The following is a 55,781-nucleotide window of genomic DNA, read 5'->3' on the forward strand; positions in this document are numbered from 1 at the left end:
CCGCCACCCGCGCCGCCGCCCTGGACGCGCACGCGACCGAACTGCGGCGCATCGAGCGTTCGTTGCACGACGGCACGCAGGACCGCATCGGTCACTTACGGGGGTGGAGCGTGTTGACGCGCCAACCGCTGCGGGCGGACACCCCCCACCCCGTCCCCTTCCCGCCGTACGCGGGTGCGGGCGCGGGCGCGGTACGGCGTACCCGCGTCACCGCGGGCAAGCGTGCCTCCCCCAGTGCCTGAACGGCCTGGGAGGTACCCCCAGGGGCGATGGGGGTTCCCCCGCTAGAGCGAAGCCGAGAGTGGGGGGGTGGGCGCGGCGGCAACCGGTCAGCGCCGGGTCGCGCCCCCCACCTCAGCCAAAAGCACGTGCACCGACGGCGTCACCCCGCCAGATGCCGCTCCACCGTCGCGACCTTGGACGTCAGTCCGTCCGTCACGCCGGGGCGGATGTCGGCCTTCAGGACCAGGGAGACCCGCGGAGCCCTCGCCTCCACCGCCGCGACCGCGCGCTTGACGACGTCCATGACCTCGTCCCACTCACCCTCGACGGACGTGAACATCGCGTCGGTGCGGTTCGGCAGGCCCGACTCGCGGACCACCCGCACCGCGTCGGCCACGTACTCCCCCACGTCCTCGCCGACGCCCAGCGGCGTCACGGAGAAGGCGATGATCATGCGTTCACGACCCCTTCCTGGCGGGCGCGGGACGCGATCACCGCGTCCTCGGCCTCCCGCTTCAACCGCCGCTCGGCGAAGAAGCCGCCGGTGGGCAGGACCGAGAGGACGAAGTAGAGGATGCCGGTGCCGGCGGACCACTTGGCGCGGTTCCACGCGTCCGCCCAGAAGATCACGTACAGGACGAACAGGATGCCGTGGACCATGCCCATCACCGGCACGGCGTTGAAGTCGGTGGTGCGCTTCAGCACCGAGCAGACGAGCAGGAGGAGGAAGGAGATCGCCTCGGGTGCGGACACCAGGCGGAGGCGGCGGAGGGCTGCGGCGGTCTTGAGGTCCACGGGGTCACCTTCGGAGGGCTTCGGGAGGAGAGACGTCGACGATCATCTTGTGAACGTGCGCACAAGCGCTCGGCCATTGTGGCAAATCACCGGCGCGCCCGGCCGGGCGGGTGCGGACTCGGTTACCTTCGCAGATGTGGCGATGTTCCGACTTCAGAGCAGCAAGGTGCTCGCCGTCGACATGACCGGGGACGCCGTCAAGGCGAAGAACGGCTCCATGGTCGCGTACGACGGACAGATGAGCTTCAAGAAGCTGAGCGGCGGGGGTGAAGGGCTGCGCGGGATGGTGACGCGGCGGATCACCGGGGAGCAGATGACCGTGATGGAGGTGAAGGGGCACGGGACCTGCTGGTTCGCGGATCGGGCGTCCGAGATCAATCTGGTGGGGCTGCGGGGGGAGAAGCTGTACGTGGAGTCCAGCAATTTCCTCGCGGCCGAGGCCGGGCTGCGGACGGGCACCGAGTTCACCGGACTGCGGGGTGCCTCGCAGGGCAACGGGCTGTTCACGACGACCGTCGAGGGGCACGGGCAGGCGGCGATCATGTCGGACGGGCCGGCGGTGGTGCTGCGGGTCAGTGCGCAGTGTCCGCTGACCGTCGATCCGGGGGCGTACGTCGCCCACCAGGGGAATCTGCGGCAGTCCTTCCAGTCGGGTGTGACGTTCCGCACGGTCCTGGGGGAAGGCGGCGGGGAGGCCTTCCAGATCCGGTTCGAGGGGGACGGGCTGGTGTACGTCCAGCCCAGTGAGCGGAACACGATCGCGGGGGAGGTGTGACGTGGCGTTCCGGGAGATCAACGCGAAGGTGGTCGAGGCGACCGTGATGCCGGGGCAGCAGCTGTTCAGTCAGCGGGGGGCCATGCTGGCGTACCGGGGGGACGTCTCGTTCACGCCCAATGTGCGGGGCGGGCAGGGCGGGGTCATGTCGATGATCGGGCGGCGGGTCGCGAACGAGGACACGCCGCTGATGACCGTGGAAGGCAGCGGGACCGTGCTGTTCGGGCACGGCGGGCACCATGTGCAGGTGATTCAGCTGGCCGGGGATGTGCTGTACGTGGAGGCCGATCGGTTGCTGGCCTTCGAGGGGACCCTGGAGCAGGGCACGGTCTTCCTCGGCGCGCAGGGCGGGGTCATGGGGATGGTGCGGGGGCAGGTCAGCGGGCAGGGGCTGTTCACCACCTCGCTGAAGGGGCACGGGGCCGTGGCCGTCATGGCGCACGGGGGTGTGATCGAGGTGCCGATCGTGCCGGGGCGTCCGGTGCACGTCGATCCGCAGGCGTACGTCGCCCATCACGGTGATGTGCGCAACAAGCTGTCGACGGCGCTGGGGTGGCGGGACATGGTGGGGCGCGGGTCCGGTGAGGCGTTCCAGCTGGAGCTGAGCGGGAGTGGCGCGGTGTACGTGCAGGCGTCGGAGGAGAAGCTGTGAGCGTCGTTCATCACGACCCGGTGACGCTGCCGGTCGACGACAACGTCAACCCGTACACCTTCTGTGTGGAGCTGACGGGGAGCCAGTGGTTCCTGCAGAAGGGGAAGATGATCGCCTACTACGGGGCGATCGAGTTCAACGGGATCGGGCACGGGCGGCTGGACCGGCTGGTGCGGTCTTCGTTCCATTCGCCTTTGCACGCCGGTGACTGGGTGGTGGCGGAGGGGTCGGGCAAGATGCTCCTCGCCGACCGGGCCTTCGATGTCAATTCGTTCGACCTGGAGGACGGCAACCTGACCATTCGCTCGGGCAACCTGCTTGCTTTTCAGCCAAGTCTCGCGCTGAAGCAGTCGATCGTTCCCGGGTTCCTGACGCTGATCGGTACGGGCAAGTTCGTGGCCGCGTCGAACGGGCCGGTGGTGTTCATGGAACCGCCGATCCGGGTGGACCCGCAGGCACTGGTGGGGTGGGCCGACTGCCCCTCGCCGTGCCACCACTACGACCACGGGTACATGACCGGGCTGATGGGCGGTCTACGTGCGATGACGGGCCTGGGCGGGGCGTCCGGGGAGGAGCACCAGTTCGAGTTCGTGGGGGCGGGGACGGTGCTGCTCCAGTCGAGCGAGGCGTTGATGGCGGAGCAGGCGGTCGGGGGTACGCCGCAGGAGCCCGGGGTGCCGGGTGGCGGGGCGCACGGGCCGCAGGGGGCGGCGCCCGGGACACCGCGTCTTCCCGGACAGCTCGGAGACCTCCAGCGCCGCTTCGGGCTGTGAGCGGTACCCTGCGGAGGGTGACCTCGAACGCGTGCGCACCGCCACTCGATCACTCTTACTAGTTCGCCTTTCAACTTCTTAGGTAGACTTCATCCATGGAGACCGAGACGGCCACCCGCTGGCTGACCGATGCGGAGCAGTCCGCCTGGCGCACCCACCTGGAGGTCAACAAGCTGCTGACCTACCAGCTCGAAAAGGACCTGCAGCCGTTCGGCCTGACAATGAACGACTACGAGATCCTGGTGAACCTCTCCGAGTCGCCGGACGTGCGGATGCGGATGAGCGACCTCGCCACCGCCACCCTCCAGTCCAAGAGCCGCCTCTCGCACCAGATCACGCGCATGGAGAACGCCGATCTGGTACGGCGGGAGAACTGCGAGTCCGACCGCCGGGGGCTGTACGCGGTGCTCACCGAGCACGGCACGGCGACCATGCGGAAGGTCGCGCCGCACCATGTGGCGTCCGTGCGCAGGCACTTCATCGACCTGCTGTCCCCCGAGGCGCTGACCGAGCTGGACAAGGCGCTGCGGCCCATCGCCGATCATCTGCGGGGGCAGCGCGGCCGTCCCTGACCACCGCTACGGGGCGGCGGGCAGGCGGAGTTCGAAGAGGGCGCCGCCCTGGGGGGCCTCGCGGACGGTGAGGGTGCCCGCGTGGCGTACGGCGACGTCCCGGGCGATCGCGAGGCCGAGGCCGGCGCCGCCGTCGTCGCGGCTGCGGGCCGCGTCGAGGCGTACGAAGCGTTCGAAGATCCGGTCCCGGTCGGCGGCCGGGACGCCCTCGCCGTCGTCGGCGACCGCGAGCACGGCCGTGCCGCCCTCGCGCCGTACGGAGACCTCGACCGTGGCGCGGGCGTGCCGCTGGGCGTTGTCCAGCAGGTTGGCCAGCACCCGGCCCAGTTGGCCCCGGGAGCCCTCGACCGTCACCTGCGGGTCCGACGACCGTACGGCCACCCCGGGCCGCCCTTCGGCCTGCTCCCGGGCGAGCGCGGCCAGGTCCACGCGGCCGTCGGCCGGGCGCTCCCCCGCGTCCAGGCGGGCGAGCAGCAGCAGGTCGGCGGCGAGCCGCTGGAGCCGTACGGTGTCCTCGACGGCTCCCTCGACGTCCAGCAACTCGGGGTGGGCGGCGCCCACTTCGAGCTGGGTGCGCAGGGACGCGATGGGACTGCGCAGTTCATGGGAGGCGTCCGCGACGAAGCGGCGCTGGCGTTCGACCGAGGTCTGGAGGGCGGCCAGGGTCTCGTTGGTGGTCAGGGCGAGGCGGGCGACCTCGTCGTGGGTGTCCGGGACCGGGACGCGGCGGGCCAGGTCCTCGGAGGCGGTGATCGCGGCCATCTCGCGCCGGATGCCCTCGACCGGGCGCAGCGCGCGCCGGGTGACCAGCCAGGTGACGGCGGCGACGACGGCCGCCAGGCACGGGAAGCCGATCAGCATGACGGTCAGCGCGGTCCGTACGGCGCCGTGTTCGGCGGAGAGCGGGGAGCCCGCGTACACGGTGAGGGTGCCGCGGTCGTCGGTCTCCACGGTGACGGCGGCGAAGCGGTAGTCCTCCGTGTCGCCGTCGATCGTCGCGGAGCCGTCGGTGATGGTCGTCCCCTCCCCGATCTCGCCGGGTTCCAGTCCTTCGCCGTCCTCGCGGTCCTCGTCGTCCTCGTCGCCGGTGGTGGCGGCGGGCGACGGGCTCGGGCGGACGTCGTCCAGGCCGGTACCGCTGATCCGCTCCAGGTCCTCGCCGGCCGCGACCAGCACGCCGTTCTCGTCGGCCACCTGCACCGGCCGGTCGTCCACGTCCAGGGAGAGGTCGTCGTAGGGGGTGCCGGCGGCGAGCTGGGCGGCGACCTCCCGCGCGGAGCGCTCGGCCGAGGTGCCGGCCTCGCCGAGCAGGTTCGAGCGCAGGGACAGCAGTACGGCGGTCCCGGCGGCGACCAGCGCCACGGCGACCACCAGGGTGGCGGCGAGCGTCGCGCGGGCCCGGACGGAGCCGAGGAGGCGGCTCATCGGCCCGTCTCCAGGCGGTATCCGGCGCCGCGGACGGTCACGATGAGCCCGGCGCGCAGCTTGCGCCGCAGGGCGCTGACGTACACCTCGACGATGTTCGGGTCGCCCTCGTAGGCGAAGTCCCACACGTGCTCCAGGATCTCGCCCTTGGAGACCACCTCGCCGGCCCGCACCACCAGTTGTTCCAGTACGGCGAACTCCCGCGCGGTCAGCGTCACCTCGTCGTCGGAGAGGAAGACCCGGCGGGCGGCCGTGTCGACCCTCAGGTCCCCGTGCACGTGCACCGGGGAGGCTCCGGGCCCCTGCCGGCGGCGCAGCAGCGCCTTGACGCGGGCGACGAGGACGACGTACGAGAAGGGCTTGGTGAGGTAGTCGTCCGCGCCCGTGTCCAGGCCCTCCGCCTCGTCGTACTCGCCGTCCTTGGCGGTCAGCATCAGGATCGGCACCTCGTGGCCGGCGGCGCGCAGGGCGGCGCAGACGCGGTAGCCGTTCATGCCGGGCAGCATGATGTCGAGGATCACCAGGTCGTACGTGCCCTCACCGGCCCGGTGCAGGCCCTCCAGGCCGTCGTGGACGACGTCCACGGCGTAGCCCTCGGCCGTCAGGCCCCGGGCCAGCGACAGGGCCAGTCGCTTCTCGTCCTCCACGATCAACAGGCGCATGGGTGAAGGGTCGCAAACGGCTCCTGAAGATTCCTTCAGGAGGCTTCAGGTTCCTCTCAGCGTCGGCCCGCGACAGTGAAGCCACGTCAGGGAGAAACGAACCGACTCGGGAGGAACTTCTCATGAAGCGCAACATCGTCATCGCCGCCGTCACGGCCGCCGCGCTGATCGGCGGGGGCACGGTCACGGCGGTCGCGGTCGGCGGGGGGAGCGGGGCTGCCGGCGGGACGAGCAGGGCGAGTGCGGCGAGTGACGCGAGTGACGCGAGTGAGTCGAGCGGGGACGGGCAGGCGGCCGGGACGAAGGTGACGGCGGCCCAGGCGATCGCCGCCGCGCTGAAGGACACCTCCGGTACGGCCGTCTCCGCCGAGCTGGACGACGAGGACGACGAGGGCGAGGCGGCCTCGTGGGACGTCGACGTCCTGGGCGGCGACGGCACCTGGCACAGCGTCCGGATCGACCCGGCCGACGGGTCGGTCCTCGGCTCCCACACCGACGACGAGGACGACACCGGTGAGGTGCGGGCCGCGCTGAAGGGCGGTTCCGTCACCGCCGCCGAGGCCGCTCGGGCCGTGGCCGGCAAGGGCACGGTGACCTCCGTCGACCTGGACGACGACGGCCGGGACAAGGGCTGGGAGGTCGAGACGCGCACCTCCGGCAAGGGCGAGCGGGAGTGGCGGGTCGACCTGGGCTCGGGCAAGGTCACGGCGGACCGGGACGACGACTCGGACCATGACGACCACGACGGCCACGACGACCACGACGGCTCCGACGACGCCGGTGACTCCGACGACGACTGAGGACGGCTGAGGACAGCGGAGGACAGCGGAGGACGGCGGCGGCCGGTAGGCGGAACGGCGGCGCGGGACGCCCGTCAGCCCGCCGTCCCCTCCGTCAGCCCCGCCACCAGTTCGTCCGCCGCCCGGTACGGGTCCAGCTCCCCCGCCACGATCCGTTCCGCCAGCGCTCCCAGGCGGCGGTCGCCGTGCAGGTCGCCGATGCGTTCGCGCAGGGCCGTCACCGCGATGGTCTCCACCTCGCGGGCGGCCCGGGCCCGGCGCCGTTCGGTGAGGAGCCCCCGTTCCTCCATCCAGGCCCGGTGCTTCTCCAGCGCCTCGACGACCTCGTCGATGCCCTCGCCGCGCGCCGCGACCGTCTTGACGATGGGCGGGCGCCAGTCGCCGGGGGCGCGGGACTCGCCGAGGCCCAGCATGTGGTTCAGCTCCCGCGCGGTGGCGTCGGCCCCCTCGCGGTCGGCCTTGTTGACGACGTACACGTCGCCGATCTCCAGGATCCCGGCCTTGGCCGCCTGGATGCCGTCGCCCATGCCGGGGGCGAGCAGGACGACGGAGGTGTCGGCCTGGGAGGCGATCTCCACCTCCGACTGGCCGACGCCGACCGTCTCGACCAGGATCACGTCGCAGCCCGCCGCGTCCAGGACGCGGATCGCCTGCGGGGCGGCCCAGGCGAGGCCGCCGAGGTGGCCCCGGGTCGCCATGGAACGGATGTAGACGCCGGGGTCGGAGGTGTGGTCGCCCATCCGTACCCGGTCGCCGAGCAGGGCGCCGCCGGAGAAGGGGGAGGAGGGGTCGACGGCCAGGACGCCGACCCGCTTGCCCTGCTTGCGGTAGGCCGTCACCAGCGCCGAGGTCGACGTCGACTTGCCGACGCCCGGTGACCCGGTGAGGCCGACGACGTACGCCCCGCCGGTCAGCGGGGCCAGGGCCGCCATGACCTCGCGGAGTTGGCCGGACGCCCCCTCCACCAGGGAGATGAGCCGGGCCACGGCACGCGGCCGGCCTTCCCTGGCCTGGGCCACCAGCGCGGAGACGTCCTGCATGTCCACGGTTCCTTTCAGCAGCGGTCAGGCCTTCGGTACCCGGACGATCAGCGCGTCACCCTGGCCGCCGCCGCCGCACAGGGCCGCCGCGCCGGTGCCGCCGCCGCGCCGCTTCAGCTCCAGCGCCAGGTGGAGTACGAGGCGGGCGCCGGACATGCCGATGGGGTGGCCGAGGGCGATGGCGCCGCCGTTCACGTTCACCTTTTCGGTGGAGACGCCGAGGTCCTTCATTGACTGCGCGGCGACCGCCGCGAACGCCTCGTTGATCTCGATCAGGTCGAGGTCGGAGACGTCCAGGCCCTCCTTGCCGAGCGCGTGCCGGATCGCGTTCGACGGCTGCGACTGCAAAGAGTTGTCCGGCCCGGCCACATTGCCGTGGGCGCCGATCTCGGCCAGCCACTCCAGGCCCAGCTCCTCGGCCTTGGCCCGGCTCATCACGACGACGGCCGCCGCGCCGTCGGAGATCTGCGAGGAGGAGCCGGCGGTGATCGTGCCGTCCTTCGCGAACGCGGGGCGCAGCCGGCCGAGCGACTCGGCGGTGGTGTCGGGGCGGATGCCCTCGTCGGTGGCGCACAGCACCGGGTCGCCCTTGCGCTGGGGGATCTCCACCGGCGTGATCTCGGCCTCGAAGATCCCGTTCTTCTGGGCGGCGGCGGCCCGCTGGTGGGAGAGGGCGGCGATCTCGTCCTGCTCGGCGCGGGTGAGGCCGAGGCGGGTGTTGTGCTTCTCGGTGGACTCGCCCATCGCGATGTTCTCGAAGGAGTCGGTCAGACCGTCGTACGCCATCGCGTCGATCATCTCGATCGCGCCGTACTTGACGCCCTCGCGGGACTTGGGCAGCAGGTGCGGGGCGTTGGTCATGGACTCCTGGCCGCCCGCCACGACGATGTCGAACTCGCCGGCCCGGATCAGCTGGTCGGCCAGCGCGATGGCGTCGAGGCCGGAGAGGCAGACCTTGTTGACGGTGAGCGCCGGGACGTTCATCGGGATGCCGGCCTTGACGGCGGCCTGCCGGGCCGGGATCTGTCCGGCGCCCGCCTGGAGCACCTGCCCCATGATCACGTACTGGACCTGGTCGCCGCCGATCCCCGCACGGTCGAGGGCGGCCTTGATCGCGAAGCCGCCGAGGTCGGCCCCGGAGAAGGACTTCAGGGAGCCGAGGAGGCGTCCCATGGGGGTGCGCGCACCCGCGACGATCACGGAGCTGTTCGGAGTGGAAGCCATGAGCTGCGGTCCCCTTACCGGCCTGCGCGGCCGAGGAGTGAACGAGGGTTTACTCGAAGGTACCGAGCGGTATGCCACCCGTCATCGGGCCGTCGGTGTGATCGCGCGCACGTTGCGTAACCGCCTGTGCGGCGCTCCACTGAACCCATGCTGACGCGAATCGACCACATCGGAATCGCCTGTCATGATCTCGACGCGACCGTCGAGTTCTACCGGACCACCTACGGCTTCGAGGTGTCCCACACCGAGGTGAACGAGGAGCAGGGCGTACGCGAGGCCATGCTCAAGATCAACGATACGTCGGACGGCGGATCCTCGTACCTCCAGCTGCTGGAGCCGACCCGCGAGGACTCCGCCGTGGGCAAGTGGCTGGCCAAGAACGGGGAGGGCGTGCATCACATCGCCTTCGGGACGGCGGACGTCGACGGGGACGCGGCGGACATCCGGGAGAAGGGCGTCCGTGTGCTGTACGACGAGCCGCGACGGGGTTCGATGGGGTCGCGGATCACCTTCCTGCATCCGAAGGACTGTCATGGCGTACTCACAGAACTGGTCACTTCGGCGGCTGTTGAGTCACCTGAGCACTGACCCTCGTACATAGGGGCCGGTAGGGTTGGGCGCGGTCGCCGCTCGATCCAGGGTGACCCGGCCCCGTCGGCGACGGTGGGGCCGTTGCCGGGGTCCGGGTTTCGGGGGACGAGCGCCGGGGCAGCAGCACATGCTCCGCCGTTGATCTGACACCATTCCCCGGGGGCCCCGTTCGGCGGACGGCCGGGGTTCGTTCGGAGAGTGTTGCGACCAGGGGACGGATGGGACCGCGCAGTGCGGGGCTACGAGAGCCAGGAGCGAGAGCCGGCGGCTGACGTCGACCACCTCTCTCGGTTCGAGGCCGAGATGAAGCGGCTGAAGACCGAGCGGGAAAAGGCGATCCAGCACGCCGAGGACCTCGGCTACCAGGTCGAGGTGCTGCGCGCCAAGCTGCACGAGGCGCGGCGCACCATCATGTCCCGGCCCGCCTTCGACGGCGGCGATCTCGGGTACCGCGCCGAGCAGTTGCTGCGCGACGCGCAGGTGCAGGCCGACCAGATCCGGGCGGACGCCGAGCGCGAGCTGAGCCAGGCCCGCGCGCAGACCCAGCGCATCCTCCAGGAGCACGCCGAGCAGGCGGCCCGGCTCCAGGCGGAGCTGCACCAGGAGGCGGTCAACCGGCGCCAGCAGCTCGACCAGGAGCTGGCCGAGCGCCGGCAGACCGTCGAGAGCCACGTCAACGAGAACGTGGCGTGGGCCGAGCAGCTGCGCGCCCGTACCGAGCAGCAGGCCCGCCGGCTGCTCGACGAGTCCCGGGCCGAGGCCGAGCAGGCCATGAGCGCCGCCCGCGCGGAGGCCGAGCGGCTGACCGCCGAGGCCCGGCAGCGGCTGCGCGGTGAAGCGGAGTCGGCGCGTGCCGAGGCCGAGCAACTGCTGCGCCGCGCCCGCGCGGACGCCGAGCGGCTGCTGAACACGGCCGCGGGGCAGGCCCAGGAGGCCACCGACCACGCCGAGCGGCTGCGCAGCACCACCGCCACCGAGTCCGAGGAGGCCCGCCGCCGCGCCCAGGAGCTGAGCCGGGCCGCCGAGCAGCGGATGGCCGAGGCCGAGGAGGCCCTGCGCAAGGCGCAGAGCGAGGCCCAGAAGGTGGTCACCGAGGCCGAGGAGGCCGCCGCCAAGGCCCTGGCGAGCGCCGAGGCGGCCAACGAGACGCGGACGCGGACGGCGAAGGAGCAGGTCGCCCGGCTGGTCGGCGAGGCCACCAAGGAGGCCGAGGCCACCAAGGAGGAGGCCGAGCAGCTCGTCGCGGACGCCCGCGCGGAGGCCGAGAAGATCGTCGCCGAGGCCGCCGAGAAGGCCCGTACGATCACCGCCGAGGAGACCGCGAGCCAGCTCTCCAAGGCGGCCCGGACCGCCGAGGAGGTGCTCAACAAGGCGTCCGAGGAGGCCAAGCGGACCACCAAGGCCGCCACCGAGGAGGCCGAGCGGATCCGCACCGAGGCGGAGGCCGAGGCGGACCGGCTGCGCGCCGAGGCGCACGACATCGCCGAGGAGCTCAAGGGCGCGGCGAAGGACGACACCAAGGAGTACCGGGCCAAGACGGTCGAGCTCCAGGAGGAGGCGCGGCGGCTGCGCGGCGAGGCCGAGCAGTTGCGCGCCGACGCGGTCGCCGAGGGCGAGAAGATCCGCGCCGAGGCCCGCAAGGAGGCCGTCCAGCAGATCGAGGAGGCGGCCAAGTCCGCCGAGGAGCTGCTCGCCAAGGCCAAGGCGGACGCCGAGGAGCTGCGGCAGACCGCGACCACGGACAGCGAGAAGGTCCGCACCGAGGCGATCGAGCGGGCCACGACGCTGCGCCGGCAGGCCGAGGAGACCCTGGAGCGTACGCGGGCGGAGGCCGAGCGGCACCGCGCGGAGGCCGTCGAGGCGGCCGAGGAACTGCGGGCGGACGCCGAGCGCGCCGCCGCCGAGCTGCGCGAGGAGACCGAGCGGGGCGTCGAGGCCCGCAGGGCGGAGGCCGCCGAGGAGCTGACCCGGCTCCAGACGGAGGCCGAGGAGCGGCTCGCCGCGGCCGAGCAGGCGCTGACCGAGGCCCGCGAGGAAGCCGGGCGGATCCGCCGGGAGGCCGCCGAGGAGGCCGAGCGGCAGCGCGTCGAGGCCGCCGAGCGGGTCCGTACGCTCCAGCAGCAGGCCGAGGAGGAGGCCGAGCGGCTGCGTGACGAGGCCGCGGCCGACGCCTCCGCCTCCCGCGCGGAGGGCGAGGCCGTCGCCGTACGCCTGCGGTCCGAGGCGGCGAGCGAGGCCGAGCGGCTGAAGTCGGAGGCGCAGGAGAGCGCCGACCGGGTGCGGGCGGAGGCGCAGAGCGCCGCCGAGCGGCTCGCCGCCGAGGCGTCCGAGACGCTGGCCGCCGCCCAGGAGGAGGCCGCCCGGCGCCGCCGCGAGGCGGAGGAGCTGCTCGGCTCGGCCCGCCAGGAGGCCGGGCAGGAGCGGGAGCGGGCCCGGGAGCAGAGCGAGGAGCTGCTGGCCTCGGCGCGCACCCGGGTGGAGGAGGCGCAGGCCGAGGCGGTCCGGCTGGTCGAGGAGGCGGACCGGCGGGCCACCGAGATGGTGTCGGCGGCCGAGCAGCACGCCACCCAGGTACGGGAGTCCGTCGCGGGCCTGCACGAGCAGGCCCAGGAGGAGATCGCCGGGCTGCGCAGCGCCGCCGAGCACGCGGCGGACCGTACCCGGCGCGAGGCCGAGCAGGAGGCGGACCGGGTCCGCGCCGACGCCTACGCCGAGCGGGAGCGGGCCAGCGAGGACGCGAGCCGGCTGCGGCGCGAGGCGCAGGACGAGACGGAGGCCGCCAAGGCGCTCGCCGAGCGGACCGTGTCCGAGGCGATCACCGAGGCCGACCGCGTCCGCGCGGACGTCGCCGAGCACGCCCAGCGGGTGCGCACCGAGGCGTCGGACACCATCGCCGAGGCCGAGCAGAGCGCGGCGCGCACCCGGGCGGACGCCCGCGAGGACGCCAACCGCATCCGGTCCGACGCGGCGACGCAGGCGGACACGCTCATCACCGAGGCCCGGTCCGAGGCCGAGCGGCTGACCACGGAGACGGTCGCGGAGACGGACCGGCTGCGCGCCGAGACGGTCGCCGAGACCGACCGGATGCGGGCCGAGGCGTCGAAGGCCCTCGCCGATGCCGAGGAGGCCGCGACCCGCGCCCGCACCGAGGCCCGGGAGGACGCCAACCGGCTGCGCCAGGACGCGGCGGAGCAGGCGGACCGCCTGATCACCGAGGCCCGGTCCGAGGCCGAGCGCCTGACCACGGAGACCCTGGAGGACACCGACCGGCTGCGCACGGAGACCGTCGCGGAGGCGGAGCGGGTCCGTACGGAGGCATTGGCCGAGGCCGAGCGGGTACGGAGCGAGGCGGCGGCCCAGGCCGACCAGGTGCTCTCGGACGCCGCCGGGGAGGCGGAGCGGCTGCGCGCCGAGGCCGCCGAGACGGTGGGCTCCGCGCAGCAGCACGCCGAGCGGATCCGCGCCGAGGCGCAGCGGGTCGAGGCGGAGGCGGCGGCGGAGGCCGAGCGGGTGACGACGGCCGCCCGCGAGGAGGCCGAACGCGCCCTGGACGAGGCCCGCAAGGAGGCCAACAAGCGGCGCTCGGAGGCGGCCGAGCAGGTCGACAAGCTCATCACGGAGACCACGGCCGAGGCCGACAAGCTGCTCGCCGAGGCCCGGCAGCAGGCGCAGAAGACCACCGCGGACGCGGAGGGGCAGGCCGACACGATGGTCGGCGTGGCCCGCGCCGAGGCCGACCGGATCGTGGCCGAGGCGACGGTCGAGGGCAACACCCGGGTGGAGAAGGCCCGTACCGACGCCGACGAACTGCTGGTCGGCGCCCGCCGGGACGCCACCGCCATCCGGGAGCGCGCGGAGGAGCTGCGCGACCGGCTCACCGGCGAGATCGAGGAGCTGCACGAGCGGGCGCGGCGCGAGGCGGCGGAGACCATGAAGTCGGCGGGCGACCGGTGCGACGCGCTGGTCAAGGCCGCCGAGGAGCAGCTCGCCAAGGCGGAGGCGAAGGCCAAGGAGATCGTCTCGGAGGCCAATTCCGAGGCGGGCAAGGTCCGTATCGCCGCGGTGAAGAAGGCCGAGGGGCTGCTCAAGGAGGCCGAGCAGAAGAAGGCCAAGCTGGTCAAGGAGGCCGAGGAGCTGAAGGCCGAGGCGGTCCGCGAGGCCCGTCGTACGGTCGAGGAGGGCAAGCGCGAACTGGAGATCCTGGTCCGGCGCCGCGAGGACATCAACGCGGAGATCTCCCGGGTGCAGGACGTGCTGGAGGCGCTGGAGTCCTTCGAAGCGCCGGCCGGGGGCAAGGACGCCGGGGTCAAGGCCGGAGCGACGGTCGGAGCCCCTCGTTCGGGTGGCAAGTCGTCAGACGGGTAGCGTTGAGGGCGGATTCGGTGTCTCCTGGGACCTTTGGCCGACACGCTCGGCTAGAGCTTTGACCAAAACTTGAGCGAGGCATCGGCGTGTCCGCCACTCAAAAGAGGTGTCATTCTCCAGATCAAACACGCATCCGCTCGATTACACACCGCGTTGGCCCCTAGGATTCCACCTATCACCTCACCGGTCTCATTCGACAGGAACCCCATGAGCGACACTTCCCCCTACGGCTTCGAGCTTGTGCGGCGTGGGTACGACCGCGCTCAGGTGGACGAACGAATCTCCAAGCTCGTCTCCGACCGTGACAGCGCTCTCGCCCGCATCACCGCTCTGGAAAAGCGCATCGAGGAGCTTCACCTCGAGACCCAGAACGCACAGGCCCAGGTCTCCGACGCCGAGCCGTCGTACGCCGGGCTCGGCGCGCGGGTCGAGAAGATCCTGCGGCTCGCCGAGGAAGAGGCGAAGGAACTGCGCGAGGAGGCCCGGCGCGCGGCGGAACAGCACCGCGAGCTGGCCGAGTCGGCCGCCCAGCAGGTGCGCAACGACGCCGAGTCGTACGCGTCCGACCGCAAGGCCAAGGCGGAGGACGAGGGCGTCCGGATCGTCGAGAAGGCCAAGAGTGACGCCTCGCAGCTGCGTGCCGAGGCCCAGAAGGACGCGCAGTCCAAGCGCGAGGAGGCCGACGCCCTCTTCGAGGAGACCCGCGCCAAGGCCGCGCAGGCCGCCGCCGACTTCGAGACCAACCTGGCCAAGCGCCGCGAGCAGTCCGAGCGCGACCTGGCCTCCCGTCAGGCCAAGGCCGAGAAGCGTCTCGCGGAGATCGAGCACCGCGCGGAGCAGCTCCGCCTGGAGGCGGAGAAGCTGCGCACGGACGCCGAGCGCCGCGCCCGCCAGACCGTGGAGACGGCGCAGCGTCAGGCCGAGGACATCGTGGCCGACGCCAACGCCAAGGCCGACCGCATCCGTTCGGAATCCGAGCGCGAGCTGGCCGCCCTCACCAACCGCCGCGACTCCATCAACGCGCAGCTCACCAACGTGCGCGAGATGCTGGCGACCCTCACGGGCGCCGCGGTGGCCGCCGCCGGGTCGTCCACCGACGACGACTCCATCTCCCGCGGAGTGCCCGCCCAGCAGTCCCGCTGACGTCGACGCCCGGGTCGGACCATTGACGTAGCCCTCTGCCACTGGGGTGGCAGAGGGCTACGTCGCGTTCTAGCGTGGGCGGCATGATCGAGCTCTCGGGGCTGACCAAGCGGTACGGCGAGAAGGTGGCGGTCGACAATCTGTCCTTCACCGTGCGGCCGGGGATCATCACGGGCTTCCTCGGACCCAACGGCGCGGGCAAGTCGACGACCATGCGGATGGTGCTGGGCCTGGACCGGCCCACCGCCGGGGACGTCCGGATCGACGGCAAGCACTACGACCAGCTCAAGAACCCGTTGACGTACATCGGCGCGCTGCTGGACGCCAAGGCGATGCACGGCGGGCGCAGCGCGTACCACCACCTGCTCTGCCTGGCGCAGGCCAACGGGATTCCGGCGCGGCGGGTGCACGAGGTGCTGGACACGGTAGGTCTGACGGCGGTGGCGAAGAAGAAGGCCAAGGGGTTCTCGCTCGGCATGGGGCAGCGGCTCGGCATCGCGGGCGCGCTGCTCGGTGACCCCCGCATCCTGATGTTCGACGAGCCGGTCAACGGGCTCGACCCCGAGGGCATCCACTGGATCCGGAACCTGATGAAGACCCTGGCCGCGCAGGGCCGGACGGTGTTCGTGTCGAGTCACCTGATGAGCGAGATGGCGCTGACCGCGGACCACCTGGTCGTCATCGGACAGGGCCGGCTGCTGGCCGACACCTCGATGGCCCAGTTCATCGCCGAGAACTCGCGCTCCTACGTCCGGGTCCGCAGCCCGCAGCGGGAGCGGTTGCTGGACGTGCTGTCCGAGGCCGGGATCACTCCGGCACGGACCACGGACGAGGCGCTGGAGGTGGACGGCGACAAGTCCGAGGCGATCGGCGAGCTGGCCGCGCGGCACCGGATCGTGCTGCACGAGCTGAGTCCCCAGCGGGCCTCCCTGGAAGAAGCGTTCATGCAACTGACGGCGGAGTCGGTCGAGTACCACGCGCACGACGGGCAGCCGGCCGCGCAGCGGCCGCCGCGGCAGCAGGTCTGGGGCAGCGACTGGAGGAAGGGATGAGCATGGCGGCGACGCAGGTGGTCCGCTCGGAGTGGACCAAGATCCGGTCGGTGGCGTCCACCGTGTGGACGCTGGGGCTGGCCGTGGTCGTCACCATCGCCCTCGGCATGCTGATCTCGGCGCTGTCGAAGAGCCAGTTCGACAACATGAACGAACAGGACCGGCTCACCTTCGACCCGACGTTCATCAGCTTCGCCGGCATGAGCCTGGGCCAGCTCGCGATGATCGTCTTCGGGGTGCTGGTGGTGGCCAACGAGTACAGCAGCGGCATGATCCGCACCTCGCTGGCCGCCGTGCCCCAGCGCGGCACCTTCCTGGCCAGCAAGATCGCGGTCGCCACCCTGCTCGCCCTGCTGGTCTCCATGGCCACCAGCTTCGCCTCCTTCTTCCTCGGCCAGGCGATGCTGGGCGACCTGAGCGCGTCCATCGGCGACGACGGGGTGCTGCGCGCGGTGATCGGCGGCGGCCTCTACATGACGCTGATCGCGGTGTTCTCCATGGGCGTCGCGGCGATGCTGCGCTCACCGATGCTGTCGCTGGGCATCCTGATGCCGTTCTTCTTCCTCATCTCCAACATCCTGGGCAGCGTCGACGTGACGAAGAAGGTCGGGCGGTTCCTGCCGGACCAGGCCGGCAGCAAGATCATGGAAGTGGTCCCGCCGCTCGACGACGACACCCCCTACGGTCCGTGGGGCGGCCTCGGCATCATGGTGCTCTGGGTGATCGCGGCCCTCATCGGCGGATACGTCGTGCTGAAGCGGCGGGACGCCTGACAAGGGACCGCGGGGCGACCTGATCCGCCCGGATGTGAACGGAACCGTCAGCGCCTGGATAAGCTCCTAACTCTTACGGGGGCGTGCGCCCCGCTGTCCTGATCCTTTCGATGGGTGCGGAGCATGATCGAGGCTGTCGGCCTGACCAAGCGCTACGGCGACAAGACCGCTGTGTACAACCTGTCCTTCCAGGTACGTCCCGGCACTGTCACCGGCTTCCTCGGGCCCAACGGCTCGGGCAAGTCGACGACGATGCGGATGATCCTCGGCCTGGACAACCCCACCGCGGGACACGTGACGATCGGTGGGTTCCCCTACCGCAAGCTGCCCAACGCCCCCCGCCAGGTCGGCGCCCTCCTCGACGCCAAGGCCGTGCACGGCGGCCGGGCCGCCCGCAACCATCTGCTGAGCCTCGCCCAGCTCTCCGGCATCCCGGCCCGCCGGGTGGACGAGGTGCTCGGCGTGGTCGGCCTCCAGGACGTCGCCAGGCGGCGCTCCAAGGGCTTCTCCCTCGGCATGGGCCAGCGGCTCGGCATCGCCGCGGCCCTGCTCGGTGACCCCCAGGTGCTGCTCTTCGACGAGCCGGTCAACGGCCTCGACCCCGAGGGCATCCTCTGGGTGCGCAACCTGATGAAGGCGCTCGCCGCCGAGGGCCGCACGGTGTTCGTGTCGAGTCACCTGATGAGCGAGATGGCGCTGACCGCCGACCACCTGATCGTCATCGGGCGCGGACAGCTGATGGCCGACATGAGCGTGAAGGACTTCATCTCGGCCAACTCCGCCGACTTCGCCCGGGTCCGCACCCCCGACACCGAACCCCAGCTGCGCGAGAAGCTCTCCTCGGCGCTCACCGAGGCGGGCGGCCACGTGCTGCCGGAACAGGACGGCGCGCTGCGGGTGACCGGGCTGCCGCTCCCCCGGATCAGCGACCTCGCGCACGAGGCCGGCGTACGGCTGTGGGAGCTGTCGCCGCACCAGGCGTCGCTGGAGGAGGCGTACATGCGGATGACGCAGGGCGCCGTCGACTACCGCTCGACCGTCGACGAGAAGGCCGGGCTCCAGCAGCCCCTGCCGCCCGGCGCGCAGCCGCCGATGCCGGTGCCCGGTCAGGGCCAGCCCGGCTGGTACGCCCCGCCGCCGCCCCAGCAGGGCGGGCAGCCGTTCGCACCCCCCGCGCAGAGTCCCCAGGGCCCGTACGGCGGACCGGGGGCGCCCGCCGCGCCGCCGGCCAACCCGTACGCGCAGGCGGCGCCCGGCCAGGTCCCGGGGCAGTCCGCGGCCCCGGCGCCCGCCCCCGCCCCCGCCTCCTCTCCCACTCCCTCCCCGACCGAGCCCGAGGACGCCCGATGAGCACGCCCCAGCCCCCGATGCCGCAGGCCGCACCCGACCGGTGGGCGGCGCCCGGTCCGGCGTACGCCGGTTACACCTCCCCCATCCCGGTCGTGCGCACCCACCTGATGCACGCCGTCGCCTCCGAGTGGACGAAGATCCGGTCGGTGCGCTCGACGCTGTGGACGCTCGGCGTCTTCGTCCTGCTGGTGGTCGGCATCGGCCTGCTGGTCGGCGCGGTGGTGGCCCGCACCGAGGGCGACATGGCCGGCAGCAGCCCGCTGCAGCTGGGCTTCTTCGGTCTGTTGCTCGGCAGCATGTGCCTGATGGCGCTCGGCGTGCTGACCACGGCGTCGGAGTACGGCACCGGCCTGATCCGGACCACCATGACCGCCTGCCCCAGCCGCGGGCGGGTGCTGGCCGCCAAGGGCCTGGTGTTCTTCCTGCTCTCGTTCGTGGTGACGCTGGTCTGCGTCACGCTCGTCGCCTTCGCGCACGTGGCCCTGCTGGACGGGGCGGACGAGCCCACCGGCCAGGACTGGTTCAAGGCCACCGTCGGCGTCTCCCTCTACATGGCGCTGCTCGGCCTGCTCTCGCTCGCCGTCGGCTCGGTCATCCGCCACTCGGCGGGCGCCATCACCATCATGATCGGCCTGCTGCTGGCGCCGCTGGTGATCGCGATGTTCATGTTCTCGGAGTCGCTGAACGGGGTGCAGGCGTTCCTGCTGGAGTACTCGATTCCGAACCAGCTCAGCGTCTTCTACGCCAACTCGCTGTCGGACTCCGGCCCGTCGGGCTGGGAGCCGCTGTGGATCATCCTCGGCGTCACGGCCGTGGTCTACGGCGTCGCCTTCGCGCTGCTGGAGCGGCGGGACGTCTGAGCCGGCGTCAGGACGTCAGAACCGCGGCGCGTTCCGGGACCGCTGCACCCGTGTGGTGCGGCGGTCCTTCGCGTTCCAGCAGGACTTGTGCCAGTGCCGGCGGTCGTCGACGCCCGCGTGGTCGGGCCAGGCCACCACGTGCGGGACGCCGTCCGGGATCATCTGGTCGCAGCCGGGGCAGCGGTAGGACTTGCCCTGCGCGCTCGCGCCCGCCACGTGCCGCACGTACCAGTCCTCGCCCTGCCAGCTCTCGGCGGACTGCCACCCGCCGTAGCGGCCGGGACGGTCGTCCTCGGCGCTGCGGCCGGACGAACCGGCTCCCTTGGGTCGGTTGCGACGCGGGGACACAGGACACCTCACGGGTCTATACAGGGAAGTACGGGCCGTAACCAGCCTACGCGGGCGCGACAAGGGGTACGCGTACGGCGCCCGGGGCGGCGGGAGATCCGCGCACGGGGCGTCACGGGCGCCGCGAGGGTCACCGGCGTCCTGCCGGGCGGCCCGTTCGACGGCCTGCCGGGCGGCCCGTTCGACGGCCCGCTGGGCGGCCCGTTCGACGGCCTGCCGCAGGCCCGCCGAACGGCCTGCCGGGCGGCCCGTTCGACGGCCCGCTGGGCGGCCCGTTCGACGGCCTGCCGCAGGCCCGCCGAACGGCCTGCCGACGGTCCGCTGACGGCCCACCGACGGCCTATTCGGCAGACAATCCGCAAATCTCCTCGCCCAGCCGTGTCCTCGGCACGTGTCAGGCGGTTATGCCCTGTGGGGGAGCTCCGTGTCGGAGCCAAGGAAGCAGGAAAAGGCAATGCGCGTAGGAAGTTTCGTGCTGGCGGCCCAGTTCCCGGGGCAGGGCCAGGGGGAGGCACTGCACCGGGCGGTCCGCTCGGCCGAGGTCGCGGAGGAGGCGGGGCTGGACACGGCCTGGCTCGCCGAGCATCACTTCGTGCCGTACGGCACCTGCCCGTCGGCGGTGACCCTGGCCGCGCTGCTGCTCGGCCGCACCCGCCGCCTCAGGGTCGGCACGGCGGTCAGCGTACTGCCCACGGCCCACCCCGTGGCCCTCGGTGAGCAGGCCGCGCTGCTCCACCTGACCAGCGGTGGCCGGTTCTCGCTGGGCGTGGGCCGCGGCGGGCCCTGGGTCGACCTGGAGGTCTTCGGCGCGGGCCTGGAGGCGTACGAGAAGGGGTTCCCGGAATCCCTCGACCTGCTGCTGCGCTGGCTGCGGGAACCGGTGGTCGAGGCCATAGGGGAACGCTTCCGGTTCCGTGCGGTGCCGGTCGTCCCGCGGCCGTCGGAGGCGCTCACGGACAGCGCCGGACCCGAGGTCGTCGTCGCCTGCACCTCACCGGCGAGCGTCCGCCTGGCCGCCGAGCGGGCGCTGCCGATGCTGCTCGGGATGCACGTCGGCGACGAGGAGAAGGCCGAGATGATCGCCCTGTGGCGGCGGCACGCGCGGGCGGCCGGCCGGTCCGCCGAGGAGATCCGGTCGGCCGCCCACGTCTCGGCCGGCGTCTGCCAGATCGCCGACCGGCGCGCCGACGCCTCGGAGGCGCTGGCGAAGGCGATGCCGGGCTGGCTGCGGCAGGGGCTCGACGCCCACGTCACGGTGGACGGCCGCCCCCGGCGGATGCGCGACCCGCTGGCCTACACCGAACTGCTCTGCGGCCTGCACCCCGTCGGCACCCCCCGACTGTGCGCCGACCGGCTCACGGCGACCAGCGAGCGCACCGGCGTCGACCGCTTCGCCCTGCTGGTGGAGGGCACCGGCGACCTCGCGGCCACCGAGGAGAACGTACGGCGGCTCGGCGCGGAGGTGCTCCCCCAGCTCCGCTGACCGGCCGCGGAGAGCTTGCCGCTCCGGAACAACCGCACCTCCCGCGTGCGGAGCGGCAAGCAGACGATCACCGGCGTCAGCAGTCGCGCAGTTCGGGCGACTGGTTCAGCAACTGGTTGCGCACCGAGGTGAAGCGGGCCAGCGTGTCGTCGACCGAGGGGTCGGTCGGGAAGACCGCCACCCGGTGGCAGTTCTGGAAGGCCAGCCGGACGCCGAAGTGCCGCTGCAGGGCGCCGCGTATCGCGTCACTCGCGAGCACACGCAGCAACTGGCCGCGTGCCTGCTCGTCCGGCGGGGGCGTCTGGTTGTCGGCGAACTCTCCGCCGTCGACCTTCAGCTGTGCCACCAGGGAGCTGATCATCTCCCACGCGTAGGGCAGGGAGGTCCGGACGCAGTCGACGAAGTCCGCTTCGTCAACCTCGCCTCGCTCGGCCTGTTCGAGTAGGGCCGGTGAGACGTCGAGCGACATGAGTACTCCTCTCGCACCCCCGACCAGCAGGGGTTGCCGGACAGTAAAGGGAGTCCGCGACAACGAACACGCTGTGTACGCGACTCGCGACCTCCCGTTGAATACCGTAAGCACCCCGACCGGGCCGCACCAGGAGAATGGCCGGATGCGCCGATTGCCGTAGGCACACAATCGGCCAGTGCGCAAGATGGGGCTTATGGGAGAAGTGGGACGGACCGTGATCGCGCCGGGCGGTGCCGTCCCAGGGTGCGAATCGCGCCGGGGCGGGCGGGTCGAGTAGCGTTGCCGACCATGCGTCTCGTCATTGCCCGCTGCTCCGTGGACTACGCCGGGCGGCTCACCGCGCACCTGCCCTCGGCTCCCCGCCTGATCCTGGTCAAGGCGGACGGCAGCGTCTCGATCCACGCCGACGACCGGGCCTACAAGCCCCTGAACTGGATGTCGCCGCCGTGCGTCCTGAAGGAGGGGACCGGCGACGAGGCGGGCGTGTGGACCGTCGTCAACAAGACAGGTGAGAAGCTCATCATCACGATGGAGGAGATCCTCCACGACTCCTCGCACGAACTGGGCGTCGATCCCGGCCTGATCAAGGACGGCGTGGAAGCGCACCTCCAGGAACTGCTCGCCGACCGCATCGAGACCCTCGGCGAGGGCTACACCCTGATCCGCCGCGAGTACCCGACCGCCATCGGACCGGTGGACATCCTGTGCCGGGACGCCGACGGGCAGACCGTCGCCGTGGAGATCAAGCGGCGCGGCGAGATCGACGGCGTCGAGCAGCTCACCCGTTACCTCGATCTGCTGAACCGCGATCCCCACCTCGCCCCGGTGCGCGGTGTCTTCGCCGCGCAGGAGATCAAGCCGCAGGCCCGGGTGCTGGCCACCGACCGCGGCATCGGCTGCCAGGTGCTGGACTACAACGCGCTGCGCGGCATCGAGGACGACAAGCTGCGGCTGTTCTGAGCCGAGGCGGTACGAGGCGAGGGCCGGGACCCCTGTGGGTCCCGGCCCTCCGCCATGTCTGCCGTGCCCGCCGTGCCCGCCTCAGATGATCTGCGGCGACACCGAGCCCGGCCGCGTACCGCTCGCGCTGGACTGCGGCGCGCTCGCCGAGCCGCTCGTGGAGGCGCTGGTGGTGGTCGTGGGCCCACTGGCCGAGTCGGACGTCTCCGGGGACGTCTCGGCCGGCGGGTCCGAGGTCTCCGTCGGCGGCTCGGAGGTGTCCGGCGGCTCGGACGTGTCCGGGGGCTCCGACGTGTCCGGCGGCTCGGAGGTGTCCGGGGGCTCCGACGTGTCCGAGGGCTCGGAGGTGTCCGGCGGCCCGGTGGTCGACGGGTCGTCCGAGTCGTCCGGGTCGCTCGGCCCGCGGGAGCCGCTCGGGTCGTCCGACGGGGTCCCGGTGCCCGTGGGCGACGGGTCGTCGGAGGTGCCGGGAGTGCCGTCCGGGCCCGGGTCGGTGGTGCCGGCGCCGGCCGCGCCGGGCTCCCCCGCGCCGTTGCCGCCGTCGTCCTCGGGCCGGTCGGCGCCCAGGCCGCCGTCGTCGACGCCCTGGCTGGCGGACGGGTTGACGCCGACCTGGTCCGAGGGGTCGGTGCCGTCGCCGTCGGAGGTGGCGCCGAGGGTGACGACCGTGCCGAGCACGGCGACGAGCAGGGCGCTGGCGCCGGCCGCGACCAGGTTGCGCCGGGCGAAGCCCTTGATGCCGCCCCCGGCCTTGCGGGACGGGCCCAGCGAGGAGCGGCCCGCGGCCGAGGCGCTGCGGGTGACCACGGTCGGGGACTGCGGGGTCGGCTGGAGCGGCGGGAAGGGCGCCGGGACACCGGCGGGCGGCGACGCCGACTCCTCGTGCCGGGCGTCGGGCACCTCCTCGCCCGCCGTCGGGCCGTACGCGGTCGCGGCGGCGCCGATCCCCACGGTCCCGGCGGCGGGCAGGCCGACGGCGCCGAGGCCCGGGGTGTCGCCGGAGCGGTCGGCGACCAGGGCGAGGGCGCGGCGGCCGGCCACGGTGCCGCGCCGGTCGGCGGCGGCGCCGCGCAGCGCGACGGACGCCTCCAGCTCGGCGCGGGCCCGGTCGAGCTGGTCCTCGCAGAGCGCGAGGACGCCCAGCTCGTGGTGGAAGTAGGCCTGTTCGACGACGTCACCGGCGAGCCGGCTGGCCTCGCTGCCGGAGCGCAGCGCCCGCTCCCAGGCGCTCCAGTGCAGTCCGGCGGCGAACGCGGGCGCCGCCGCGCGGGCCAGCCGTACGGCCGGGTTCTCCTCGGCCTCGCCGGTCTCGGGGTCCTCGGCGGGCGGGGTCGCGGCCGGCGCGAGCACGGCCAGGGCGGCCAGCACGGCGTCGGCCTCGGCGCAGACCCGCTCCGGGGTGACCGAGGGGTGTCCGGACCACCAGGCGTAGTGCCGGGCCGCCTCCAGGAGCCGCCCGTCGGCGGCGTCGCCGTACCCGGCGGCCTCCAGCTGGGTCAGCACCCCGGCGGCGAGCCGGTAGCGGGAGCCGACCGGCGAGACCAGGCCGCAGGCGGCCAGCTCGCCGAGGGCGGCGTCCGCGTGGGTGTCGCCGGCCAGCGCGGGCAGGTGCGCCTGGTGCGGCACCTCGCCGCCGAGGGCGACGGCGAACTCCAGGGCGGCGCGGGCGGAGCCGCTGAGCGTGGAGGCGAGCAGCGGCGCGGGTGCGGCGGCCTCCCCGAGGGACGGCAGCGGTACGTCGTCGGCGGCGTCCGCGTCGTGCGGCACCGCGTCCTCGGGGGCGGCGTCGGCGCGGACGCCGAACTCGTCGGCGGGGCCGGCGCCGGCCCGCAGCCGGTCGCGGCGGCGCAGCAGGGCGCCGGCCTGGACGAAGCGCAGCGGCAGGCCCTCGGACTCGAACCAGAGGTCGCCGGCCCAGTTGGCCTCCTCCTCGGTGAGGGGCCGGCCGGCGGCGCGCTCCAGCAGGGCGACGCCGTCGGAGCGGTCGAGGCCGGTGAGGAAGACCTCCTCGACGGCCGCGTCGGCGGAGGGGGCGGCCACCTCGGGGGTGGCGGAGATCAGGAAGGCGCACTCGGGGGTGGCGTCCAGCAGGTCGTCGAGCGCGGCGCCGCCGAACTCCACGTCGTCCAGGACGACGACCGCGCCGATCTCCCGGACGTGGTCGAGCAGTTCCGCACGGGAGGGGCGGTGCAGGGGGGCGCGGTAGACGGCGTGGAAGAGGTCGTAGAGCAGGTCGTCGGCCGAGCGGTGGAAGCCGCTGAGGCGGACCACGCCGTCGGGGGCGAGGTCGGCGCAGTCCTCGGCGACCCGGTCGAGGAGGCTGGTGCGGCCGGAGCCGCCGGGGCCGCTGAGGCGGACGGAGCGGCCGCGGGCCAGCAGGCGCACCAGGCGGTCCCGCTCGTCCTGGCGGGCCAGCAGCGGCAGCGCGGGCAGCGCCGGGCCGGGCGGGACGGGGGGCCGGGTGGCGCGTTCCACCTCGGCGCGTTCGGTGGCGGTCAGCTTCTGCGGGCGGGCGGGGCGCTCGCCCGGCGGGCAGACCTCGATCTCGCTGCCGTCGACGGGGTTGACGGTGAGCAGGAAGTCGCCGGAGACCAGCTGCACCGTGCGGGCCAGCGCGGGCGCCGCCTGGCCGAAGTCGGGTGTGAGGGGGTCCCTGGGCGGGCGCGGGCGCGGCGCGTCGCCGTCGCCGTCCTGGCCGTACTCCGCAGGTCCCCGGGTGTTCGGGTCCATAGGTTCAAGCCCCCCAAAAGCGTCGTGTGCTTCGGTCACCGGTCGGGACCACCCTCCCGGCCTTGCCGCACACCGCGCTGTCGCTTCTGGTCCGGGCCCGCCAGTGGGTCGTCGAGACAGCGGGCAGCCAGACCCTAAACCGTAGTCCAGTATCTCCGACAGTCCGGGGTGCCGCGCCGTCCGAGACGTCACAGTCTCGTGAGGATTGGGTGTGTCGTGCGGTTCGGCGGGGGCTGTCCGGTCTCGCCCGGCTCTCGGGTCCCGCCAGCCCGTCGGGTCACACCCTGGGCAGGGTCTCCACTCCGATGCCGCCCTCGATCGCCAGGATGCGGTGCAGCCGGGTGGCCACCAGCAGGCGCTGCATCTGCGGCGGTACGTCGCGCAGCACCAGGCGCCGGCCGCAGCGGCCGGCCCGCCGGTGGACGCCCATGATCACGCCGAGTCCGGTGGCGTCCCAGGAGTCCAGTTCGGACAGGTCGAGCACCAGGTCGCCGGCCCCGTCGTCGACGGCCGAGTGCAGGGCCGTACGGGCGTCCGCCGCGCTGCGGACGTCGAGGCGGCCCCCGACGGCCAGCTCGGCGTGGTCGCCCCTGATGTGCATATGCGCTCCCCGTGCGTGCGTCTCGTGCTCCGCGGTGTGGTCTCGTGCCGGTGGTCGGTGTGCTCGGTGTGCGGTGAGGGTGATGCACCCTCTGACTGTGTGCAACGCCCCGCGGTTGCCACTCGTGAGCCAACCGATACCGAATTCACTCCGGCGTGTGACGTCTGCCGGAGCGGGTGCGGGCTCAGTGCTTGTAGAAGCCCTGCCCGCTCTTGCGTCCGATGTCACCGGCGTCCACCATCCGGCGCATCGACTCCGGCGGGGCGAACTTCTCGTCCTGCGACTCGGTGTAGATGTTGCTCGTGGCGTGCAGCAGGATGTCCACGCCGGTCAGGTCGGCGGTGGCCAGGGGGCCCATGGCGTGGCCGAAGCCCAGCCGGCAGGCGAGGTCGATGTCCTCGGCGGTGGCGACGCCGGACTCGTGGAGCCTGGCCGCCTCGACGACGAGGGCGGAGATGAGCCGGGTGGTCACGAACCCGGCGACGTCCCGGTTGACGACGATGCAGGTCTTGCCCGTCGACTCGGCGAACTCCCGTGCGGTGGCCAGGGTTTCGTCGCTGGTCTTGTAGCCGCGCACCAGCTCGCACAGCCGCATCATCGGCACCGGCGAGAAGAAGTGCGTGCCGACGACGCGCTCCGGCCGGTCCGTCACGGCGGCGATCTTGGTGATCGGGATGGCGGAGGTGTTGGAGGCGAGGATCGCCTCGTCCTTCGCCAGCTTGTCCAGCGCGCGGAAGATCTCGTGCTTGACGTCCAGCTTCTCGAAGACGGCCTCGACGACGACATCCGCGTCGGCGACCGCCTCCAGCTCGGTGGTCGCGGTGATCCGGGCGAGGGCGGCGTCGGCGTCGTGCGCCTCCAGCTTCCCCTTGGCGACGAACTTGTCGTACGACGCCTTGATGGAGTCGGTGCCGCGCCGCAGCGCCTCGTCGGCGACGTCGCGCAGGACGACGTCCCAGCCCGCCTGGGCGGAGACCTGGGCGATACCGGACCCCATGAGGCCGGCTCCGATGACGGCGAGCTTCCGTGCCACTGTGCGACTCCCCTGGATACGGGTCTTTGTGTGTCTCCGGCGGACATTAGCGGGCGGGAGGGGCCCTGTGACCGGTAAGTAACGCGCGTCACGTCTCACATGACGGACATCACACCGGGGTGGGTCACCCGGCGCCCCGTACGGCGTAGTTGAGCACCTTCTCGCTCAACAGCTCCTCCATCTCGTCGAGGAGCAGCAGCATCTCGCGGGAGACCGCGGCGGGGGTGCCGCCGGCCAGCATGCGCTGTCCGACGGCGGCCATCAGGGTGCCGTGCAGCCAGTTGATCTGACCGGCCATCAGGGACGGGAGCGGGTCGTCGTCCGGGGCGCCGGTCTCCTCGCGCAACTCCCGCTCCAGGGTGTGCAGGACCTCCTGGCCGATCGCCCACAGCCGCGATCGCAGCGCGGGCGAGTCCTCGATGACCCGCATGAACTCGGCGTACCCGGCCATCAGGCCGATGCGCGGCGAGACCGACTCGACCTCCTCGCGCAGCTCGCGCAGGACGGCGGCGGCGGCCGACTCACCGGCGCGCCGGCCGCGCACCCAGCGCGCGAGCCGGTCGATCACGCCCTGGGAGCGGTCGAGGAAGAGGTCCTCCTTGGCGGGGAAGTAGTTGTACACGGTGTTGACGGAGACATCGGCGGCCCGCGCCACCTCCGCGACCGTGACGGCGTCGAAGCCGCGCGCCAGGAACAGACCCGTGGCGACATCGGAGATGTACTGCCTGGTCTGCCGCTTCTTCCGTTCCCTGAGTCCCTCGGCCACGCCCCCATTCTAGCTTCGCTGGTGCCGTTGAAAATTTGTAGTCATTGCAAAATTGGGCAGCCTCTGTTTTTCTGTGGGGCATGGCAATCATCAGTACGGCCGGACTGGCCCGTACCTTCCGCACCAAACAGGGCCCCGTCGAGGCCGTGCGCGGCATCGACCTGGCCGTCCGCGAAGGGGAGATCCTCGGCTTCCTCGGCCCCAACGGCGCCGGCAAGACCACCACCCTGCGGATGCTGACCACGCTGCTGGCCCCGACCGGCGGCGCGGCCACCGTCGCCGGGCACGACCTGGCCGGCGACCCGGCCGGGGTCCGCGCGGCCTGCGGTTACGTGGCCCAGTCCGGCGGCGTCGACCCGCAGATCTCGGTCCGCGAGGAGCTGGTCACCCAGGGCCGCTTCTACCGCCTGCCCAAGGCGCGGGCGGCCGAGCGGGCCCGGGAACTCGCCCACGACCTGGACCTGACCGGTCTGCTGGACCGCAAGTGCGGTGCGCTCTCCGGCGGCCAGCGCAGGCGCCTGGACATCGCGATGGCGCTCACCCACCGCCCGAAGGTGCTCTTCCTCGACGAGCCCACCACCGGCCTCGACCCCGGCAGCCGGGCCGGCCTGTGGGAGCTGGTGCGGCGCCTGCGCGACGAGCACGGCACCACCGTCTTCCTGACCACCCACTACCTCGACGAGGCCGACGCCCTCGCCGACCGCCTGGTCATCGTCGACCGGGGCGTGGTCGCCGCCGAGGGCACCCCGGGCGCGCTGAAGCGGGAGTACGGGGGCTCGCCGGACGCCTCGCTCCAGGACACCTTCCTCGCCGTCACCGGCCGCGGCCCCGCCGCCCCCTCCGACCCCGCCCCCGTGGCCGTATAGGGCCCGAGCCTCGCAAGGACCGCTCATGCTTGTGCACGACACCGCTCTCGTCTACGGCCGCTACGCCCGGCAGTCGCTGCGTTCCCGTTTCGCGCTGCTCTTCGGTGTGCTGATGCCGCTGCTGTACCTGCTGTTCTTCGGCCCGCTGCTGACCGGCCTGCCGCTGGGCGGGCGGGGCAGTTCCTGGCAGGTGCTGGTCCCCGGGCTGCTGCTGCAACTCGCGCTCTTCGGCGCCTCGTTCGCCGGGTTCATGGTGGTCCTGGAGAAGAACGCGGGTGTGATCGACCGGATGCGGGTCACGCCGGTGAGCCGGCTGGCGCTGCTGCTGGGCCGGGTGCTGCGGGACGCCACCGTCTTCGTCTTCCAGGCGGTGCTGCTGGTGCTGGCCGCGCTGGTGATGGGGCTGCGGGCCCCGCTGCCCGGCGTACTGATCGGCTTCGCGTTCGTCGGGCTGCTCACGGTCGCGCTGGCGTCCCTGTCGTACGCGCTGGCGATGAGGGTGCGGACCCCGCAGGAGTTCGGGCCGGTGGTCAACGCGCTGACCATGCCGTCGATGCTGCTGTCCGGTCTGATGCTGCCGATGGCACTGGGCCCGGTCTGGCTGGACGTGCTGTCCCGCCTGATGCCGCTGCGCTATCTGGTGGACGCCCTGCGGGACGCCTACGTCGGCTCCTACGCCACCGCGCCCATGCTCTGCGGCACTCTGGTCGCCGTCGCCTTCGCCGCGCTGTCCGTGGCGGCGGGCACGCGTGTCTTCCGCGCGGACGCCGCGTAACTACGCTGGGCGCATGGTCAACCTGACGCGCATCTACACCAGGACCGGCGACCGGGGCACCACCGCCCTCGGGGACATGAGCCGCGTGCCCAAGACCGACCTCAGGATCGCCGCGTACGCCGACGCCAACGAGGCCAACGCGGTGCTCGGCACGGCGATCGCGCTCGGGGCGCTGGAGGAGGAGGTCGTCAAGGTCCTCGTACGGGTCCAGAACGACCTGTTCGACGTGGGCGCGGACCTTTCGACACCGGTGGTCGAGGAGCCGGAGTACCCGCCGCTCAGGGTGGAGCAGTTCTACGTCGACCGGCTGGAGGCGGACTGCGACCGCTTCCTCGCCGAGCTGGAGAAGCTGCGCTCCTTCATCCTGCCCGGCGGCACGCCCGGCGCGGCCCTGCTGCACCAGGCGTGCACGGTGGTCCGGCGGGCCGAGCGCTCGACGTGGGCCGCGCTGGAGGCGCACGGCGAGACGATGAACCCGCTCACCGCCACCTACCTCAACCGCCTCTCCGACCTCCTGTTCATCCTGGCGCGGTACGCCAACAAGGAGGTCGGGGACGTGCTGTGGGTGCCGGGCGGGGAGCGGTAGTCAGCGGCCGGCCCGTTCCTTCTCCAGGGCCGTGCCCGCGGGCGCCTTCTTCGGCCAGATCGCGTAGCTCAGCGCGATCAGGCCGTGGATGCCGGCCACCCGCCAGGCCGTGTACTGCCAGCTCTCCAGGGAGGTGGTGCGGGACGGGTCGCCGACGTACCACATGGCGAGCTGGAGCAGGCCGGTGGCGACGGCCGCGGCGACCAGCGTGCCGAGCCACACCTTGCCCTCGTGCGCGGCGCGGGCCATGCCGTAGCGCGGGGGCCGCGGCAGCGGGCGGCCGTCGAAGCGGTGGGCCGCGTGGCCGTCGAGCCACTTCACCGTGCGGTGGCCGTGGCCGACGGTGTAGCCGATGTACAGCGCGGCCAGTCCGTGGGTCCAGTTCGGGTCGGCGCCGTTCTTCAGGTCGAGCGCGGTGACGACCAGCAGCACGACCTCCAGGAGCGGCTCGCACAGCAGCAGGGCGAGGCCGGTGCGCTCCATCCGCAGCAGGTAGCGGGTGGCCAGCCCGGCCGCCAGCAGTACCCAGAAGCCGATCTCGCAGATGATGATCAAAGTGACGATCATGGTGGGTTCCTCTCGGTCACCCTTCCAGGCTTCCGCGCCCGGCGGCCCGGGGCGTCGTCGCCGGTGACGAACCTCCGGTACATCGAAAGATGCAGCCCGGGAACGTCCGCGGGGAGCAGGCGGGGGCCGCGCCCGCCGTGTTGGATGGGTGCCATGGCCGTACGACTCCCCCGCCCGCACCGCTTCGACGTGTACGTCGCGGCCGGCGGCCTGCTCGGCGGGGTGCTGCTGTGGGCCATCGGGCTGGGCGTGCGGCCGGCCGGCGACCCGATCGTGCTGTTCGACGGGCGCTGGCCGCTGCTGCTCCCGCTCGTCGTCACCGCGGGCTGCGAGCTGCTGCGCCGGGCCGCGCCGCGCACCGCCGTCCTGATCGGCACGGGCGCCCTGGTGCTGGACACGATGACCCAGGGCAGCCTGATCACGCTGCTGATGTACACCGACCTCGGCTACGCCGTCGTCCTGTACGGCAGCCCGGCCACCGCCCGCCGCGTCCCGTGGATCGCGGGGCTGCTGACGGTGGCGGCCACGGTCGTGCCGTTCGCGGTGTGGCGGGTGCCCGAGGCGCTGCTGATCGGGGTGGCGGTCGGGGTCGTCACCTTCGCCCCCGCCTCCACCGGCCTGATCGTGCGCAGCCACCGGGAGGCCGCCGACGCCGCCCGGCTGCGCGCCGAACAGACCGCGCTGCTGGCGGAGATGGACCGGGTCCAGGCGGTGTCCGCGGAACGCGCGCGGATGGCCCGGGAGTTGCACGACATGGTCGCCAACCACCTGTCCGCCATCGCCATCCACTCCACCGCCGCGCTCTCCCTGGACGACCCGGCCACCACCCGGCAGGCGCTCGGCGTGATCCGGGAGAACAGCGTCGAGGGCCTCTCGGAGATGCGGCGGCTGATCGGCATCCTGCGGGACACCGGCGGCGACACCGAGCCGTCCGCCGCCCCGACCCTGGACGGCCTCGGCGCCCTGGTGGACGGGGCCCGCGCCAACGGCCTGGACGTCACCCTCGACGCGGAGCACGGCACGGACCTGCCCGCGCCGGTCGAGCTGGCGGCGTACCGGATCGTGCAGGAGTCGCTGACCAACGCGCTCAAGCACGCGGCGAAGGGCGGCCCGGTGCGCGTGACGCTCACCCGTGCCGACGGCGCCCTGCACGTCCGGGTGACCAGCCCTTACGGCGACCCGGGCGCCCCGCGCGCCCCCGGCTCCGGTGCCGGGCTGGTCGGCATGCGGGAGCGGGCCGCGCTGCTGGGCGGCACGTTCGACGCCGGCCCCGACGGCGCGCTGTGGACCGTACGCGCCGTCCTTCCCCTCGATCAGGGAGCATCCTCATGAGCCGTCCCATCAGGGTCCTGGTCGCGGAAGACCAGTCCGCCGTGCGCGCCGGCCTGGTGCTCATCCTGGGCAGCGCCCCCGACATCGAGGTGGCCGGCGAGGCCGCGGACGGCGAGCGGGCGGTGGCCCTCGCCCGTGAGCTGCGGCCGGACGTGGTCCTGATGGACGTGCAGATGCCGCGGCTCGACGGGGTGGCGGCGACCCGCCAGGTGGTCGCCGAGGGGCTGGCCGACGTCCTGGTGCTGACCACCTTCGACCTGGACGAGTACGTGTTCGGGGCGCTGCGCGCGGGCGCCGCCGGGTTCCTGCTGAAGAACACGGAGGCGGCGGACCTGATCTCCGCCGTGCGCACGGTGGCCGCCGGCGAGGGCGTCGTCGCCCCGGCGGTCACCCGGCGGCTGATCGCGGAGTTCGCCGCGACGCCGGTCCGCGGGAGCGGGGCCGATCCGGCGGTCCTCGACCAGCTGACCCGGCGCGAGCGCGAGGTGCTGTCCTGCCTCGGCGAGGGGCTGTCCAACGCGGCGATCGCGGACCGCCTCGACATGGCCGAGGCGACGGTGAAGACGCACGTCAGCCGGTTGCTGGCGAAGCTGGGGCTGCGCAGCAGGGTGCAAGCGGCGGTGCTGGCGCAGGAGTTGGGGGTGTAGCACCGCCCGTCGGCAGCCGGGCCGAGCAGTGGTCCAGACCTATTGACCTATGGTCCAGACCTTTCTATTCTCGCGGCACTGCGGGCCTGTCGGTCAGGCATGCCCACGACATCCCCCATACAAGGGAGGCGCACGTGCGCTTCAGACACAGAGCCGCGGCCCTGCTCGCGACCCTCGCACTCCCCCTCACCGGACTCGTCGCCCTCGCCGCCCCCGCCCAGGCGGCCACCGCCGCGACCGCCACCTACACCAAGGCCTCGGACTGGGGCACCGGCTTCGAGGGCAAGTGGACGGTGAAGAACACCGGCACCACCTCCCTCAGCTCCTGGACCGTCGAGTGGGACTTCCCCTCCGGCACCTCCGTCACCTCCGCCTGGGACGCCGACGTCACCTCCTCCGGCACCCACTGGACCGCCAAGAACAAGTCCTGGAACGGCACCCTCGCCCCCGGCGCCTCGGTCTCCTTCGGCTTCAACGGCACCGGCACCGGCTCCCCCACCGCCTGCAAGCTCAACGGCGGCTCCTGCGACGGCACCTCCGTCCCGGGCGACGCCGCCCCCTCCGCCCCCGGCACCCCCACCGCCTCGGACGTCACCGACACCTCGGTGAAACTGTCCTGGTCGGCGGCGACCGACGACAAGGGGATCAAGAACTACGACGTCCTGCGCGACGGCGCTAAAGTCGCCACGGTGACGGGCACCTCCTACAGCGACACCGGCCTGACCAAGGGCACCGCCTACTCGTACAGCGTCCAGGCCCGCGACACCACCGACCAGACCGGCCCGGCCAGCGGCTCGGTCAAGGTCACCACCACCGGCGGCTCCACCGACCCGGGCACCCCGGCCGGCAAGGTCAACCTCGGCTACTTCACCGAGTGGGGCGTCTACGGCCGCAACTACCACGTCAAGAACCTGGTGACCTCCGGCTCCGCCGAGAAGATCACCCACATCAACTACGCGTTCGGCAACGTCAAGAACGGCCAGTGCACGGTCGACGACACCTTCGCCGCGTACGAGAAGTCCTACACCGCCGACCAGTCCGTCAGCGGCACCGCCGACACCTGGGACCAGCCGCTGCGCGGCAACTTCAACCAGCTGCGCCAGCTGAAGGCGAAGTACCCGCACATCAAGATCCTGTACTCCTTCGGCGGCTGGACCTACTCCGGCGGCTTCGGGCAGGCCGCGCAGAACCCGGCCGCGTTCGCCGCGTCCTGCAAGGCCGTCGTGGAGGACCCGCGCTGGGCCGATGTCTTCGACGGCATCGACATCGACTGGGAGTACCCGAACGCCTGCGGCCTGACCTGCGACACCTCGGGCGCCGCGGCCTTCAAGAACCTCACCGGGGCGCTGCGCTCGGAGTTCGGTGACGACTACCTGATCACCGCCGCGATCACCGGCGACGGCTCCTCCGGCGGCAAGCTGGACGCGGCCGACTACGGCGGCGCCGCGCAGTACCTCGACTGGTACAACGTGATGACCTACGACTACTTCGGCGCCTGGGCCACCACCGGCCCGACCGCCCCGCACTCCCCGCTGACCTCGTACTCCGGCATCCCGACCGCCGGCTTCAACAGCGCGGACGCGATCGCCAAGCTCAAGGCCAAGGGCGTCCCGGCGGCCAAGCTGCTGCTCGGCATCGGCTTCTACGGCCGCGGCTGGACCGGCGTCACCCAGTCCGCCCCCGGCGGCACGGCGACGGGCGCGGCCCCCGGCACCTACGAGGCCGGCATCGAGGACTACAAGGTCCTGAAGAACTCCTGCCCGGCCACCGGCACCGTCGCCGGCACGGCGTACGCGCACTGCGGCACCCAGTGGTGGTCCTACGACACCCCGTCGACGATCGCCGGGAAGATGACCTGGGCCAAGAACCAGGGGCTGGGCGGCGCGTTCTTCTGGGAGTTCAGCGGCGACACCAGCAACGGCGAACTGGTGAGCGCGATCAGCAGCGGACTCCAGTAGAAGACCTACTAAGCGACGTTGACGCGCTGACCGGGCGGGGCTGCCTCCAGCCACGCGAGGAATCCGGTCAGCGCGTCTTCGCTCATCGCCAGTTCCAGCCGTGTCCCCCGGTGCATACACGCGAGGACCACGGCGTCGGAGAGCAGGGCCAGCTCCTCCTCCCCGTCGGGCAGGCGGCGGCCGGCCACCTCGATCGAGCCGCGTTCCAGGACGCGGCGCGGACGGGGGGAGTACGAGAAGACGCGGTACCACTCGACGCGGTCACCGTTGTAGCGGCAGACGCCGTAGGCCCAGCCCTTGCCGTTGCCGTCACCCGCTTCGGGGGCGTCCCAGCGCAGGGAGCAGTCGAAGGTGCCGCCCGAGCGCTGGATCAGCCGGCGGCGCAGGCCGAAGACGAAGAGTCCCACCACCACGACGGCGATGACGATTCCGCACACAGTCAGAGCGAGGACCACCGGCACCGACCTCCTCGTCTTCTAGGTAACGGAACGTAAAAAACATCCACATCTGCCTCAGCCGCGGCCGGGTCCGGATCGCTCCGGTCCCAGCCGCGGCTGAGTCACGTCATAGCACGGCGCCCAGGTTCAGCGCGCCGACGCCGCCCGCAGTCGGACATCCGCGCGGCGCTCGGCGGAGGCGTCGCCCTCCGCCTTGGCGCGCTCCAGTTCCCGCTCCGCGCGCTGGACGTCGATCTCGTCCGACAGCTCGGCGATCTCGGCCAGCAGCGACAGCTTGTCGTCGGCGAACGAGATGAAACCGCCGTGCACCGCCGCGACGACGGTCCCGCCGTCACTCGTACGGATGGTCACCGGGCCCGATTCCAGCACACCGAGCAGCGGCTGGTGACCGGGCATGACGCCGATGTCGCCGGACGTGGTGCGCGCGACGACCAGGGTGGCCTCGCCGGACCAGACCTCTCGGTCGGCCGCGACCAGCGCGACGTGCAGCTCAGCAGCCAAGGGTGGCTCCTCGGGTCACCACCCGGCGGGTGTGCCGGGTGTTGGTTACAAGTCTAAGGGGCGTGAGTGAGGGGGCGGGACGCGCCCGCCCCCTCGCTCGTTCGGTCACGCGGCAGCGGGGGTCAGGAGACGCCCAGCTCCTTCGCGTTCTTCTTCAGGTCCTCGATACCGCCGCACATGAAGAACGCCTGCTCGGGGAAGTGGTCGTACTCACCGTCGCAGATCGCGTTGAACGCGGCGATCGACTCGTCCAGCGGCACGTCGGAGCCGTCCACGCCGGTGAACTGCTTGGCGACGTGGGTGTTCTGGGACAGGAAGCGCTCCACGCGGCGGGCACGCTGGACGACCAGCTTGTCCTCCTCGCCGAGCTCGTCGATACCGAGGATCGCGATGATGTCCTGGAGGTCCTTGTACTTCTGCAGGATCCCCTTGACGCGCATCGCGCACTGGTAGTGGTCCTGCGCGATGTAGCGCGGGTCCAGGATGCGGGACGTGGAGTCCAGCGGGTCCACGGCCGGGTAGATGCCCTTCTCCGAGATCGGACGGGAGAGCACCGTCGTCGCGTCGAGGTGGGCGAAGGTGGTGGCCGGGGCCGGGTCGGTCAGGTCGTCCGCGGGGACGTAGATCGCCTGCATCGAGGTGATCGAGTGACCGCGGGTCGAGGTGATGCGCTCCTGGAGGAGACCCATCTCGTCGGCCAGGTTCGGCTGGTAGCCCACCGCGGAGGGCATGCGGCCGAGCAGGGTCGAGACCTCGGAGCCGGCCTGCGTGAAGCGGAAGATGTTGTCGATGAAGAACAGCACGTCCTGCTTCTGGACGTCACGGAAGTACTCGGCCATGGTCAGGCCGGCCAGCGCGACGCGTAGACGGGTGCCCGGCGGCTCGTCCATCTGACCGAAGACCAGCGCGGTCTTGTCGATGACGCCCGACTCGCTCATCTCGTCGATGAGGTCGTTGCCCTCACGGGTGCGCTCACCGACACCGGCGAACACGGAGACACCGTCGTGGTTGTTGGCGACGCGGTAGATCATCTCCTGGATGAGCACCGTCTTGCCGACGCCGGCGCCGCCGAACAGACCGATCTTGCCGCCCTTGACGTACGGGGTCAGCAGGTCGATGACCTTGACGCCGGTCTCGAACATCTCGGTCTTCGACTCGAGCTCGTCGAAGTTGGGGGCCTTGCGGTGGATGGACCAGCGCTCGCCCGTGTACTTCTCGTCGGTGTTCAGCACCTCACCGAGGGTGTTGAACACCTTGCCCTTGGTGAAGTCGCCGACCGGGACGCTGATGCCCGTGCCCGTGTCGGTGACCGGGGCCTGGCGGACCAGGCCGTCGGTGGGCTGCATGGAGATGGTGCGGACCAGGCCGTCACCCAGGTGCTGGGCGACCTCCAGGGTCAGCGTCTTCTTCTCGCCGGCGTTCGCCGGGTCGGCGATCTCGACGTGGAGGGCGTTGTAGATCTCCGGCATCGCGTCGACGGGGAACTCCACGTCGACGACCGGGCCGATGACCCGGGCGACGCGGCCCGTGGCAACGGCCGTCTCAACAGTGGTCGTCATTACTTGTCACTCCCCGCGGTCGCGTCGGCCAGGGCGCTGGCGCCACCGACGATCTCGCTGATTTCCTGGGTGATTTCGGCCTGGCGGGCCGCGTTGGCAAGTCGGGAGAGCGTGTTGATCAGCTCGCCCGCGTTGTCGGTTGCCGACTTCATCGCGCGCCGCGTGGCGGCGTGCTTGGAAGCGGCCGACTGGAGCAGCGCGTTGTAGATACGGCTCTCGACGTACCGCGGCAGCAGGGCGTCGAGGACGTCCTCGGCCGACGGCTCGAAGTCGTACAGCGGAAGGATCTCGTCCTTCGCGTTCGGCTTCTCGGCCACCTCGTCGAGGCGCAGCGGCAGCAGCTGGCTGCCGACCGCCGTCTGCGTCATCATCGAGACGAACTCCGTGTAGACGATGTGGAGTTCGTCCACACCGCCGTCCGCGGTGTCCTTCTCGATGGCCTCGATCAGCGGTGCCGCGACCTTCTTGGCGTCCGCGTACGACGGCTCGTCGGTGAAGCCGGTGAACGACTCCGCGACGGCGCGCTCACGGAAGTTGTAGTGGGCGACACCCCGGCGGCCGACGATGTAGACGACGACCTCCTTGCCTTCGCGCTCCAGCCGCTCGGTGAGCTGCTCCGCCTGCTTGATGGCGTTGGAGTTGAAGGCACCGGCCAGCCCGCGGTCGCTCGTCAGCAGCAGCACCGCGGAACGGGTGACCGTCTCGGCCTGGGTGGTCAGCGGGTGCTTGGTGTTCGAACCCGTACCGACCGCCGTGACCGCGCGCGTCAGCTCGGTCGCGTACGGCGTGGAGGCCGCCACCTTGCGCTGCGCCTTGACGACGCGCGAGGCGGCGATCATTTCCATCGCCTTCGTGATCTTCTTGGTCGCGGTGACGGATCGGATGCGACGCTTGTAGACCCGGAGCTGGGCTCCCATGAGTCAGGTCCCTTCCTTACGTCACTTGGCGGAGGCGGCCGGAGCGTCCTCGCCGAGCAGCTTGCCGTCCGAGGTCTCGAACTGCTTCTTGAACGCCGCGACGGCGTCGCCGACGGCCTGCAGGGTGTCGTCCGACATCTTGCCGCCCTCGCGGATGGAGGTCATGAGGCCCTGCTCCTTGCGGTGCAGGTACTCCAGGAGCTCCTTCTCGAAGCGGCGGATGTCGGCGACCGGCACGTCGTCCATGCGGCCGGTGGTGCCGGCCCAGACGGAGACGACCTGGTCCTCGGTGGACATCGGCTCGTACTGGTTCTGCTTGAGCAGCTCGACCATGCGCTGGCCGCGCTCCAGCTGCGCCTTGGACGCGGCGTCCAGGTCGGAACCGAAGGCTGCGAACGCCTCCAGCTCACGGAACTGGGCGAGGTCCACGCGCAGTCGGCCGGAGACCTGCTTCATCGCCTTGTGCTGCGCGGAACCACCGACTCGGGAGACGGAGATACCGACGTTCAGCGCGGGGCGCTGACCGGCGTTGAAGAGGTCCGACTCCAGGAAGCACTGGCCGTCGGTGATGGAGATGACGTTGGTCGGGATGAACGCCGAGACGTCGTTGGCCTTGGTCTCGACGATCGGCAGACCGGTCATCGACCCGGCGCCCATGTCGTCGGAGAGCTTGGCGCAGCGCTCCAGCAGACGGGAGTGCAGGTAGAAGACGTCACCCGGGTAGGCCTCGCGGCCCGGCGGGCGGCGCAGCAGCAGGGAGACGGCGCGGTAGGCGTCGGCCTGCTTCGACAGGTCGTCGAAGATGATCAGGACGTGCTTGCCCTCGTACATCCACTGCTGGCCGATGGCCGAGCCGGTGTACGGCGCGAGGTACTTGAAGCCGGCCGGGTCGGAGGCCGGGGCGGCGACGATGGTCGTGTACTCCAGCGCGCCGTTCTCCTCCAGCGCGCGGCGGACCGACGCGATGGTGGAGCCCTTCTGGCCGATGGCGACGTAGATGCAGCGGACCTGCTTCTTCGGGTCGCCCGAGCGCCAGTTGTCGCGCTGGTTGATGATCGTGTCGACGGCCAGGGCGGTCTTGCCGGTCTGGCGGTCGCCGATGATCAGCTGACGCTGGCCGCGGCCGACCGGCGTCATGGCGTCGACGGCCTTGTAGCCGGTCTCCATCGGCTCGTGCACCGACTTGCGCTGCATGACCGTGGGGGCCTGCAGTTCGAGGGCGCGGCGACCGGACGTCTCGATCTCGCCGAGGCCGTCGATCGGGTTGCCGAGGGGGTCGACCACGCGGCCGAGGTAGCCCTCGCCGACCGCGACGGAGAGGACCTCTCCGGTGCGGGTGACCGGCTGGCCCTCCTCGATGCCGCTGAACTCACCGAGGACGATGGCACCGATCTCGCGCTCTTCGAGGTTGAGCGCGAGGCCGAGGGTGCCGTCCTCGAACTTCAGCAGTTCGTTGGCCATGGCCGAGGGAAGACCCTCGACCCTCGCGATGCCGTCGCCGGCAAGGGTGACCGTACCGACCTCCTCGCGCGAGGCCGCGTCCGGCTTGTACGACTGGACGAAGGTCTCCAGTGCGTCCCGGATCTCCTCCGGCCGGATCGTGAGCTCCGCCATCTGGGTTCCCTGCTCTCCTTGTTGGGCCCGAAGTTTCACTTTGGGGGGATGGGGACTCCCCCCCGAAAGAGGTGAATCCTCTGCACGGCCCAACCGGGCCGTAGGTACACGTACGTACTGCTCGTACTGCTGGTACTGCTATGAAGTTGCTGTTCAGCCCGCCAGGCGGCGGCCGGCCTCGGCGAGGCGGTCCGCGATGGAGCCGTTGATGATCTCGTCACCGACCTGCACCTGGATCCCGCCGACGACCCCGGGGTCCACGTCGAGGTTGAGGTGCATCGGGCGGCCGTAGAGCTTCGCGAGGGCGGCGCCGAGGCGCTGCTTCTGCGGGTCGCTCAGCGGGACCGCCGAGGTGACGACGGCGACCATGCGGTTGCGGCGTTCGGCGGCGAGCTTGGACAGGGACTCGAGGCCCGTCTCCAGGCTACGTCCTCGCGCCGCGGTCACAAGGCGCGTGACCAGCCGTTCCGTGACCGGCTTGGCCCGGCCCCCGAGCAGGCTGCGCAGCAGCGCGGCCTTGGCCGGGGTGGTGGCCTTGCGGTCGGTCAGCGCGGCCCGCAGCTCCGTGCTGGAGGAGACGATCCGGCCGAACCTGAACAGCTCGTCCTCGACGTCGTCGAGGGTGCCGTTCTTCTCCGCGGCGGTGAGGTCGGCGGTGTCCGCCAGTTCCTCCAGGGCGTCCACCAGGTCGCGCGACTGCGACCAGCGGGAGCGCACCAGGCCGGACACCAGGTCGGCGGCGGTGCCGCTGACCTGGGTGCCGAGGAGGCGCTGGACGAGCTGGGCCTTGGCCTCGCCGGTCTGCGCCGGGTCGGTGAGGACCCGGCGCAGGCCCACCTCGCGGTGGAGCAGCGCGGTGACGGACGCCAGCTCGTCGGCGAGCGAGCCGGCGTCCACGGACGTGGAGTCCGTCAGCGCGTCGAGACGCTCGCGTGCGGCGGCCAGGGCCTCGCGGCTCGCTCCGTTCATCGGGTCGCCTCTGCCTTCTCCTCGAGGTCATCGAGGAAGCGGTCGATGACGCGGCTCTGGCGGGCGTGGTCCTCCAGGGACTCACCGACCAGCTTGCCGGCCAGCTCCGTGGCGAGCTTGCCGACGTCCTGGCGCAGCGCGGACGCGGCGGCCTTGCGGTCGGCCTCGATCTGGGCGTGACCGGCGGCGATGATCTCCTCACGCTGCCGCTGGCCTTCCGCGCGCATCTCGGCGATGAGCGTGGCGCCCTGCTCCTGCGCCTCCTGGCGCAGGCGCGCGGCCTCGTGCCGGGCCTCGGCGAGCTGGGCCTTGTACTGCTCGAGGACGCTCTGGGCCTCGGTCTGCGCGGCCTCGGCCTTCTCGATACCGCCCTCGATGGCCTCACGACGCTCGTCCAGAACCTTGTTGATGTTCGGGAGGAGCTTCTTGGCGAGGAAGCCGAAGACGATGACGAAGGCGATCAGGCCGATGACGAGCTCCGGCCACGGCGGGATGAGGGGGTTCTCCTTCTCACCCTCAGCCGCCAGGAAAACCAGGGCGGGGTTCACATCAGTGCCTTTCGTCGAAAGAGTCGGTCGTCAGGCCGTCTTAGTAGACGAACGGCATGACGAGACCGATCAGGGCGAGCGCCTCACAGAAGGCGAAACCCAGGATCTGGTTGGCGCGGATCAGGCCGGCCGCCTCGGGCTGACGGGCGAGGGCCTGGGTGCCGTTACCGAAGATGATGCCGACGCCGACGCCGGGGCCGATGGCGGCCAGGCCGTAACCAACGGAGCTGAGCGAACCTTCGACAGCGGCAAGGGTGTTGGACATGCCAGTTCTTCCTTTTCTTTACGGACCGGTGGGGGTTGGCCACCGGACGGCTGGGGCGAGCCGGGACGCTCAGTGGTGCTCGGCGAGCGCGCCCTGGATGTAGGAGCAGGTCAGCAGGACGAAGACGTAGGCCTGGACTGCCTGGATGAAGAGCTCGAAGGCGGTCATGACGATGGTCATGACGAACGAGACACCGGAGTAGGCGATGCCGATGCCGTTCAGCATGTACCAGGTCGCGATCGTGAACAGCACCAGCAGGGTGTGGCCGGCGAACATGTTCGCGAAGAGACGCACGGCGTGGGTGAACGGGCGGACGATCAGGTTCGAGAAGAACTCGATCGTCATGGCCAGCGGGAGCACCGCGCCGAGGGACTTGTCGTAACCGGTGACGTTCTTGAAGAAGCCGACGAAGCCGTGCCTCTTGAAGGTGAGCGAGACCCACAGGATGTAGACGATCGCGGCCAGGACCATCGGGTAGGCGATGATCGAGGTGACCGGGAACTGGGCGACCGGGATGACCGACCAGAGGTTCATCATCCAGACGAAGAAGAACAGCGAGACGATCAGCGGGACGTACTTCTCGCCCTCCCGCTTGCCGATGGTCTCGTAGACCACGCCGCGGCGGATGAAGTCGTAGCCGGCCTCGGCGACCATCTGGAGCTTGCCCGGGACGACCTTCGGGCGGGCGAAGGCGGCCCAGAAGAACCCGACGATGATGACCGAACCGAGCAACGCCAGCAGCATCGGCTTGTTGAAGTAGAAGCCGCCGCCGTCCGCGTCGCCCATGAGCGGCTCGAACAGGAACGAGTGCAGGCCCGGAGAGACTGTGTCGAAGCCACACCCGTCGAAGAGGTGGCAGTCGGTCTCGAAGGCGAGCACCTGCGTCGGGTCAGCACTCACCGCGGGCTCCTTCATCGTGGCGCATGGGTACGGCAACCTCGTTGTGTCGGCGCGGCGCGGGGCCGCGGTTCGGCACGGGACTGGTGTTACGGATGTGGGGGCGGCTGTGGGGCATCTCGCCTCGCGAATGAGCAGGCGTCAGCTGAGATGCCCGCGCCCGCGATGCCGCAGTTGGCACCGGACGATAGCAGGACTTCACGTGCCTCTTTATCCCGGCCCTACCCCTCACGACGTATGCCCCGTCTTCTGGTGCTTGTCGTCCGTCGAATCCGGTTCGACGTAGAGGATCTTGGCCTTCATGTGCGCGCGGGTCTGGGTCGCGATCCACACGAGGGTGCCGACAACCAACGTGATCGCGAAAGACCGGGGGTTGAACAGCGACGTGTTCTTGAACGCGGCGAGGAAGATGAACAACAGCAGGATCTGTGCCGCGTAGAGCATCAGGCCCATCGCCTGGAAAAGGTGCGGAAGCGATTTGGCAGTGCGCTGCAGGACATACAGACCGATCCCCATGAAGAGGATGACCACCAGCGTCGCGACGAGCGCCCCGACCGCTCCCTTGCCACCGGCGACCACACCACTGACGACGGCGGCGATGGCGCCGACGGCAGCTGTGGGCACAGCGGCCTGGAGCAGGATCCGGACGTCATTGGACGGCATGGCGGCAACTCCGCTTTTTCACAGGGGGCAGGGTGTCGTCATGGACGAGCGTAGTCCCGGGCTGAGTGGGGTCCTCACGGCCGAGGAACCGTCGCACTGCGGCCCTTCGGCTCTATCCGGGAGTTCTCGTGAACCGTATCACAAACTATTTGATGAGGTCTTTACCTGAGCGTGTGCTTGCTGTCACACATGAGGGTGACAGTGCGCGTTTGTGCAAACACAGCGTCGAGTTGTCTGGTAATGGGGAACTTTGCTCCCCCACGAGTTGGCAATGCTCTAGTCAGATTCTTACCTTGGCAGCCGCGAACGGGGGCCGACGGCTGTTGCGCCATTGACGCCCGGGGCTCCGGAGACACCCGCCGGCACCCGGTCGTCGGAAGCGTCGCGGTCGTCGCCGTCCGCGTCGGGCACGTCCTGTCCAGGCGCCGCCGCGGCGGCCGGAGCGCCCACCGCCCGCCTCCGGTAGCGCGGTGGCACGATGCGCTGCGCCCACAGCGGGGCGCGCGGCGTGAACCGCGGCAGCAGGAGCAGCCCGAGGCCGACCGCGCTGAGGAAGACCACGCCCAGCACGATCCACATCGACGCCGAGTTGACCGAGTAGGCCAGGGCGCCGAAGGCGATGAGCGCCGACCAGAAGTACATGATGAGGACGGCCCGGCTGTGCGAGTGCCCGACCTCCAGGAGCCGGTGGTGCAGGTGCCCCCGGTCGGCGGCGAACGGCGACTGGCCGCGCCAGGTGCGCCGCACGATGGCCAGGATCAGGTCGGCGGCCGGGATGGCGATGATGGTCAGCGGCATCAGCAGCGGGATGTAGACCGGCACCATCTGGTGCACGGTGTTGCGCTCGGACCCGGAGAACAGCTTCATCGCGTCCGGGTCGACCTGCCCGGTCACCGAGATCGCGCCGGCCGCCAGCACCAGGCCGATCAGCATCGAGCCGGAGTCGCCCATGAAGATCCGGGCGGGATGCATGTTGTGCGGCAGGAAGCCCACGCACATGCCCATCAGGATCGCCGCGAACAGCGAGGCGGGGGCGGCGGCCTCGATGCCGTACGAGTACCAGATCCGGTAGGCGTACATGAAGAACGCCGCCGCCGCGATGCACACCATGCCGGCGGCCAGACCGTCGAGGCCGTCCACGAAGTTGACCGCGTTGATGGTGATGACGACCAGGGCGACGGTGAGCAGGGTGCCCTGCCACTGGGTCAGCGCCACGTTGCCCACGCCCGGGATGGGCAGCCACAGGATCGTCAGACCCTGCACCACCATCACACCGGCGGCGATCATCTGGGCGCCCAGCTTGATCAGGGCGTCGATCTCGAACTTGTCGTCCAGGACGCCGATCAGCCAGATCACCGCCGCGCCCGACAGCAGCGCCCGCGGCTCGTTGGACGTCTCGAAGACCTCGTTGAGGTTGGTGAGGTGGTCGGCGACCAGCATGCCCGCGCACAGGCCGAAGAACATGGCGATACCGCCGAGCCGCGGTGTGGGTTCCCGGTGCACGTCCCGGGCCCGGATCTCCGGCATCGCCCCGGCCACGATCGCGAACTTCCGTACCGGCCCTGTGAGCAGATACGTCACCGCGGCCGTGATGCAGAGCGTCAGGAGGTATTCACGCACGGGCTTCCCCACAGGTCTCGCTGGCCATTCCAGGCCCACACCCTAGCGATGCGCGCATACGGGTGAGGACTTCCGGGTAGCGACGATGGTTGCACGGGTGGCTGTGCACCTGTGGGCGCCTACCCCTCTTCTTCACGGATACGGCGGAAACGCGGCGGCCAGCTCGCGCACCTCCTCGCGGGCCCGGACGGCCCGCGTCCCGCCCGTGAGCACCCCGGCCAGCAGCCCGGCGACGGTCCGCATCTCGCCCTCCCGCATGCCCTGCGTGGTGAGCGCCGCGGTGCCCAGCCGCAGGCCACGGGCGTCGGCGGCCAGGACGGGCGCCGCCGAGCCGTGCGGGAGCGCGCAGCAGTCCAGGACCATCCCGGCCGCCGCCAGCCGGGACCGGGCGGTGCGCCCGTCGACGCCGAGCGGGGCCGGGTCGGCGGTCACCATGTGGGTGTCCGTGCCGCCGGTGATCACCGCCAGGCCCTCGGCGGCCAGCCGGCCGGCGAGCACCCGGGCGTTGGCGACGACCTGACGGGCGTAGGCCGCGAAGGCCGGTGTCGCCGCCTCGCCGAAGGCGACCGCCTTGGCCGCGATGGTGTGCATCTGCGCACCGCCCTGGGTGAACGGGAAGACGGCCCGGTCCACCCGCTCGGCCAGTTCGCTCCCGCACAGCAGCATGCCGCCGCGCGGTCCGCGCAGCACCTTGTGGGTGGTGGCGCAGACGATGTCGGCGTACGGCACCGGGCTGGGCGCCACTCCCCCGGCGACCAGCCCGATCGGGTGCGCGGCGTCCGCGACGAGGTAGGCGCCCACCTCGTCGGCGACCTCGCGGAAGGCGGCCCAGTCGAGGTGGCGGGGGTAGGAGATCGAGCCGCACACGATGGCCTTGGGCCGGTGGGCGCGGGCCAGGGCGCGCACCTGGTCGTGGTCGACGAGGCCGGTCTCCGCGTCCACGCCGTAGCCGACGAAGTCGAACCAGCGGCCGGAGAAGTTGGCGGGCGACCCGTGGGTGAGGTGGCCGCCGTGCGGCAGGCCGAGGGCGAGGACGGTGTCCCCGGGGCGCAGCAGCGCCGCGTAGGCGGCCAGGACCGCCGAGGAGCCGGAGTGGGCCTGCACATTGGCGTGCGCGGCGCCGAACAGGGCCGTGGCCCGCTCGACGGCGAGCCGCTCGGCGAGGTCGACCAGTTCGCAGCCGCCGTGGTGCCGGGCGCCCGGGTAGCCCTCGGCGTACTTGTTGGCGAGCGGGGAGCCGAGCGCGGCCAGCACGGCCGGCGAGGTGAAGTTCTCGGCGGCGGTGAGCTGGAGGGTGGTCTCCTGCCGCCGGCGCTCGGCGAGCAGGATCTCGGCCAGCTCGGGGTCCTGCCGGCCGAGGGCGTCGGTCGCACTGTACGGGGGGTGGGTGACCGACATGGCGCGCTCCGGACGTGCTGCGAGGTGTCTGGCTCAGTCCACAGTAGGCCCGGTGCGTCCGGTGCGCGCGGTCGTCAGGTGCGGGCGGGTACGCCGGTGAGGGCGGTGACCACCGGGTCGAGCGCCTGGTGTATCTCGTCCCCGATCGACCGGAAGAACGGCAGGGGCGCCCCGTACGGGTCGTAGACCTCGTCCGCCTCGGCGGTCGGGGCCAGCAGCCATCCGCGCAGCGCCGCGGCGGCCCGGACCAGGGCGCGGGCGCGGGTGACCAGGCCCTCCTCCAGCGAGGGCAGGGTGGCCGGGTCGATGGCGTTCACCAGGCGGGTGAACTCCTTCAGGGTGAAGGTGCGCAGGCCCGCGGAGTGGCCCATGGAGATGACCTGGGCGCGGTGGTCGCGGGTCGCGGTGAGCACCAGGTCGGCGCGGATGACGTGCTCGTCGAGCAGCTCGCGGCCGGTGAAGCCGGTGGCGTCCGCGCCGAAGTCGGCCAGCACGGTCTCCGCGTTGGCCTCCATCGGGGCGCCCTCGTGCCCCCAGGTGCCCGCGCTCTCCACGACGAGCCCGCCGCCCAGGATGCCGAGCCGCTCCGTCACGAAGTGCCGGGTCAGCCGCTCGGTGATGGGCGAGCGGCACACGTTGCCGGTGCTGACGTGGAGGATGCGGAAGCTGTCGCGCGGCAGGCCGACGAAGGTGGTCGTCTGCTCGTTGATACCGCCTATGCCACGCCCCGCCTCAGGGGCCGTCAATTCGCCACCTCGAGGTCGGGTACGACCTTCCTCAGTTCCTCCGCCGACAGCGCGCCGGCCCGCAGCAGCACCGGGACCTCGCGGGTGACGTCGACGATGGAGGACGGGACGTTGCCCGGGGTGGGGCCGCCGTCCAGGTAGACGGAGACGGAGTCGCCGAGCATCTGCTGGGCGGCGTCGCAGTCCTCCGGCGCCGGGTGGCCGGTGAGGTTTGCGGAGGAGACGGCCATCGGTCCGAACTCGGTGAGCAGCTCGATGGCGACCGGGTGCAGCGGCATGCGCACGGCGACGGTGCCCCGGGTGTCGCCGAGGTCCCACTGGAGGGACGGCTGGTGCTTGGCGACCAGGGTGAGGGCGCCCGGCCAGAAGGCGTCGACCAGTTCCCAGGCCAGCTCGGAGAAGTCGGTGACCAGGCCGTGCAGGGTGTTCGGGGAGCCGATGAGGACGGGGCTGGGCATGTTGCGGCCCCGGCCCTTGGCCTCCAGCAGGTCGCCGACGGCCTCCGAGGAGAAGGCGTCGGCGCCGATGCCGTACACGGTGTCCGTCGGCAGCACCACCAGCTCGCCACGGCGGACCGCGGACGCGGCCTCACGCAGACCCGTCACGCGGTCGGTCGCGTCATTGGTGTCGTATCGCCGTGCCATGTCTAGCGGTCCTCCTCGTACACGTACTGCGAGATAGAAGTGTCAGGACGGGTCACGGCAGCGCCTTGCGGGCGGTCGCGAACCGGGGCCGGTTGTTGAGGTCGGGGTGGTCGGCCGCGTCGGCCCAGCCCCGCTCCTCGGTGAAGATCCAGGGCACCTGGCCGCCCTGGGTGTCGGCGTGCTCGACGACGACCACGCCGCCGGGCCGCAGCAGCCGGTGCGCGGTGCGCTCCAGGCCGCGGATCAGGTCGAGGCCGTCCTCGCCGGAGAACAGCGCCAGCTCGGGATCGTGGTCGCGGGCCTCGGGGGCGACGTACTCCCACTCGGTGAGCGGGATGTACGGCGGGTTGGAGACCACCAGGTCGACCTGGCCGTCGAGGTCCGGGAAGGCGGTCAGGGCGTCGCCCTGGCGCAGGTCGACCCTGGACCCCTCCATGTTCTTCCGCGTCCACTTCAGGGCGTCCTCGCTCAGCTCCACGGCGTGCACGCGCGAGCGCGGCACCTCCTGGGCGAGGGCGAGCGCGATGGCGCCGGAGCCGGTGCACAGGTCGACGATGCAGGGCTCGACGACGTCCATGGCGCGTACGGCGTCTATGGCCCAGCCGACGACGGACTCGGTCTCCGGACGGGGCACGAACACCCCGGGGCCGACCTGGAGCTCCAGGTACCGGAAGTAGGCGCGTCCGGTGATGTGCTGGAGCGGCTCACGGGCCTCGCGGCGGGCGATGACCTCCCAGTACCGGGCGTCGAAGTCCGCGTCCTTGACGGTGTGCAGCTCGCTCCGCTTGACGCCGTGCAGATACGCGGCGAGCTCCTCCGCGTCGGTGCGCGGCGAGGGCACGCCGGCGTCGGCCAGCCGCATGGTGGCCTGGGCCACCTCCGCGAGCAGCAGGTTCACGCTGGTCCTCCGAGGCTGAGCTGGGTCCGGTGCTGGTTCAGGCGGCCGCGAGCTTGGCGGCCGAGTCCGCGTCGACGCACGCCTGGATCACCGCGTCGAGGTCGCCGTCCAGGACCTGGTCCAGGTTGTACGCCTTGAAGCCGACGCGGTGGTCGGAGATGCGGTTCTCCGGGAAGTTGTACGTACGGATCTTCTCGGAGCGGTCGACGGTGCGGACCTGGCTGCGGCGGGCGTCGGCGGCCTCCTTCTCCGCCTCCTCCTGCGCCGCGGCGAGCAGCCTGGAGCGCAGGATACGCATCGCCTGCTCCTTGTTCTGCAGCTGGCTCTTCTCGTTCTGGCAGGAGGCGACGACGCCGGTGGGCAGGTGCGTGATGCGCACCGCGGAGTCGGTCGTGTTGACGGACTGCCCGCCGGGCCCGGAGGAGCGGTAGACGTCGATGCGCAGGTCGTTCGGGTTGATCTCGACGTCGATCTCCTCGGCCTCGGGGGTCACGAGGACACCGGCGGCGGAGGTGTGGATGCGGCCCTGCGACTCGGTGGCCGGCACGCGCTGCACGCGGTGCACGCCGCCCTCGTACTTCAGCCGCGCCCAGACGCCCTGCCCGGGCTCGGTGGCGCCCTGGCCGCCCTTGGTCTTCACGGCGACCTGGACGTCCTTGTAGCCGCCCAGCTCGGACTCGGTGGAGTCGATGATCTCGGTCTTCCAGCCGACCCGCTCGGCGTACCGCAGGTACATGCGCAGCAGGTCGCCCGCGAAGAGGGCCGACTCGTCGCCGCCGGCGCCCGCCTTGATCTCCAGGATGACGTCCTTGTCGTCGCTGGGGTCGCGCGGGACGAGCAGCAGCCGCAGCTTCTCGGTCAGCTCCTCGCGCTGCTTCTCCAGCTCCTTGACCTCGGCGGCGAAGTCGGGGTCGTCGGCGACGAACTCGCGCGCGGTCTCGATGTCGTCGCCGGTCTGCTTCCAGGAGCGGAACGTGGCGACGATCGGGGTCAGCTCGGCGTACCGCTTGTTCAGCTTGCGCGCGTTGGCCTGGTCGGAGTGGACCGACGGGTCGGCGAGCTTCTTCTCCAGGTCGGCGTGCTCGGCGACGAGTTCCTCGACGGCCTCGAACATCTTGGGCTCCTGCTACTGCGAGGGCTACTGCGGGAAGGGGGGCGAAGGCGGGCGACCAAAAACGCCGGTCCCGGCGCGCCCGGTGCGGGGGCGCGGCCGTGGACCGGCGAATCGGGGCTCGCTACTTCTTGGAGCCGGCGGCAGCCTTGCCGAAGCGGGCCTCGAAGCGGGCCACACGGCCACCGGTGTCGAGGATCTTCTGCTTGCCCGTGTAGAACGGGTGGCACTCGCTGCAGACCTCGGCACGGATGGTGCCGGACTCGATGGTGCTGCGGGTGGTGAACGACGCGCCACAGGTGCAGCTGACCTGCGTCTCGACGTACTCGGGGTGGATGTCGCGCTTCAAGGTGTCTCCTAGGTTCGGGAGGGCGCCGGGTCGCTGCCGCGGGATGCGGGGCGTGAACCGGAGCCGACGTACCAGTCTGCCAGGACTGGGGCCATCCCCCAAAACGAGGGGGTGCGGTTGTGTATTCCCTGCGGGCCGGTGGGGGTTCTCGCGCCCGCCCGGCGGAGCCGCACAGGTCTCGGCCCCGCGCCCCTAGGCGGCGTTCACGACGCCCTCGGCTCCACCGGCCGCCGTACCTTCGGTTGCCGTCCTCGGGATCGCCTTGTCGGCCTTCAGGGCGTCCCAGACCTGCTGGGCCTTGGTCTCCTCGACGAGGACGCGGTTGCCGTCGGCCGGGTCGTACTGGACGGGCATCGTGACCATGTCCATGTGGGCCGGGGTGATGCTCTTCAGGCCGGCGGCGAAGGACATCAGCTTGTTCACCGAGCCGAGGCCGGTGTCGGTGGTCACCGTCTTGGTGGCGGTGTCGGCGAGGTCGACGAGCTTCTTGGGGTTGGTGAGGACGCCGATGTCCTTGACCCGGTCGACCAGGGCCTTGACGAACGCCTGCTGGAGCTGGATGCGCCCGAGGTCGGAGCCGTCGCCGACGCCGTGCCGGGTACGGACCAGGCCGAGGGCCTGCTCGCCGTCGAGGGTGTGGGTGCCGGCCTTGAGGTCGAGGTGGCTGTCGGGGTCGGAGATGTCCTGCGTGGTGGTGATCTCGACGCCGCCCAGCTCGTCGATGAGCTGCTGGAAGCCGCTGAAGTCGACCTCCAGGTAGTGGTCCATGCGCAGGCCGCTCAGCGACTCGACGGTCTTGACGGCGCAGGCGGCGCCGCCGGCGGCGTACGCGGAGTTGAACATCACGCCGCTCGCGGCGTCGTGCACCGTGCCGGAGGTGTCGGTGCACTCGGGGCGGTCGACGATGGTGTCGCGCGGGACGGAGACCACGCTGGCCTTCTTGTGGCCCTCGTAGACGTGCACGACCATCGCGGTGTCGGAGCGGGCGGTGCCGTCGTCGGTGCCGCCGCCGACCTTGTCGTTGCCGTCGGCGCGGGTGTCGGAGCCGAGGACGAGGATGTTCTGGGAGCCGTTGTCGGCCTTGGCCGGCCGGTCGGTGCCGAGGGCCTGGTCGATGTCGACGCTCTTGAGGTTGCCGTTCAGCTTGAAGTAGAGGTAGCCGGCGCCGCTGCCGCCCAGGACGACGATGCCCGCCGTGGTCCAGGCCGCGACCAGCAGGCCCTTGCGCCGTCCGCTGCGGGGCTTGCGGCGGCGTCCCTTGCCCCGGTGGCGCGGCCCGCTGGTGCCGGCCTCCCCCGGTATGCCGGGTTCCGGCGTGCGCTCGGCAGACATGTGCTCCTCGACTCTCGTGCGGCGGCTCTACCCCCTGCTGTCGGTGCCGGATCTTCTCTACGGCACCATCGTCACCCCGTTCGGCCAGACGGAGAAACCCGGGCAAGGGTTGCACGGGGCGCTGTGCGCGAGCTGTGCCGCTGTGGTGACCCTGCGTGTCCGGACATGTCGGGAGTCCCGCCGCTTACCTGGGCTTTCTCCCGTTTCGGAAAGACTGCTCACGCTCCGGACGGACACGCTCCGTGTGGGAAAGGTCTCCCGGACCCGCACATGCGGAAGGCCGCCCCCGTGGTGCGGGAGCGGCCTTCGCCGAGTACGACGGATCAGTCGCCGTTGCCGGGCGTCGGGGTCGTCTTCTGGATCTGGAGCAGGAACTCGGCGTTCGACTTCGTCTGCTTCATCTTGTCGAGGAGCAGCTCGATCGCCTGCTGGGAGTCGAGCGCGTGCAGCACCCGGCGCAGCTTCCAGACGATGCCCAGCTCCTCGCCGCCCAGCAGGATCTCCTCCTTGCGGGTGCCGGACGCGTCGACGTCCACCGCGGGGAAGATGCGCTTGTCGGCGAGCTTCCGGTCGAGCTTGAGCTCCATGTTGCCGGTGCCCTTGAACTCCTCGAAGATCACCTCGTCCATGCGGGACCCGGTGTCGACGAGCGCGGTGGCGAGGATGGTCAGCGAGCCGCCGTCCTCGATGTTGCGCGCGGCGCCGAAGAAGCGCTTGGGCGGGTACAGGGCGGTCGAGTCGACACCACCGGAGAGGATGCGGCCGGAGGCCGGCGCCGCGAGGTTGTACGCGCGGCCCAGGCGGGTGATCGAGTCGAGCAGCACGACGACGTCGTGACCCAGCTCGACGAGGCGCTTGGCGCGCTCGATGGCCAGCTCGGCGACGGTGGTGTGGTCCTCTGCCGGGCGGTCGAAGGTCGAGGAGATGACCTCGCCCTTGACCGACCGCTGCATGTCGGTGACCTCTTCCGGACGCTCGTCGACGAGGACGACCATCAGGTGGCACTCGGGGTTGTTGTGCGTGATGGCGTTGGCGACCGCCTGCATGATCATGGTCTTGCCGGTCTTCGGCGGGGCCACGATCAGACCGCGCTGGCCCTTGCCGATCGGCGACACGAGGTCGATGATCCGCGTGGTCAGCACGCCCGGGTCCGTCTCCAGGCGGAGGCGGTCCTGCGGGTACAGCGGGGTGAGCTTGTTGAACTCCGGCCGTCCGCGGCCGTGTTCGGGCGCCATGCCGTTGACGGAGTCGAGGCGGACCAGCGCGTTGAACTTCTCGCGCCGCTCGCCCTCCTTCGGCTGGCGGACCGCGCCGGTGATGTGGTCGCCCTTGCGCAGGCCGTTCTTGCGGACCTGGGCGAGGGAGACGTACACGTCGTTGGGGCCCGGCAGGTAGCCGGAGGTGCGGATGAACGCGTAGTTGTCGAGGATGTCGAGGATGCCCGCGACCGGGATCAGGACGTCGTCCTCGGTGATCTGCGGCTCGGCGGCGATGTCGTCGCGTCCGCGACGGCCCCGGCGGTCGCGGTAGCGCCCGCGACGGCCGCGCCGGCCGCCCGCGTCGTCGTCGTAGCCGTCGTCCTGCGGACCGTTGTTGCGGTCCTGGCGTCCGCCGCCCTGCTGCTGACGCTGCTGGCCGCCGCCCTGGTTCTGCTGGTCGTCGCCCTTGCCCCGGCGGTCGCGGTCACGGTCCCGGCCGCGCTCGCGGCGGTCGCGGCGGCGGCCCTCGCCGCCGTCGGCGTCGGACCGGCCGTCGCCCTGGTGCTGCTGGCCGCCCTGGTGCTGGTTGCTCTGCTGCGACCGGTCGGACGTGGCGTCCTTGGGCTCGGTCCTGGCCTCGGCGGCGACCGTCTCGGTCGCGGCGGCCGGGCTGCCGGCGTCGGCGGTGGCGCGACGGCGGCCACGGCCGGCGGGGGCCTCGTCGGCGGCGGGCTGCCCCGGGATCTCGATCTGCTGCTGGGACGACGCGGCCTTCTCGGCGGAGTCGGTGGCCTTGGCCGCCTTCTTCTCGGCCTTGTCCGGCTTGCCGGCGGCGGAGCCCTCGTCGCCCGTACGGGTCCGGGAGGTGGCGCGGCGCTTCGGCTTGCTCTCGGCGGCGCCGTCCGCGGTCTTGGCGGGAGCCCCGCCCGCGGCCTGCGCTTCCTTGATGACCTCGATCAGCTGGCTCTTGCGCATCCGCGCGGTGCCCCTGATGCCCAGGCCGGAGGCGACCTGCTGCAGCTCGGCCAGCACCATGCCCTCGAGGCCGGTACCGCGGCGCCGCCGGGAGCCGGCACCGCTGGCAGGCGCGGAGGCGTCCGTGGCGGGCGCGGCAGCGGTCTCCTCGACACGTGCGCCCATCAGATCGGTGGTGTCGCTCACGAAGGGTCCTTCCCTGGAGCGGACGTCGGCCTGTCTGGCTCGGCGACCGGTTGTGCTGTCCGGCTTCGGTCCTTGCTGTGCGAACCGTGCCGGGGCGGTGGTCCGCCCAATCGGCGGAAGAGATATCTGGTGATGGCGCTTCCCCTGGCCGTGGCACCCGGTGTCTGTGTCAGGTGGCCTGGTCGCGCCGGTTCCGGAGCGTTTCCGGACCGCTCAGTGTCGATGGACGCCGTACTGCCCGCGTACGGCGCTCACCACACAAGGCGGTTTGGGGGGCTCCCGGAAGAATGTCTGTCCCGGACGGGGACACGAGGCACCTCGCCATGGTGGCGCCGGGTGCAGACTTGAGATTAACACTACCGGATCCAACAAATATTCCCCCTCTCGAAATCCGGCAACCGTGCGCGTCTAAACGTCATGGGAGGGCGCGAGCGGGAGCACGCAGGCTCCCTTGAGGTCCAGGCTCAGCCGGTTCGCGGCCCAGTCCTCGCCCGCCAGCGCCTCGACCTTGTCGGCGGTGCCGGCGTCGGCCAGCGCCATGACGGTGGGTCCGGCGCCGGAGATCACCGCGGGGATGCCGTCGCCCCGCAGCCGCTCCACCAGCGCCGCGCTCTCCGGCATGGCCGGCGCGCGGTACTCCTGGTGGAGGCGGTCCTCGGTGGCCGGCAGCAGCAGCTCGGGACGCCTGGTCAGGGCCTCGACGAGCAGCGCGGCACGGCCGGCGTTGGCGGCGGCGTCGACGTGCGGGACGGAGCGCGGGAGCAGTCCGCGCGCCGTCTCCGTGAGTACCGGCTTCCCCGGTACGAAAACCACCGGAACGATGGAATCGGCGGGCTCCATCCTGATCGCGCGGGCGGCGCCGCCCTCCAGCCAGGACAGGGAGAAACCGCCCAGCAGACAGGCCGCGACGTTGTCGGGGTGGCCCTCGATCTCGGTGGCGAGGTCGAGCAGCGCGGCGTCGTCGAGACGGGACTCGCCGCCTATCGTCACCGCGCGCGCCGCGACGATGCCGGCGCAGATGGCGGCGGAGGAGGAGCCGAGGCCGCGGCCGTGCGGAATGCGGTTGGCGCAGACGATCTCCAGGCCGCGCGGCTGTCCGCCCAGCAGATCGAAGGCGGTGCGCAGGGAGCGTACGAGCAGGTGTTTCTCGTCGCGCGGCAGCGTCTCGCTGCCCTCCCCCGCGATGTCGATGTGCAGCCCGGAGTCGGCCACCCGGACGACCACGTCGTCGTAGAGCCCCAGGGCCAGGCCGAGGGCGTCGAAGCCCGGACCGAGGTTGGCGCTGGTGGCGGGGACGCGCACCCGGACGGCGGCGGCGCGGAAGGCGGGACCGGCCATCGCTCGTTGACTCTCCTTGAGCTGCGTGATGGTCGAATGGCTGTCGATGTCAGTGACTTCCGATGTCTCTTGACCTTCGTTGTCGCATGACCGTCGATGAACATCCGATGACGTACGGGAACCCGGGGCCGCCGCTTCCTCCCGGACGGGCGACCGCACCCCCGGCCGCTTCCGTCCGCTTTCCGGCCGCGGAGACGGCGCGGCACCGCGGCATATGCGGCGGGCGGGTTCGGTACAGCCTATCGAAGGAAGGTTCTGTGACGACATAGGGCGCACAGGAGGCGCACGATGCGTGTCGCAAGCCCCCCGTGCAACCCCCCGCTTCCGGGGCCCCGCGAGGGCCCCGTCAGGACACTTCCCCGGCGCGCGGCGCTTACGCCTGCCACACCGGGGAGACGGGTGTCCTGCTGTGCCCCGGCCTCAGACCAGGCCGAGCCGCTCGGCCGCCGTCGCCGCGTCGACCGGGACGGTGACGGGCTGCGGGGCGCCGGCGACGGCCCAGTCGGGGTCCTTCAGACCGTTGCCGGTGACGGTGCACACGATCTTCTGCCCCGGGTCGACCTTGCCCTGCTCGGCGGCCTTCAGCAGACCGGCGACCGACGCGGCCGAGGCGGGCTCGACGAAGACGCCCTCCTGGGAGGCCAACAGCCGGTAGGCGCGCAGGATCTCACGGTCCGTCACCTCGTCGATGGCGCCGCCGGACTCGTCCCGCGCGGCCAGCGCGAAGTCCCAGGAGGCCGGGTTGCCGATCCGGATGGCGGTGGCGATGGTGGACGGGTCCTTGACGACCTCGCCGCGCACGATGGGCGCGGAGCCGGAGGCCTGGAACCCCCACATCCGGGGCGTCCTGGTGCTGACCCCGTCGGCGGCGTACTCCTTGTACCCCTTCCAGTACGCGGTGATGTTGCCCGCGTTGCCGACCGGGAGGACGTGGATGTCGGGCGCGTCGCCGAGCATGTCGACGATCTCGAAGGCGGCCGTCTTCTGCCCCTCGATCCGCACCGGATTGACCGAATTGACCAGCGCGACGGGGTAGTTGTCGCTGAGCGCGCGAGCAAGCGTCAGGCAGTCGTCGAAGTTGCCGTCGACCTGGAGGATCTTGGCGCCGTGCACGAGCGCCTGCCCCATCTTGCCGAGCGCGATCTTGCCCTGCGGCACGAGGACGGCGGACACCATCCCGGCCCGCACGCCGTACGCGGCGGCCGAGGCGGAGGTGTTTCCCGTCGACGCGCAGATGACGGCCTGCGCGCCTTCCTCCTTGGCCTTGCTGATGGCCATGGTCATACCGCGGTCCTTGAAGGACCCGGTCGGATTCGCGCCCTCCACCTTGAGGTGGACCTCGCAGCCCGTGCGCTCGGAGAGCACCTGCGCGGGCACGAGCGGCGTGCCGCCCTCG

At 71.6% G+C, this 55,781-nt stretch carries 55 protein-coding genes (1 of these 55 running past the window's edge); 21 read left to right on the forward strand and 34 right to left on the reverse strand.

What is annotated here, in order from left to right:
- Positions 1-242, forward strand: a 242-nt coding sequence (locus ACIQR3_RS34215) for a hypothetical protein (protein WP_403544934.1), incomplete at its 5' end; no start/stop codon positions are given.
- A gap of 140 nt (positions 243-382) precedes the next feature.
- On the opposite strand, the gene ACIQR3_RS34220 is transcribed toward ACIQR3_RS34215, so the two are convergent.
- Together ACIQR3_RS34220 and ACIQR3_RS34225 are read right to left on the reverse strand one after the other, a co-directional pair.
- The gene (locus ACIQR3_RS34220) at positions 383-676 is read right to left on the reverse strand and encodes an MTH1187 family thiamine-binding protein (RefSeq protein ID WP_403544936.1); all 294 of its coding nucleotides are present in this window, start codon (positions 674-676) and stop codon (positions 383-385) included.
- On the reverse strand, positions 673-1,017 hold the full coding sequence (locus tag ACIQR3_RS34225) for a DUF3817 domain-containing protein (RefSeq protein ID WP_215165727.1): 345 nt from the start codon (positions 1,015-1,017) through the stop codon (positions 673-675). Before ACIQR3_RS34225 ends, ACIQR3_RS34220 begins: the two co-directional genes overlap by 4 nt.
- 142 nt (positions 1,018-1,159) lie before the next feature.
- On the opposite strand from ACIQR3_RS34225, the gene ACIQR3_RS34230 reads away from it, so the two are divergent.
- The 4 genes from ACIQR3_RS34230 to ACIQR3_RS34245 all read left to right on the forward strand — a co-directional run bounded on the left by ACIQR3_RS34230 (position 1,160) and on the right by ACIQR3_RS34245 (position 3,789).
- On the forward strand, positions 1,160-1,792 hold the full coding sequence (locus ACIQR3_RS34230) for an AIM24 family protein (protein ID WP_403545026.1): 633 nt from the start codon (positions 1,160-1,162) through the stop codon (positions 1,790-1,792).
- Between the two features lies 1 nt (position 1,793).
- Positions 1,794-2,444 carry an AIM24 family protein gene (locus tag ACIQR3_RS34235; RefSeq protein ID WP_403544938.1) on the forward strand — a complete coding sequence of 217 codons (651 nt, stop codon included), beginning with the start codon at positions 1,794-1,796 and terminating at the stop codon, positions 2,442-2,444.
- Positions 2,441-3,217, forward strand: a complete 777-nt coding sequence (locus ACIQR3_RS34240; RefSeq protein ID WP_403544940.1) for an AIM24 family protein — start codon at positions 2,441-2,443, stop codon at positions 3,215-3,217. The genes ACIQR3_RS34235 and ACIQR3_RS34240 overlap by 4 nt, the downstream gene beginning before the upstream one ends.
- A gap of 95 nt (positions 3,218-3,312) precedes the next feature.
- Positions 3,313-3,789 (forward strand): MarR family winged helix-turn-helix transcriptional regulator, encoded by a 477-nt coding sequence (locus ACIQR3_RS34245; protein ID WP_403544942.1) that lies wholly within the window; start codon positions 3,313-3,315, stop codon positions 3,787-3,789.
- Positions 3,790-3,795: 6 nt separating this feature from the next.
- On the opposite strand, the gene ACIQR3_RS34250 is transcribed toward ACIQR3_RS34245, so the two are convergent.
- Both ACIQR3_RS34250 and ACIQR3_RS34255 read right to left on the reverse strand, forming a co-directional pair.
- Positions 3,796-5,214, reverse strand: coding sequence for an ATP-binding protein (locus ACIQR3_RS34250; RefSeq protein WP_403544944.1), 1,419 nt, complete (start codon positions 5,212-5,214; stop codon positions 3,796-3,798).
- On the reverse strand, positions 5,211-5,876 hold the full coding sequence (locus ACIQR3_RS34255; protein ID WP_403544945.1) for a response regulator transcription factor: 666 nt from the start codon (positions 5,874-5,876) through the stop codon (positions 5,211-5,213). The genes ACIQR3_RS34250 and ACIQR3_RS34255 overlap by 4 nt, the downstream gene beginning before the upstream one ends.
- Before the next feature lie 122 nt (positions 5,877-5,998).
- Here ACIQR3_RS34255 and ACIQR3_RS34260 point away from each other — a divergent pair, with 122 nt between their 5' ends.
- Positions 5,999-6,676 carry a PepSY domain-containing protein gene (locus ACIQR3_RS34260; protein ID WP_403544947.1) on the forward strand — a complete coding sequence of 226 codons (678 nt, stop codon included), beginning with the start codon at positions 5,999-6,001 and terminating at the stop codon, positions 6,674-6,676.
- A gap of 74 nt (positions 6,677-6,750) precedes the next feature.
- Here ACIQR3_RS34260 and meaB read toward each other — a convergent pair whose 3' ends face one another.
- Complete coding sequence (meaB, locus tag ACIQR3_RS34265) at positions 6,751-7,716, reverse strand: methylmalonyl Co-A mutase-associated GTPase MeaB (RefSeq protein WP_403544949.1); 966 nt, start codon at positions 7,714-7,716, stop codon at positions 6,751-6,753.
- Positions 7,717-7,740: 24 nt separating this feature from the next.
- Positions 7,741-8,940 (reverse strand): acetyl-CoA C-acetyltransferase, encoded by a 1,200-nt coding sequence (locus ACIQR3_RS34270; RefSeq protein WP_403544951.1) that lies wholly within the window; start codon positions 8,938-8,940, stop codon positions 7,741-7,743.
- A gap of 147 nt (positions 8,941-9,087) precedes the next feature.
- On the opposite strand from ACIQR3_RS34270, the gene mce reads away from it, so the two are divergent.
- The 7 genes from mce (at position 9,088) to ACIQR3_RS34305 (ending at position 19,074) form a co-directional block, all read left to right on the forward strand.
- On the forward strand, positions 9,088-9,528 hold the full coding sequence (gene mce / locus ACIQR3_RS34275) for a methylmalonyl-CoA epimerase (protein WP_215165715.1): 441 nt from the start codon (positions 9,088-9,090) through the stop codon (positions 9,526-9,528).
- A 234-nt stretch (positions 9,529-9,762) separates the two neighbouring features.
- Positions 9,763-13,896: a polarized growth protein Scy gene (scy, locus tag ACIQR3_RS34280; RefSeq protein WP_403544953.1), complete on the forward strand. Its 4,134-nt coding sequence runs from the start codon at positions 9,763-9,765 to the stop codon at positions 13,894-13,896.
- A 207-nt stretch (positions 13,897-14,103) separates the two neighbouring features.
- On the forward strand, positions 14,104-15,039 hold the full coding sequence (locus ACIQR3_RS34285; RefSeq protein WP_403544955.1) for a cellulose-binding protein: 936 nt from the start codon (positions 14,104-14,106) through the stop codon (positions 15,037-15,039).
- Between the two features lie 83 nt (positions 15,040-15,122).
- The gene (locus tag ACIQR3_RS34290) at positions 15,123-16,091 is read left to right on the forward strand and encodes an ABC transporter ATP-binding protein (RefSeq protein WP_403544957.1); all 969 of its coding nucleotides are present in this window, start codon (positions 15,123-15,125) and stop codon (positions 16,089-16,091) included.
- Positions 16,088-16,864 (forward strand): ABC transporter permease, encoded by a 777-nt coding sequence (locus ACIQR3_RS34295; RefSeq protein WP_403544958.1) that lies wholly within the window; start codon positions 16,088-16,090, stop codon positions 16,862-16,864. Before ACIQR3_RS34290 ends, ACIQR3_RS34295 begins: the two co-directional genes overlap by 4 nt.
- Positions 16,865-16,987: 123 nt before the next feature.
- Positions 16,988-18,214 (forward strand): ABC transporter ATP-binding protein, encoded by a 1,227-nt coding sequence (locus ACIQR3_RS34300; protein ID WP_403544960.1) that lies wholly within the window; start codon positions 16,988-16,990, stop codon positions 18,212-18,214.
- A complete protein-coding gene (locus ACIQR3_RS34305; RefSeq protein WP_403544962.1) occupies positions 18,211-19,074 on the forward strand; it encodes an ABC transporter permease subunit in 864 nt (287 codons plus the stop codon). Before ACIQR3_RS34300 ends, ACIQR3_RS34305 begins: the two co-directional genes overlap by 4 nt.
- A gap of 15 nt (positions 19,075-19,089) precedes the next feature.
- Here the strand turns inward: ACIQR3_RS34305 and ACIQR3_RS34310 are convergent, their stop codons facing one another.
- Positions 19,090-19,422 (reverse strand): ATP/GTP-binding protein, encoded by a 333-nt coding sequence (locus tag ACIQR3_RS34310; RefSeq protein ID WP_403544964.1) that lies wholly within the window; start codon positions 19,420-19,422, stop codon positions 19,090-19,092.
- A 454-nt stretch (positions 19,423-19,876) separates the two neighbouring features.
- Here ACIQR3_RS34310 and ACIQR3_RS34315 point away from each other — a divergent pair, with 454 nt between their 5' ends.
- Positions 19,877-20,905 carry an LLM class flavin-dependent oxidoreductase gene (locus tag ACIQR3_RS34315; protein WP_403544965.1) on the forward strand — a complete coding sequence of 343 codons (1,029 nt, stop codon included), beginning with the start codon at positions 19,877-19,879 and terminating at the stop codon, positions 20,903-20,905.
- A 76-nt stretch (positions 20,906-20,981) separates the two neighbouring features.
- Here ACIQR3_RS34315 and ACIQR3_RS34320 read toward each other — a convergent pair whose 3' ends face one another.
- Entirely contained in the window at positions 20,982-21,374 is a 393-nt protein-coding gene (locus ACIQR3_RS34320) for an SCO5389 family protein (protein WP_215165705.1), read from the reverse strand.
- 291 nt (positions 21,375-21,665) lie between these two features.
- Here ACIQR3_RS34320 and nucS point away from each other — a divergent pair, with 291 nt between their 5' ends.
- Entirely contained in the window at positions 21,666-22,337 is a 672-nt protein-coding gene (gene nucS / locus ACIQR3_RS34325) for an endonuclease NucS (protein WP_215165704.1), read from the forward strand.
- 81 nt (positions 22,338-22,418) lie between these two features.
- Here the strand turns inward: nucS and ACIQR3_RS34330 are convergent, their stop codons facing one another.
- The 4 genes from ACIQR3_RS34330 to ACIQR3_RS34345 all read right to left on the reverse strand — a co-directional run bounded on the left by ACIQR3_RS34330 (position 22,419) and on the right by ACIQR3_RS34345 (position 27,467).
- Positions 22,419-25,067 carry an ATP-binding protein gene (locus ACIQR3_RS34330; RefSeq protein WP_403544967.1) on the reverse strand — a complete coding sequence of 883 codons (2,649 nt, stop codon included), beginning with the start codon at positions 25,065-25,067 and terminating at the stop codon, positions 22,419-22,421.
- A gap of 277 nt (positions 25,068-25,344) precedes the next feature.
- Positions 25,345-25,668 carry an STAS domain-containing protein gene (locus ACIQR3_RS34335; RefSeq protein WP_215165699.1) on the reverse strand — a complete coding sequence of 108 codons (324 nt, stop codon included), beginning with the start codon at positions 25,666-25,668 and terminating at the stop codon, positions 25,345-25,347.
- A 184-nt stretch (positions 25,669-25,852) separates the two neighbouring features.
- Positions 25,853-26,701, reverse strand: a complete 849-nt coding sequence (locus ACIQR3_RS34340) for a 3-hydroxyacyl-CoA dehydrogenase family protein (RefSeq protein WP_403544969.1) — start codon at positions 26,699-26,701, stop codon at positions 25,853-25,855.
- A gap of 124 nt (positions 26,702-26,825) precedes the next feature.
- The gene (locus tag ACIQR3_RS34345) at positions 26,826-27,467 is read right to left on the reverse strand and encodes a TetR/AcrR family transcriptional regulator (protein WP_403544971.1); all 642 of its coding nucleotides are present in this window, start codon (positions 27,465-27,467) and stop codon (positions 26,826-26,828) included.
- A gap of 80 nt (positions 27,468-27,547) precedes the next feature.
- On the opposite strand from ACIQR3_RS34345, the gene ACIQR3_RS34350 reads away from it, so the two are divergent.
- Genes ACIQR3_RS34350 through ACIQR3_RS34360 form a run of 3 tightly spaced genes read left to right on the forward strand, consistent with a single transcriptional unit; the run spans position 27,548 to position 29,694 of the window.
- Positions 27,548-28,333, forward strand: coding sequence for an ABC transporter ATP-binding protein (locus ACIQR3_RS34350; RefSeq protein ID WP_403544973.1), 786 nt, complete (start codon positions 27,548-27,550; stop codon positions 28,331-28,333).
- Positions 28,334-28,358: 25 nt separating this feature from the next.
- Positions 28,359-29,108: an ABC transporter permease gene (locus tag ACIQR3_RS34355; RefSeq protein WP_403544974.1), complete on the forward strand. Its 750-nt coding sequence runs from the start codon at positions 28,359-28,361 to the stop codon at positions 29,106-29,108.
- A 13-nt stretch (positions 29,109-29,121) separates the two neighbouring features.
- Positions 29,122-29,694: a cob(I)yrinic acid a,c-diamide adenosyltransferase gene (locus ACIQR3_RS34360; protein WP_215165692.1), complete on the forward strand. Its 573-nt coding sequence runs from the start codon at positions 29,122-29,124 to the stop codon at positions 29,692-29,694.
- On the opposite strand, the gene ACIQR3_RS34365 is transcribed toward ACIQR3_RS34360, so the two are convergent.
- Positions 29,695-30,261, reverse strand: coding sequence for a hypothetical protein (locus tag ACIQR3_RS34365; RefSeq protein WP_215165691.1), 567 nt, complete (start codon positions 30,259-30,261; stop codon positions 29,695-29,697). It abuts the gene before it with no gap.
- Between the two features lie 153 nt (positions 30,262-30,414).
- Here ACIQR3_RS34365 and ACIQR3_RS34370 point away from each other — a divergent pair, with 153 nt between their 5' ends.
- From ACIQR3_RS34370 to ACIQR3_RS34380, 3 genes are all read left to right on the forward strand, one after another.
- A complete protein-coding gene (locus ACIQR3_RS34370) occupies positions 30,415-31,593 on the forward strand; it encodes a sensor histidine kinase (protein WP_403544976.1) in 1,179 nt (392 codons plus the stop codon).
- On the forward strand, positions 31,590-32,240 hold the full coding sequence (locus ACIQR3_RS34375) for a response regulator (protein WP_403544977.1): 651 nt from the start codon (positions 31,590-31,592) through the stop codon (positions 32,238-32,240). Before ACIQR3_RS34370 ends, ACIQR3_RS34375 begins: the two co-directional genes overlap by 4 nt.
- A gap of 134 nt (positions 32,241-32,374) precedes the next feature.
- A complete protein-coding gene (locus ACIQR3_RS34380) occupies positions 32,375-34,198 on the forward strand; it encodes a glycosyl hydrolase family 18 protein (protein ID WP_403544979.1) in 1,824 nt (607 codons plus the stop codon).
- Positions 34,199-34,206: 8 nt separating this feature from the next.
- Here ACIQR3_RS34380 and ACIQR3_RS34385 read toward each other — a convergent pair whose 3' ends face one another.
- The 21 genes from ACIQR3_RS34385 to thrC all read right to left on the reverse strand — a co-directional run.
- Positions 34,207-34,653, reverse strand: a complete 447-nt coding sequence (locus tag ACIQR3_RS34385) for a DUF2550 domain-containing protein (RefSeq protein ID WP_403544981.1) — start codon at positions 34,651-34,653, stop codon at positions 34,207-34,209.
- 129 nt (positions 34,654-34,782) lie between these two features.
- Positions 34,783-35,157: a F0F1 ATP synthase subunit epsilon gene (locus tag ACIQR3_RS34390; RefSeq protein ID WP_189414930.1), complete on the reverse strand. Its 375-nt coding sequence runs from the start codon at positions 35,155-35,157 to the stop codon at positions 34,783-34,785.
- A gap of 122 nt (positions 35,158-35,279) precedes the next feature.
- Positions 35,280-36,716 carry a F0F1 ATP synthase subunit beta gene (gene atpD, locus ACIQR3_RS34395; protein WP_215165686.1) on the reverse strand — a complete coding sequence of 479 codons (1,437 nt, stop codon included), beginning with the start codon at positions 36,714-36,716 and terminating at the stop codon, positions 35,280-35,282.
- On the reverse strand, positions 36,716-37,633 hold the full coding sequence (locus tag ACIQR3_RS34400) for a F0F1 ATP synthase subunit gamma (RefSeq protein WP_215165685.1): 918 nt from the start codon (positions 37,631-37,633) through the stop codon (positions 36,716-36,718). The genes atpD and ACIQR3_RS34400 overlap by 1 nt, the downstream gene beginning before the upstream one ends.
- A gap of 21 nt (positions 37,634-37,654) precedes the next feature.
- Positions 37,655-39,247: a F0F1 ATP synthase subunit alpha gene (atpA, locus tag ACIQR3_RS34405; RefSeq protein WP_215165683.1), complete on the reverse strand. Its 1,593-nt coding sequence runs from the start codon at positions 39,245-39,247 to the stop codon at positions 37,655-37,657.
- A 153-nt stretch (positions 39,248-39,400) separates the two neighbouring features.
- Entirely contained in the window at positions 39,401-40,216 is an 816-nt protein-coding gene (locus tag ACIQR3_RS34410; protein ID WP_403544983.1) for a F0F1 ATP synthase subunit delta, read from the reverse strand.
- Complete coding sequence (locus ACIQR3_RS34415) at positions 40,213-40,764, reverse strand: F0F1 ATP synthase subunit B (protein ID WP_215165680.1); 552 nt, start codon at positions 40,762-40,764, stop codon at positions 40,213-40,215. The genes ACIQR3_RS34410 and ACIQR3_RS34415 overlap by 4 nt, the downstream gene beginning before the upstream one ends.
- A 40-nt stretch (positions 40,765-40,804) precedes the next feature.
- On the reverse strand, positions 40,805-41,029 hold the full coding sequence (gene atpE / locus ACIQR3_RS34420; RefSeq protein ID WP_215165679.1) for an ATP synthase F0 subunit C: 225 nt from the start codon (positions 41,027-41,029) through the stop codon (positions 40,805-40,807).
- A gap of 69 nt (positions 41,030-41,098) precedes the next feature.
- Positions 41,099-41,944, reverse strand: coding sequence for a F0F1 ATP synthase subunit A (gene atpB, locus ACIQR3_RS34425; protein ID WP_215165678.1), 846 nt, complete (start codon positions 41,942-41,944; stop codon positions 41,099-41,101).
- 210 nt (positions 41,945-42,154) lie between these two features.
- Positions 42,155-42,589, reverse strand: a complete 435-nt coding sequence (locus ACIQR3_RS34430; protein WP_403544986.1) for a hypothetical protein — start codon at positions 42,587-42,589, stop codon at positions 42,155-42,157.
- Between the two features lie 288 nt (positions 42,590-42,877).
- Entirely contained in the window at positions 42,878-44,209 is a 1,332-nt protein-coding gene (locus tag ACIQR3_RS34435) for an MraY family glycosyltransferase (RefSeq protein WP_403544988.1), read from the reverse strand.
- Between the two features lie 132 nt (positions 44,210-44,341).
- Positions 44,342-45,607 carry a serine hydroxymethyltransferase gene (glyA, locus tag ACIQR3_RS34440; protein WP_403544990.1) on the reverse strand — a complete coding sequence of 422 codons (1,266 nt, stop codon included), beginning with the start codon at positions 45,605-45,607 and terminating at the stop codon, positions 44,342-44,344.
- Positions 45,608-45,681: 74 nt separating this feature from the next.
- Positions 45,682-46,353 (reverse strand): protein-tyrosine-phosphatase, encoded by a 672-nt coding sequence (locus tag ACIQR3_RS34445; protein WP_215165673.1) that lies wholly within the window; start codon positions 46,351-46,353, stop codon positions 45,682-45,684.
- On the reverse strand, positions 46,350-46,997 hold the full coding sequence (locus ACIQR3_RS34450) for an L-threonylcarbamoyladenylate synthase (protein WP_403544992.1): 648 nt from the start codon (positions 46,995-46,997) through the stop codon (positions 46,350-46,352). The genes ACIQR3_RS34445 and ACIQR3_RS34450 overlap by 4 nt, the downstream gene beginning before the upstream one ends.
- Positions 46,998-47,049: 52 nt before the next feature.
- Complete coding sequence (prmC, locus tag ACIQR3_RS34455; RefSeq protein ID WP_403544994.1) at positions 47,050-47,895, reverse strand: peptide chain release factor N(5)-glutamine methyltransferase; 846 nt, start codon at positions 47,893-47,895, stop codon at positions 47,050-47,052.
- A gap of 37 nt (positions 47,896-47,932) precedes the next feature.
- A complete protein-coding gene (prfA, locus tag ACIQR3_RS34460; RefSeq protein WP_403544995.1) occupies positions 47,933-49,009 on the reverse strand; it encodes a peptide chain release factor 1 in 1,077 nt (358 codons plus the stop codon).
- Between the two features lie 121 nt (positions 49,010-49,130).
- Positions 49,131-49,355: a 50S ribosomal protein L31 gene (rpmE, locus tag ACIQR3_RS34465; RefSeq protein WP_019326867.1), complete on the reverse strand. Its 225-nt coding sequence runs from the start codon at positions 49,353-49,355 to the stop codon at positions 49,131-49,133.
- 192 nt (positions 49,356-49,547) lie between these two features.
- Positions 49,548-50,687, reverse strand: coding sequence for an LCP family protein (locus ACIQR3_RS34470; RefSeq protein ID WP_403544997.1), 1,140 nt, complete (start codon positions 50,685-50,687; stop codon positions 49,548-49,550).
- Between the two features lie 323 nt (positions 50,688-51,010).
- A complete protein-coding gene (gene rho / locus ACIQR3_RS34475) occupies positions 51,011-53,047 on the reverse strand; it encodes a transcription termination factor Rho (RefSeq protein WP_403544999.1) in 2,037 nt (678 codons plus the stop codon).
- 408 nt (positions 53,048-53,455) lie between these two features.
- Positions 53,456-54,385 carry a homoserine kinase gene (thrB, locus tag ACIQR3_RS34480; RefSeq protein ID WP_403545000.1) on the reverse strand — a complete coding sequence of 310 codons (930 nt, stop codon included), beginning with the start codon at positions 54,383-54,385 and terminating at the stop codon, positions 53,456-53,458.
- 420 nt (positions 54,386-54,805) lie between these two features.
- Positions 54,806-55,781, reverse strand: the 3' portion of a protein-coding gene (gene thrC / locus ACIQR3_RS34485) for a threonine synthase (RefSeq protein WP_403545001.1). 83 nt of this gene lie beyond the right edge of the window; 976 of the gene's 1,059 nt are visible here — the last part of the coding sequence; the start codon falls outside the window, past its right edge; it ends in the stop codon at positions 54,806-54,808.

This window comes from Streptomyces sp. NPDC090994 (genome assembly GCF_044768905.1).
GTDB lineage: Bacteria > Actinomycetota > Actinomycetes > Streptomycetales > Streptomycetaceae > Streptomyces.

Bases quoted from the DNA above. Each gene is read 5' to 3' on its own strand.
- ACIQR3_RS34220 (WP_403544936.1), bottom strand. From the start codon at position 676: ATGATCATCGCCTTCTCCGTGACGCCGCTGGGCGTCGGCGAGGACGTG.
- ACIQR3_RS34230 (WP_403545026.1), top strand. From the start codon at position 1,160: ATGTTCCGACTTCAGAGCAGCAAGGTGCTCGCCGTCGACATGACCGGG.
- ACIQR3_RS34245 (WP_403544942.1), top strand. From the start codon at position 3,313: ATGGAGACCGAGACGGCCACCCGCTGGCTGACCGATGCGGAGCAGTCC.
- ACIQR3_RS34250 (WP_403544944.1), bottom strand. From the start codon at position 5,214: ATGAGCCGCCTCCTCGGCTCCGTCCGGGCCCGCGCGACGCTCGCCGCC.
- ACIQR3_RS34255 (WP_403544945.1), bottom strand. From the start codon at position 5,876: ATGCGCCTGTTGATCGTGGAGGACGAGAAGCGACTGGCCCTGTCGCTG.
- ACIQR3_RS34260 (WP_403544947.1), top strand. From the start codon at position 5,999: ATGAAGCGCAACATCGTCATCGCCGCCGTCACGGCCGCCGCGCTGATC.
- meaB (WP_403544949.1), bottom strand. From the start codon at position 7,716: ATGCAGGACGTCTCCGCGCTGGTGGCCCAGGCCAGGGAAGGCCGGCCG.
- ACIQR3_RS34270 (WP_403544951.1), bottom strand. From the start codon at position 8,940: ATGGCTTCCACTCCGAACAGCTCCGTGATCGTCGCGGGTGCGCGCACC.
- mce (WP_215165715.1), top strand. From the start codon at position 9,088: ATGCTGACGCGAATCGACCACATCGGAATCGCCTGTCATGATCTCGAC.
- ACIQR3_RS34285 (WP_403544955.1), top strand. From the start codon at position 14,104: ATGAGCGACACTTCCCCCTACGGCTTCGAGCTTGTGCGGCGTGGGTAC.
- ACIQR3_RS34290 (WP_403544957.1), top strand. From the start codon at position 15,123: ATGATCGAGCTCTCGGGGCTGACCAAGCGGTACGGCGAGAAGGTGGCG.
- ACIQR3_RS34295 (WP_403544958.1), top strand. From the start codon at position 16,088: ATGAGCATGGCGGCGACGCAGGTGGTCCGCTCGGAGTGGACCAAGATC.
- ACIQR3_RS34300 (WP_403544960.1), top strand. From the start codon at position 16,988: ATGATCGAGGCTGTCGGCCTGACCAAGCGCTACGGCGACAAGACCGCT.
- ACIQR3_RS34305 (WP_403544962.1), top strand. From the start codon at position 18,211: ATGAGCACGCCCCAGCCCCCGATGCCGCAGGCCGCACCCGACCGGTGG.
- ACIQR3_RS34315 (WP_403544965.1), top strand. From the start codon at position 19,877: ATGCGCGTAGGAAGTTTCGTGCTGGCGGCCCAGTTCCCGGGGCAGGGC.
- ACIQR3_RS34320 (WP_215165705.1), bottom strand. From the start codon at position 21,374: ATGTCGCTCGACGTCTCACCGGCCCTACTCGAACAGGCCGAGCGAGGC.
- nucS (WP_215165704.1), top strand. From the start codon at position 21,666: ATGCGTCTCGTCATTGCCCGCTGCTCCGTGGACTACGCCGGGCGGCTC.
- ACIQR3_RS34330 (WP_403544967.1), bottom strand. From the start codon at position 25,067: ATGGACCCGAACACCCGGGGACCTGCGGAGTACGGCCAGGACGGCGAC.
- ACIQR3_RS34335 (WP_215165699.1), bottom strand. From the start codon at position 25,668: ATGCACATCAGGGGCGACCACGCCGAGCTGGCCGTCGGGGGCCGCCTC.
- ACIQR3_RS34350 (WP_403544973.1), top strand. From the start codon at position 27,548: ATGGCAATCATCAGTACGGCCGGACTGGCCCGTACCTTCCGCACCAAA.
- ACIQR3_RS34355 (WP_403544974.1), top strand. From the start codon at position 28,359: ATGCTTGTGCACGACACCGCTCTCGTCTACGGCCGCTACGCCCGGCAG.
- ACIQR3_RS34360 (WP_215165692.1), top strand. From the start codon at position 29,122: ATGGTCAACCTGACGCGCATCTACACCAGGACCGGCGACCGGGGCACC.
- ACIQR3_RS34365 (WP_215165691.1), bottom strand. From the start codon at position 30,261: ATGATCGTCACTTTGATCATCATCTGCGAGATCGGCTTCTGGGTACTG.
- ACIQR3_RS34370 (WP_403544976.1), top strand. From the start codon at position 30,415: ATGGCCGTACGACTCCCCCGCCCGCACCGCTTCGACGTGTACGTCGCG.
- ACIQR3_RS34375 (WP_403544977.1), top strand. From the start codon at position 31,590: ATGAGCCGTCCCATCAGGGTCCTGGTCGCGGAAGACCAGTCCGCCGTG.
- atpD (WP_215165686.1), bottom strand. From the start codon at position 36,716: ATGACGACCACTGTTGAGACGGCCGTTGCCACGGGCCGCGTCGCCCGG.
- ACIQR3_RS34400 (WP_215165685.1), bottom strand. From the start codon at position 37,633: ATGGGAGCCCAGCTCCGGGTCTACAAGCGTCGCATCCGATCCGTCACC.
- atpA (WP_215165683.1), bottom strand. From the start codon at position 39,247: ATGGCGGAGCTCACGATCCGGCCGGAGGAGATCCGGGACGCACTGGAG.
- ACIQR3_RS34410 (WP_403544983.1), bottom strand. From the start codon at position 40,216: ATGAACGGAGCGAGCCGCGAGGCCCTGGCCGCCGCACGCGAGCGTCTC.
- atpE (WP_215165679.1), bottom strand. From the start codon at position 41,029: ATGTCCAACACCCTTGCCGCTGTCGAAGGTTCGCTCAGCTCCGTTGGT.
- atpB (WP_215165678.1), bottom strand. From the start codon at position 41,944: ATGAAGGAGCCCGCGGTGAGTGCTGACCCGACGCAGGTGCTCGCCTTC.
- ACIQR3_RS34430 (WP_403544986.1), bottom strand. From the start codon at position 42,589: ATGCCGTCCAATGACGTCCGGATCCTGCTCCAGGCCGCTGTGCCCACA.
- glyA (WP_403544990.1), bottom strand. From the start codon at position 45,607: ATGTCGGTCACCCACCCCCCGTACAGTGCGACCGACGCCCTCGGCCGG.
- ACIQR3_RS34450 (WP_403544992.1), bottom strand. From the start codon at position 46,997: ATGGCACGGCGATACGACACCAATGACGCGACCGACCGCGTGACGGGT.
- prfA (WP_403544995.1), bottom strand. From the start codon at position 49,009: ATGTTCGAGGCCGTCGAGGAACTCGTCGCCGAGCACGCCGACCTGGAG.
- ACIQR3_RS34470 (WP_403544997.1), bottom strand. From the start codon at position 50,687: ATGTCTGCCGAGCGCACGCCGGAACCCGGCATACCGGGGGAGGCCGGC.
- thrB (WP_403545000.1), bottom strand. From the start codon at position 54,385: ATGGCCGGTCCCGCCTTCCGCGCCGCCGCCGTCCGGGTGCGCGTCCCC.